Origin of the sequence: Neotamlana sargassicola (genome assembly GCF_020523965.1) — a bacterium.
Classification (GTDB): Bacteria; Bacteroidota; Bacteroidia; order Flavobacteriales; family Flavobacteriaceae; genus Neotamlana; species Neotamlana sargassicola.
Genome location: NZ_JAJAPX010000002.1, coordinates 1 through 57671 on the forward strand (window position 1 = coordinate 1; position 57671 = coordinate 57671).

A 57671-nucleotide genomic window follows, 5' to 3' on the forward strand; every position below is an offset into this window, starting at 1 on the left:
AGGAGTAACATGTGTAGGTATGGGGTCGCAATTAATTTCAAAAGAAATTGTAGCTAACCAAGATTTCGATACACTAACTAAAAAAGTGGCTAGTGCATTAAGCATTATTAAAGACTTAAGAAAATAAAAAACAACCAAAACTAAACTAAAAATGAGAAACCTGATATTATTTATAACAACTGTTTTTTTGTTTACGAGTTGTGGTCAACTTAGCGAAAATAGAACAATAAAATTAGCTCACGGACTCGATGTTAACCACTCGGTTCATAAAGCTATGGTGAAAATGGGCGAAGATTTAGCCGAAATATCAGGTGGTAAAATGCAAATTGAAATTTACCCAAGTCAGCAGTTAGGTACCGAGCGCGAATGTATTGAATTGTTACAAATAGGAAGCCTTGATATGACTAAAGTTTCGGTGGGTGTAATGGAAAATTTTGCGCCGAGAATGAAAGTTTTCGGACTTCCATTTTTATTTAGAGATAAAGCTCATGTTAATCAAATTCTAGACGGAGCAATTGGTCAAGAATTGTTAGATGAAGGTACACAATATTGGCTTAAAGGTTTAGCCTATTACGATGCCGGAAGTCGTAGTTTTTATACCAAAGAAAAACCAGTAAACAATCCAGACGATTTAAAAGGCTTAAAAATCCGTGTAATGGAAAGTGTTACCGCCATGAATATGGTAAACAGTTTAGGAGGTTCTGCAACACCAATTTCTTGGGGAGAATTATACACATCGTTGCAGCAAGGTGTTGTTGATGGTGCTGAAAACAATCCGCCAAGTTTTTACCTGTCTAGACACTACGAAGTGTGTAAATATTACACCTTAGATGAACATACTGTATTACCAGACGTTTTAATTATTGGAACGCATATTTGGAACGATTTAAACGATCAAGAAAAAAAATGGCTCCAAACTGCCGTTAATAACTCGGTTGTTTACCAAAGAAAATTATGGCACGAAGCCGAGCAAGAAGCACTCAACGAAGTGCAAAAGGCTGGTGTAGAAATTATATATCCAGACAAAACATTGTTTTCTGAAAAAGTTGAGGATGTTTACACCACTGTTAAAAAGGATAAAGATATGTATAGTTTAGTCCAACGCATTAAAAACACTAAATAAGATGGAATTAAGAAAAAAAATAGACAAAATTTTAGGCAATGCCTTAATAATCATCATGGGAGTGATGGTTATAAATGTACTTTGGCAAGTTTTTACCAGATTTGTTATGGGTACGCCAAGTTCGTTTACCGACGAGTTAGCACGGTATTTAATGATTTGGCTAGGCATTCTTGGTGCAGCCTATGTTTCTGGTCGTAATATGCATGTGGCAATCGATGTGTTACCCTTACGATCAAGCAGTAAAACGCAAAAGAAAATTAAACTATTAGTTTATATTTTAATAATTGTATTTGCTTTGTTAGCTATGGTAATTGGAGGTTCTCGATTGGTTTATATCACGTATATACTCGATCAGTTTTCGCCAGCGTTACAAATGCCATTGGCCGTGGTTTACGCCGCTATTCCCGTAAGTGGATTGTTGATTATTTATTACAAAGTTTCAGACATTAAAAACATTTTATAGCCATGGAATATATACCAATTATTGTTTTAGTATTAAGTTTTGTTGGGTTATTGGCTATAGGAATGCCAGTGGCTTGGAGTATTGCCATTTCATCGGTTTTAACCATGTTAGCTAGTATTCCTGCATTACCAGCATTTACAACTATATCGCAACGTATGGGTACAGGTTTAGATAGTTTTTCTTTACTAGCCATACCCTTTTTTGTGCTCTCGGGCCAACTCATGAACAAAGGCGGAATAGCTCATAGACTAATAGCCTTTGCTAAATCTCTTGTAGGTTCGTTACCTGGAGGTCTAGCACTTATAAATGTTATTGGGGCTATGCTAATGGGAGCTATTGCGGGTTCTGCAATGGCGTCGGCATCTGCTATGGGGAGTATTTTAGGGCCGGAAATGGAAAAAGAAGGCTATTCCAAAGAGTTTGGTGCGGCAGTTAATATTACCTCGTCTACCACAGGATTAATTATTCCGCCAAGTAATGTTTTAATCGTTTATTCTTTGGCAAGTGGTGGTGTATCTATTGCTGCCTTATTTTTAGCGGGTTATATTCCTGGTATTTTAACGGGTTTATTTTTAATGATTGTAGCCATGTTTTGGGCTAAAAAGAAGAAATATAAACTAGGAGAAAGAAGCTCGATAAAACAAGTTTTTAAAACATTTATTGATGCTGTACCAAGTTTATTTTTGCTAGTTATTGTAATTGGAGGTATTATTACAGGTGTTTTTACAGCAACCGAAGCTTCAGCTATAGCGGTATTATACACATTAGTTTTAGGGTTTGCTTATAAAGAAATTTCACTTAAATCTTTACCAGAGATTTTATTAGATTCTTCTGCAACAACAGCTATTGTAATGTTATTAATTGGTGCTTCCATGAGTATGTCATGGGTTATGTCTTACGAAAATATTCCGCAAAACATTAGCTCACTTTTATTAGGTATAAGCGACAACAAAATCATCGTTTTACTTATTATAAATTTACTATTATTATTTGTAGGTATTTTTATGGATATAACACCAGCGGTTCTCATATTTACACCAATATTTTTACCTGTGGTTACCAAGTTGGGTATGGATCCAATTCAATTTGGAATTATTATAGTGCTTAATTTATGTGTTGGGCTTTGTACACCACCGGTAGGTTCGGTGTTATTTGTTGGTGTTGGTGTGGCAAAAACAACCATTCAAAAGGTGATAAAACCTTTAATACCATTGTTTCTAGCGATGATTTTTGCTATGTTTTTAGTAACTTATTTTCCGCAGTTAACTTTATGGTTGCCTAAGTTATTTGGATTGTAATAAGCCGTTTTAAATAAGAATACATTTTCTGTAAGAAACAAAAATATAACCGACTTAAGTTTTTAAGTCGGTTTTTTAATATTAATAATATGTTCAAAAATTTAACCAATAAAGGTCTTGCGGTAGCATTATTACAGTTGTCGTTTGGGATTAATTACTTTTTTCATGGTGTTGTTAGGTTGCCAAAGCTTAGTAAATTTGTTGCTGGAATGCAGGCTGGTTTTTCCGAAACACTATTGCCAGAATTATTTGTAACACCATTGGCTTACATAATTCCGTTTGCCGAAATAGCTATTGGTGCCTTATTAATAATTAACAAGTTTGCAAAACAAACGATTATTGCGGCTTTTGTTTTAATGAATATTTTAGTAGTTGGCTCTTGTTTTGCAGAAAATTGGGCTAATGTTGGGCTTCAAATGACTTATATTGGATTTTTATTTTTATTGCTTTTCTTTTTAAACGAAAAAGAAGCTTAATTTTAATTCATTCTATATTTTTCACGATATGCTTTTGGGCTAATGCCTGCCTTCTTTTTAAATAATCTTGAAAAGTACGGCGGATATTCAAAGCCTAATTCAAAAGCGACTTCAGATATGGTTTTACTTGGATTTAGCAACCTATTCTTAGCTTCGTCAATTAAGTAGAGTTGTAAATGTTCGGTGGAAGTTTTTCCGGTTTCCTTTTTAAGCGTATCGCTTAAATAACGCTGTGAAACCGATAGTTTGTGCGCAATTTGTTCTATACTTGGAATACCATTTTCTTGAATTTCACCCGAATCAAAATAAATAGATAATTGCTTATTAAACTGTTCTAATAAGTCGTTTGATAATTCTTTGCGGTTTAAAAACTGCCTTTCGTAAAAGCGATTAGCATATTTTAATAGCGTGCTTAACTGCGAAATAATAATGTCCTTACTAAATTCGTCTTGATTGTTTTGGTATTCAATATTTATATTTTCTACTATGGATTCTATTTGTTTTTCTTCCTTCGGTGATAAATGAAGCGCTTCGTTTGCCGCGTAAGAAAAGAAACTATATTTTTTAATTTGATGTGCTAATTCTGTGCCTTTTAAAAAATCTTCATGAAAATTTATTGAAAACCCTTTTTGGTTGTAAACTACACTTTCATCCCATTGCATCACTTGCCTTGGTGCAATAAAAATTAAAGCACCGTTGGTAAAATCGTATTTGGTTCGGCCATAATTTAAATCGCCTTTTATAATTTTTTTTAAACTAATGGAATAGCAATCGTTGGTAATGGGTGGCGAACTTTCTTTTGGGCAAGGTAAAAAACCATCGCCTGATGCCGTAAATACACTAAACATAGGATGTTCTGGTCGTGGTAATTCCAGATAATCTAAATAAGCCGATAGTGTTTTAAAATGTTGCATATTAATTTTTAAGTTGGTTTTTAACGGCGATTAATTGTTTATTATAAGCATCGATTCTGCCATGTGCGGTGCCATCAATTAATAAAATAACTACGAGCATTGCAATAGTTGTAATCATACTTGCTCGCCAAATAGGCGTTTTTAAAAATATAATTAACAAGGCACATGTTGCTATAATTATTGGTATGGCAGTAAACACTACGTTTTTATATTCTTTTAAAGTGCTTTCGGCACGCTCAAGCTCTGCTTCAACAAAAGTAATAGCGTTGTTATTATAGGCTTTTTCAAATTGTTTTATTCTAGTTTTGTTGGTGTAAAATAATCCAAGTCCAATTGTTAAAAGTAGGGCTCCAGCAACTAAGGTTGGTATTATGTAAGCTTTAGCTATTTCGGTTTTTCCTAATTGCCAAAAACCAACACTTGCAATTAGAAACAAAATGGCGAAAATTATAAAAAATCGGGTTGAGAACACTTCGGTTTTAGCCCAATCGGTAGCTATTTTTAAAATATCCATAATTTAAGTTATTGGTTTATTCAAATTTAAACATTCCATTTTATACCTAATGCGTCTTCAGAAACAGTCCAAAGTTTTTGCATTACAGCTTTGTCTTTGGCGTGTGGTTCTAATTTACATTCACCAACTGGTCCTGTCCAGTAATTTTTTCCTGTTGGCCCGTAAAACCCTGCTTGATCTAAATCGGGTTCTGTGGCACACATTAATTCTGGGTATGCGCCTCGTTCTGCCGATTGTACCATAGGTGTTAACTTCATAATTTGCCAAACAAAACGAGTTAATAAACTACCGCTGGTTTTAATTAACGATGTGCTTGAAGCCCCTGGGTGACAAGCATATGTTTTTACATTGGTTATTCCTGCTTGTTTTAATTTATCTTGTAGTTGGTAAGCCGTCATTATTTGCGCTAATTTACTTTGGCTATAAACACCGTTTGGATTGTAGTTTTTATCCCAGTTTAAATCGTCGAACTGAATGGTTTTTATTCCTAAGTTATAACCCATACTCCCAACAGTTACAATGCGCCCGTTTGAGGCTTCAATTCTAGGAAAAAGCAATGCTTGTAATAAAAAATTGCTATAATGGTTTACACCCATTTGGCTTTCTAAACCATCTACCGTAAAGGTTTGTTTAGGTACTTGTGCAATGGCAGCATTTAGCATTAAGGCATCTATTTGTGGTACGGTTTTAAGCACTTCTGCTGCGGCTTCTTTTACCGATTCTTGCGATGCTAAATCCATGCGAATATTAGTAACATTAATAGTATTACCAATTTCTTGTTTTAATGTGGCTATTGTGGCTTCTGCTTTTTGTATATTACGGTTAAGCATCACAACTTTTGCGCCTTTAGATAGTAATATTTTTGCAGCTTCAAAACCGGTACCGCTGGTTGTACCAGTTATAACAAATGTTTTTCCGCTTAAGTTTTTTATTCTGTCGGGTGTCCACCCTTTTTTTCCAAATTTAGTTGTACTCATCACCTAATTTTTTTAATGATTTAAAATAATAGGACAAAGGTAACCTTGGAGTAGACGTTGCCACTTACACAATTTTTCGAATTATGTATACTTTTTGGTTGTAGTAGCTATTTTACAATGAATTGTGATTTGTAAAGCTGCGTGTTTTAGTAGCAATCACTTTTAATTTGCTGCTTATTTTGGTAGTAACTTAAAGGTTTGTTGTTGAATTTTGTAACAATATCTTCTAGCACAGCCAAAACACTTTTGTACATGGCAAGCGAGCCACAAACCATAATAATGCCATTGCCATATAATGTTTTTGCAATAGCTTCAGCATCATTTAAAAGAAGATCTTGCACGTATTGTTTCTCATTTTCGCGAGATAATGCTAAGTTAAATGTGTTTAATTTTTCAGATGAAATAAATCCATCAATGTCATTTTTATAAAGCTGAAATGAAGCCTCGGTACGCAAACCTAAATACAAATGCGTTGTTGTATTTTTATTTTGATTAAGCATGCCTAAAAAAGGAGCAACTCCGGTACCGTTTGCAATCATTATAACTTTGGAAGCGTTTTTAGGAAAATGAAATGCTGAATTTTTTACCAAACGCGCTTTTATTTTTTCGTTTACTTCTGAAGTAAACAAAAACCCAGAGCCAAAACCGTTTTTATGAAGTTTTACACTTAATTGAATGTTGCCATTTACTTTTCCAATAGAGTACAACCGTTCGCAATGATCGTTTTTTGGGTAAATAGCAAGCAAATCTCCAGAAGTGAACTTGTGATGTTTTTTGGGTTTAAAAGTGAGTAAAAACGTATCGTCGGTATTTGTTTTGGTTTTACTTAAAACCTTTATTTTTTTAAGTTGTTTGGGTTTTGTAGCTAAAGCCTGTTCTGCAATTTTAACAGGAATACCAGAAGCATCGCTCCATTGTGAGGTCCATTGGTTAAAAGCTTCAACCGATTTATCGTTAATGGTAAAAATAGGTAATAGTTGCTGGTGTTTTTGCTGAAGTGTTTTATCAACATCTATGGCAAATTTGCAAAAATCTGGATAAGCCAAAGCCCCGAAACCAACTACCGAAAATTTTAAATCGTCTTTTATATTTTCAGTTTTAAACTTTTTTAAGAATTGATTCGCGTTTGTTGGCGCTTCACCTTGGCCATAAGTTGCGGTTATTATTACCATTTGTTTGGCTTCAGGAAAATTGGTGAAGTCATTCATTTCGGTAATAAATGCTTTTTCACCTTTAGAAATTAGTGCTTTGTAAAATGCGTTAGCAAAAGTAAAAGTACTTCCGTTTTCCGAGCCAACAAGAATTATAATATCAGCCTTATCGGATTTGTATTTGTTTTTTATGCGCGTTTTTCGTCGGTTTAAAGTCATCGCGAAGCCCGAATAAATAAAAAACAGAATGTTTATTGAGGCAATAATTAAAATAACCGACCATAAAATACTGCCTTTTCCGGTATGCAGATTTAAACTTAGATTGGTAAAAATATTAACTAACGGTGTTTTAGTTTCACTTAAAACAGTGCCAGTAATTTGATTTATAAGAAGTTCTTTGGTTTTAAGTGTTAGCGTAAAATAATCTTCAACATCTGGAGAAAACGGAAATTCTATAGCTTTTACTTCGGAAAGTGGCGTGTTTTTAAATGCTTCAATTTCAGAAAGTTCAACTTTTGGTGTTTCAGAAACAGCATCAAAATCAATAGAATGTTCAGTTTTGTTTTCTGGAAGTAATTGAAACTTATCGAGCGATAAATACACACCAGTTGCTGTAATAATTAAAATAGGAATTAGCAACAAACGCCCTAAAACCACATGCCAATATTGGTTGAAATTATCGTTTACAATTTTGGCAAAAAACTGCTTAATACCACGTTGGCGTTTTAAAATTAAAACGGTTCCGGTAATGGCAATTAAAAACAATAAAAAGGAGCAAAGCCCAACAAAAAAACGACCAACACTTTTTAAAAATAACGAACGATGTAAACTGGTTACCCATTGAAAAAACTTTGAAGGTTTTATTTCTTCGCCTAAAAATTGAGCGGTTTTTGGGTTAAAATAACCCTCTAAATTATCGCCATCTTCTGTAAAAACCGATGCGATAACAAAATCGTTATCATCAACTTTTATATCAATAATTTCCGGATAAGTTGCTTTAAAAACCGCAATGGTTTCAGCAACTGTAATGTTGTTAAGGTTTTCGGTGTTGTAGGGTTGAAGTTGTTCTGAAATAGGTTGAAACCCCAGAATTATCCCGGTTACCGAAGCAAGTATTATAAAAACAAAAGAAGATACAGCCAAGGCTAAATGGCTGTATCTCCAAATGGAAATGGTCATATCTTAATGTTTTAAGACTTATTTTTTGCGTTTGAAGCGATTATTAAAGCTTCAAACGTTTTAACGATTTAATTTGGCATCATTCGAATGTAGCGAATAAAGCCTTTGCCTTCGTGTTTTGCTTTAATGTTTGCAGAAGTTAGCTCGAATTGAACATCTTCAACAATGTATTCATCATCTTCAACTGCAGTTTCAAAACGAATACTGTATCCAGCATCAATTTTAGAATCTTCAATATTTATAACTTCAATAGCACGTTCGCCACCAGCAATAGTTTCACCCGTAATAGCGTCGATATTGTTACGTTTTTTTCCGTAGAATTTCCACCATTCTTCAACGGTGTTAAACCATTCATCATCATCACCTTTTACATATAAGGTTTCGTCGTATTCGCCTTCTGGATTAATAAGCGAAATAACTACGTAAGCGCCATGACCTGTATAATTTGTCATTTGAATCATGCACTTGTATTTTGTAGATTCTGATGTTGTAAAAGCGACTAAGCTTAGCAATATTACACTTAAAAGCGTTATATATTTTAATTTCATATTCGTGTATTTTTTAAGATCCTGAAACGCGCTCAGGATGACTATATTTTAGTTATTTTAAAAAGTCTACAGAAACGTTATTCGCTCTAAGTAGTTCGTTTTCTTTAGCTAAATCGAAGGCTGTTTCTTCAAAATCGGTAGTAGCCGTTTTGTTTGCTCCGTTTTTAATTAAATATTTTAAAATTTTATCGTCTTTAGCTTTCATTGCAGCTAAAAGTAAAGCCGTATTACCTTCACTGTTTTTAGCGTTTATATCTTGATTAAATTCTGAAGCTAATTGAAGTAACTTAAAACTATTTTTTTCGATAGCAAAATGATACCAAGTATTACCATTTTTTTGAGGAGTACTTAAGTTGTAATCTAAAGTTTTTAAAGTTTCTAATTTTTCGGTGAAATCTTTTTCAGAACGTTTTGAGTAGTTACTAACTAAATAATATGAAAGGTTATTTCCTTTATTATCGGTAGCATTTAAATCGGCCTTGTTTTCAGCTAAAAAAGTAACCACATCAGCTTTATTAGATTGTACAGCAAGCATTAGTGCAGTTTCGCCGTTGTTGTTTTTTAAGTTGATATCTTTTACGTTTTTATAAAGCGCTTTAACAACACTTAAATCGTTTCTAGTAACCGCATTTAAAAATGGTGTATTACCATGTTTATCTGTAGCGTTAACACTTAAACCTTTACTTATTAAATAGTTTATAACGTTTACATCTTTGCTACGAGCTGCTGCAATGTGTAAAGGTGTTTCGTTGTCGTGGTTTGTAGTATTTGGGTTTAAACCTTGAGCTTCTAAATATTTAAAAACACTAACGTCGTTAAAAGCGCGTCTTTGTCCCATGGCAGCAAAAGTAAAAGCTTGGTCGTTACCTTTTATGCCTTTAGCTACAAGTTTATTTAAAAGTTCGGTATTACCAGTTCTTGCTACGTAATTAAATGCGCCGTTTCCGTTAGCATCAACATCAGAAAGACTTAAACCTTTTGAAGTAAAGTACTCGGTAAGCTTAAAATCTTCGTCTTTAGTAATAGCTAATAATAAGGCATTTGCCCCATCGTGATTAACATCTTCTTTTAAATTTGCGCCTTTTGCTATAAGTAAATCATAAACTTTTGTGTTTGTTACACCAGCGTTTGCTGCAAAATTTAAAGGTGTGTAGTCGTGATCGTCTCTAATATCGGTTTTTGCTCCGTTTTCAAGCAAGTAGCTCATAAATTTATCGTTACCACTGTAGGCTGCCCAAAATAAATAGGTTCTGCCATCGTGTGTTAGTTTATTAATGCTATTACCTTCTTGTTGTTGCATAAACACCAAAGTTTCGTAAGGTGCTTTTTGTAAAATAGCATAAACTAAACCATCAAAATGAGCTTGGTTTGCTTCTGTAGGATTATTGCCTTCAGCTATTTTAGTTTTTACTGTTTTTATAGTTGGCTTTGTATCCCAAAATTTGCGTTTTAAAAATATGTTGTCCTGCGAAAAGCTTTGTACAGTTACTAAAAGTAGTAAAGCTAAAAGTGATAGTGATTTTTTCATCTTATTTTTTTACAAATGATTCTATTATTGGATTAATTGTTTCTGCGGAGTTATAGTTTTCGGCATCGAATAAATATTTAAACAATACTTTGTTGTCTACTTTTTCTTCAAGTATTAAATCGGTATTTCTTGAAAACACATCGTTCCATTTGGCACGAACTATGGCCCATTTAGCTTGGTTTTCTTTCCAGTAGTCTTGAGCTGCTTTACACTTACTATCATCAACTTTTACATAAGTATTAAAACCTTTTTCCTGTGCAATAATTACGTCTGGTTTTCCGTCTTCACGAATTACTTTATCGTTGTCTTGGTCGTGAATCCATCCGTTTGCAACAATTTCGTGTCGGTTTCTTCTGGTAGTTACGTTATAATCGCTTCGTTTTGTGTATTCACGACGTGGTAATGGAGCCGATGTTTCGTTTTCCCAATAACTTTTTCCATCAACATGAACCCAGGTTGAAGAACCTTCGTAGCGCGGGCTATCATCAACTTGAAACACTTTTTGCGTCCATTGCCCTTTAACGTCATTTTTAGAAAGTTGTACAAAATCCCATTTGTTATCGTGGTTGTACTGGTATAAATTGGTGTTTTGGTATTCCCAATCTTGTCTCCAGTGTTTTACAATATATGGTTGTGTTGGCGGGCCAACAATTAATAAATGTTGCATAGATATCTTATCATTGCCATCTTCAACAAGCTGCACCCATTCTAAACCTTTATCATGTTTGGTTTTAGAAGGTATGTAGGTAGAATCTTCAACATACTCGAAAGTTTCAGCAAAATTAAAGTTCACTTCATAACAACCACACATGCTTTTAATAGCATTTTGGTCTTGTTTTTTCTTGTTTTGAGCTATTACCGTAGAAATAGATAATAATGTTAAAGTTAAAATAACTATTTTTTTCATTTTATTTAGATTGATTTTAAATAACATTTATATATTTGCGACAAATTTAAATAGAATGAGTCTAAATAAAAATAAAATTATAATTTATTTTTTAGCTTTTGTAAGTTATTTTGGCATTGCTCAAAATGAGAATACAACTGTAATAGATTCTGTTCCCGAAGCTTTAGAAGAAGTTATGGTAACGGCCACTCGAACGGTTAGGCAGTTATCTTCGCTTCCTTTACCAGCTCAAATTGTATCGAAAGCAGATATTATTCAATCTAATTCCATTAGGTTAAACGATATTTTAAACGAACAAACCGGATTAATTACCGTTCCAGATTTTGGTGGAGGAGAGGGCATTCAACTTCAAGGTTTAGATTCTCAATACACTTTAATTTTGGTTGATGGTGTACCGCTAATTGGCCGTTCTGCTGGAACTTTAGATATTTCTAGACTTACTGTTGGCAACATAAAACAGATTGAAATTGTAAAAGGCGCGTCGTCTAGTTTATATGGTAGCAATGCACTTGGTGGTGTTATTAACATAATTACAGAAAACCCTAAGCCAGGTTTTAAAACCGACTTAAATTACAGATTGGGCGCTTTTAATACAAACGATTTAAACACTTCAATTAACTATTCAAAGAAAAAATTAGCAACTAGTTTTTTTGCAAATAGATACAGTAGTTCTGGGTACGATTTCGACGAAACAGATGCTTTAAATACCGTAGAACCTTTTGTTAATTATACTTTAAACGGAAAGGTTAATTATCAATTTAATGATAAAACATCGTTAACTACTTCTGGACGTTATTATTATCAAAATCAAGATTATGTAGCTTCAGAAACTATTGCCGGAGAAAGCAAAATTAATGAGTGGAATACACATGTAAAACTAAATCATGATTACAATAATAAATGGAGTAGTTACTTCAAGTTTTATGCTTCAAGATATAAAGCCGAAGAATATTTAAATAATAATGATGGTAGCTTATACAGTAATAGTTATTACAATCATTTTTTAGTTCGCCCCGAAATTAGAGCTAATTTTAAACCAACAGCAAAAACAACTTTTACAGGTGGTTTAGGGTTTAGCCATGAAACTTTAGATAGAACTTATTTTACAAGTACCCCAATTTTTAATTCGCCTTACGTGTATTTACAATATGATGGTTATTTAAATGAAAACCTAAATGTAATTCTTGGTGCTCGTTTCGATAGTCATAATAAATACAAATCTCAATTTAGTCCTAAAGCCGCTTTGCGTTATAAAATTAATACAAAACTGGCGGTAAAAGGTTCTGTAGGTTATGGCTATAAAGCTCCAGATTTTAGGCAACTGTATTTCGATTTTATAAACTCAACCGTGGGTTATACGGTTTTAGGTTATAACACAGTAACTACAAAAATTCCAGAATTAGAGGAACAAGGTGAAATAGAAAATATTATAGTTCCAATTTCAAATTACAACGATGCGCTTTATCCAGAAAGTTCAGTAAGTATAAATTTTGGTGTAGATTATAAGATTGCTTCTTCTTTAAAATTATCTGTAAACATCTTTAGCAATTTAATAGAAGATTTAATAGACACCCAAGTTATAGCAACAAAAACCAACGGCCAAAACGTGTTTAGTTATTATAACGTAAACCAAGTTTACACACAAGGTGCCGAGTTTAATGCACACTGGAAACCTAATAATAACTTAAAAATTTCAGGAGGTTACCAATTGCTTTATGCAAAAGATAAAGAAGCCGAAAATGCATTTAAGAATGATGAGGTTTTTGCTAGAAACGAAAGCGGATCTTCTTTTCAACTACAAGAGTCAGATTATTTTGGGTTGTATAACCAATCTAGACATATGGCGAACTTTAAAGTGTTCTATAATATTCCGAAAATAAATTTAGATGCAAACCTTAGAGCGACTTACCGAAGTAAATACGCTTTATATGATACTAACGATAATTTGTATTTAGATGATTACGATGATTTTGTATCGGGTTATTCGGTTATAGATGTCGCGGTAAATAAAACTTTTTATAAAAATTACACGGTTGGTATTGGTGCAGATAACCTTTTTGATTTCACCGATACTCAGAATATAACCAATATACCGGGACGCATTTTATACGGAAAAATCAACATTAAATTTTAATATATCTTATGAAAACAATTAAATACTTTGCATGCTTAGCTTTATTTGCAGCGTTTACCTCTTGTAGTACAGATGATAACTCAGGAGATGAAAACGAATTATTAGAAACAGAAACTGCTACGGTTAGTAATTTAGCAGCAGTACAAACGGCAGATTACACTACAACACCTGCAACCATTACAGGAGAATATACGCGCTTTTCTTTTGAAAGTGGAAGCATTGTAACAGATGATAGTTGGGATTTAGCCTTTCGTGGTACAACAATCTTGGTAAATGGAGGAACCGCTGTCTCAGATGATGAGCCAGAACGAACCGGAACAGCAGGTGTATATATAGCATCAGGCACTTTAAGTAGTATTACAGAAGTTGACACCTCATTATTTGTTAGCGATAGCGAAACCGATGGTTTAGCAATAACAACAGGATCGGAAAATGGTTGGTACAGTTACGATTATACCACACACATTATTTCACCAATTGCAGGTAAAATACTAGTGGTTAAAACAAGCAACAACACCTATGCAAAAGTTGAAATTTTAAGTTATTATTTAGATAGCGATACCTCCAGCGATTCGCAATATTACACGTTTAACTATGTGTATCAACCAAACGAAGGCGAAACAACATTTTAATATTTATTTTTTTGAGTTAGTTTTTAATAAAGTCCTTAGCATATTTTGTTAAGGGTTTTCTTTTTTCGTTAAATCAAAAGAGTTATTTTGTAAATTGCGGCACTTAAATTCGGGTATTTATGGTTACACTAAAGCAATTGGCAAAAGAATTAAACGTTTCAATCTCCACAGTTTCTAAAGCATTAAACAACAGTGAAGAAATTGGTGAAGCAACAATAAAGCGTGTAAAAGAACTTGCTGAATTGTATAACTATAAACCCAATAAGGTTGCATTAAGTTTAAAACAAAATAAAACAAAAACCATAGGTGTAATTATTCCTAATATTTTAAATAGGTTTTTGGCAAAAGTGCTTTTTGGTATAGAGCGCGAAGCGAATAAACATGGCTATAATATTATTACGTGTATTTCTAACGAATCTTTAAAAAAAGAAAAAGAAGGCTTACAACTTTTAGCTAGTGGAAGTGTTGATGGTTTTATTTTATCTGTAGCCGAAGAAACTCAAATAACAAACGAAGTAGAGCATTTTAAAAAAACCATTAATCAAGGTTTACCTATTGTAATGTTCGATAGAGTAGCGCACGATGTTATGTGCGATAAAGTTATTGTTGATGATTTTGATGCTACCTATAACGCCACACAACTTTTATTTGGAGAAAACCGAAAAAAAATTGCATTTATAAGTTGTATAAACGATTTAAGCGTTGGTAAACTTAGGGAGCGCGGTTACAACAAAGCAATTCTAGAACATAAAAACCAAGAGCCTTTAGTTTTAAAAATAAAGAAGAAAGACGACCATCAAAAGAAAATTAAATCCTTTTTTAAAAAGAATCCAGGAATTGATGCTGTTTTGGCTGCCGATAGTTCTTCAGGAATAATAGCTTTAAATACAGCCGTAAATTTAGGCTTAAAAGTTCCAAAAGATATTTCTGTAATAGCGTTTGCAAGTAAATCTGATTCTAACCATACTTTACCACAACTTACTACTATTAGGCAACATGCAAAAACTATTGGAGAAACTGCCGCTCAATTACTTATACAGCGCATGCACAACACACCAGCAAGCGACGATGTTAAAACCAATATAATTAAAACAAGTTTGGTGAAAACTAAATCTATTTTGTAGTATAAATCTCTCTTTATCGATAAAATACATGTTTTTATCTTGTTTTAGATGTTGTTTGTCTAATTTTTTGTAATTTATCAATTTAGTTGGTATATATTAGCTTTAACTAGATTGAGCATAATTAAATTCCCTTAGTTCAATTTATTAAAATTAATCCCAATAAGCATTATTGCTTATTCCCTCGTAGTAAAATTTATCAAATCGCAGGCAGTTTGTGTGCTTCGGTTTAAGGTTAATTATTCCATTTATCCCTCGAAAAAAAATCAAGACTTTGTTAAAGTCTTTGGGTATGAGTTTTTTAATATTTTATAAATAGTTAACCTTTTAATCGAAATTAATATGAAAGCCGTAAGAATTACTTTTATTTTAGCAACTCTTTTTTTAACTGTAGCATCTTGTACAAAGCAAGATTTAAACGAAGATGACGTTTTACAATCACCTGAAACCGAAGAAACGCCATACACTGGTGGTAATGGTTTAGATTAATTTAATCTGAATCTCATAAATAAACGAACCTCGATTAATAACAAATCGAGGTTTTTTTATTTAAATAGCTAAAAATTAAATACATTTGAGTATTAAATTTTCTACTATAATTGGGCGTTTTAAGGCATATTGTTTTTGTATTTCTGTTAAGTGCACCTTTGCTAAATGCGCAAAACACTAAGGTTTTACAACAAATTGAATCGGTAAAATCTAGTATATATAAAATCCCTTCTCGGGATTCGGTGGCTATAGCAGAAACGCATTATAAAATTGGAGAACTTTATCGGAAGTCGTTGTTTAGCGATAGTGCTTTAGTATATTTTCAAAAAGCCGAAAAGGTTTTCAGGGCCTATAATTTAACGTATAACGTTGCAATAACTATGTACGGTATTGCCGTTTGCCAGACATATCATAAAGATTATACCGGAAGCGAATCTACATCTATCGAGGTGTTAACCTTGCTAAATACATTAAACGAAACAAACAATGTTAAGCAATACAAAGCATATACTTATAATAATTTAGGAGTAGTATTCGATGAGTTAGATCAGTTCGATCAGGCCATAAAATATTACCAAACATCTTTAAATTTAAAAAAAGAATTAAATGGCGATTACCAACGAAGTATTGGATTAACTCTAAATAACATGCTTAAGGTTTATAGGCGTGCTGGTAAATTCAATATGGCTATTAAAACCTATAACGAAATATATAACGATAAAAATTTAATAAGAAAATACCCAGATGTATATGGTTTAGCTCTAGGTAATTATGCGAAAACTTTACATTTATCAAAAAAATATGAAGAGTTACCAGGGTTGTATTTAAAAGCTTTAAGAATTTTTGATAGTATAAATAGCCCTTATAATTCAATAATTATTCAACAGCATTTAGCAGAATTTTATAACGATATCAACAAAAAAGATTCGGCCAGATATTATGCCTATCAAGCCAAAGACCTTTCTGAATTATACAATAACGACGATTTACTTAAATCTTTATTTATAATTGCTAATATTGAAGAAGGTGAAACGGCAAATAAGTATTTAAATGCCTATATAAAGTTAAGCGATAGCCTTCATAAAATAGAGCGTTTTAATCGGGATAAACTAGCTAGAATAAGGTTTGAAACCGATGAAATTGAAAAAGAAAATGCTCAAAAAGAAAAAGAGGTTAAGTTATTATTTATAATTTCTATTATCGTAATTACAATATCTATTTTGTTATATCTGTTTTTAACCATGCGAGAAAAAAATAAGATATTACAATTTAAACAGTCGCAACAAGAAAGCAATGAAGAAATTTATAACCTTATGCTTTCTCAAAATGAAAGTATAGAAGAAGCTCGAGCTCAAGAAAAAACAAGAATTTCTCAAGAGTTACACGATGGGGTTCTAGGAAGACTTTTTGGTACGCGCTTAAGTTTAGATAGTTTAAATATGAATACGAGTACCGAAGCTGTAAAAGCGCGTGAACAATACATTAACGAATTAAAAGATATTGAGCACGACATTCGAAAAGTTTCGCACGAATTAAATACCGATTTTGTTTCTGGTTCTGGTTTTATAGATATTATTAAAACACTTGTTGAAACTCAAACGTTAAGTTATAATTTGCAATATATGTTTAACCCAGATGATAGTATTAACTGGGACATAATTAGCAATAAAACAAAAATACATATATACAGAATTATCCAGGAGGCGCTGCATAACATTCATAAACATGCTAACGCTAGCTTTGTGAAAATTAGTTTTAAATTAAAAAAAGATGTAATTTGCATAGCGATAACAGACAACGGGTTTGGTTTCGATGTAAGTAAAACCAAATCTGGAATAGGATTAAAAAACATTAACTCTCGCGTAAAAGAAATTAATGGACAATTAAAAATAACGTCTCAAAAAAAAGAAGGAACAACTTTGCTTTTAGAAGCTCCAATGACTTAATAACCTACCTATGACCGAAAGTATAAAAATATTAATGATAGATGATCATCCCATGATTATCGAAGGTTATCAAAATACATTATTATTCACTAAAAAGGACCATCAAGAGCTTAAAATAGATATTGCAAATAATTGCGACGAAGCAGTAGCTTTAATTAATAAATCTGTAAAGCAAATACCATACGACGTGTTATTTGTAGATATAAGTTTACCACCATCGTCTGACGGTGTAATGAGTTCTGGTGAAGACTTGGCAGAATATGCAAAATCGGTACTTCCTCAAGCTAAAATTGTGGTGCTAACTATGTTTAATGAATCGTTTAGAATTCATAACATAATTAAAACCATAGATCCAGAAGGTTTTTTAATAAAAAGTGATTTAACATCGAGTGAACTGGCAAGTGCTTTTCAGGCTGTTTTAAATAATCCTCCATTTTACAGTGGTACAGTAAATCAGCATATTAGAAAGTCTTTAACAACCGATATTGTAATTGACGAAAAAAACCGAAAAATACTTTATTTATTATCTCAAGGTATAAAAACTAAAAACTTAGCGCAACATTTAGACATTTCTTTAAGCGCTATTGAAAAGCGTAAAAAACATCTTCGCGAAATTTTTGATGTAGAAGACGGTCAGGATGAAACTTTAATAAACGAGGCCAGAAAAACAGGGTTTATATAAAAAAAACAATAATATTCTTGTAATTAAAAACTGTCAAAACCCTTGTCTTTATTGAGGTTTGCAAATTAACCACAAGTAAAGTACGGTTTTCCCGCATCTAAAAGTCGAAAGTTATAGGTATATTTGTATAACAACGCTTCAAAAAAATTAATTAATCCCTCATTTTTTTGTTGATAATAGCAATTTACACAAAACCCTGTGGAGGTGAGAGACCCACAGGGTTTCTTCTTTTTATTTAAATTTAAAATAAAAAAGTTCTGTTTTCCCAAACTAAACCAATAAATAGTCCGGTGTAAATTATTGCAACCACAAATTTTATAAAGGTTGAAGTTATAAAACCTAAAAAAGACCCAAAAGCTGCGCGTGTTGCCGTTTTTGTATCGCTTTTATTTAGTAATTCTCCCACTAAAGCACCTAAAAAAGGACCAATAATTATTCCTCCAGGAATAGGGGCAATTAGCCCAACTATTAACCCAATGGTTGTTCCAATTACGCCATATTTACTACCGCCAAAACGTTTGGTTCCAATAGCAGGGATAATATAATCGAGTATGTAAATAAGAAGAGCAATAATTCCTGTTATAACCAAAAACGAAGTTTCTAGGGTTACGGCATTGGTAAAATGCAGTACTAATAAACCTATCCAACTGGTAACAGGACCGGGTAAAATGGGTAAAAAGCTACCAATAATGCCTAAAAACATTAATAAACTGCCAATAATAACTAAAGTAATATCCATAAAAAATAAGTTTGTTCTACGAAATTAGACTAAAAACCGTACCAAAAGTTACAATTTGAACTAAAAAATTAGTTTAAACTAATTTTTTAGTTATATTTGTTCAACTAAGTTTTTAGTTTAAAATTTTAAAGTACGCAAATATGATACAACTAACAAAGGCAGAAGAGGATATAATGAAAATACTTTGGCAACTTAAAAAAGCTAATGTTAAAGCTATAATTGAGGAGTTTCCTGAACCAAAACCAGCATATAATACCGTTTCAACCATTGTTAGGATTTTAGAAAACAAAGGCGCAGTAGATTACGAAAAGCAAGGTAAAGGCCATATTTATTTCCCAATTTTAAAACAACAAGATTACAGTAACCAAACTATAAACAAGTTGGTCGATGGGTATTTTCAAGGGTCATTTAAAAGTATGGTGTCCTTTTTTATGAAGAAAAACGATATAAGCGTAAACGAGCTAGAATCGGTGTTAAAGGAAATTAATAAAAACGAGTAATTATGGTATATTATTTACTTCAAACCATAACGTTTCAGTTGTGTTTTCTTTTAGTTTACGATGTGTTTTTAAAAAGAGAAACCTTTTTTAACTGGAATCGTGCTTATCTGTTATTCACGACATTGTTATCGGTGTTTTTACCATTTATAAAAATTGAAAGCTTTAAAAAAGCAGTGCCAGAACAGTTTGTTGTGGCTTTACCCGAAGTGTTTTTAGGGCAAACAAATAAAACTATACAACTCGATCCGGTAATTATTAAAGGTGAAACTACAGAAGTTATGTCGCTTTTTTCATGGCAATATCTGTTTTATTTAGGAATGCTTGTAGCTTTAATTTTATTTGTATTTAAGCTTTATAAAGTCATTATTTTAATAAAAAGCAACCCTCAAATAAAATACGGCAAGCTAAGTTTGGTTCGTTTATTTAACAGTACTAATGCCTTTTCATTTTTTAATTACGTGTTTTTAGGAGAGCAATTATCGCAGAAAGAAAAAGCCAGTATTTTGCGACACGAAATGGTTCATGTAAACCAAAAACATACACTCGATTTACTGTTTTTCGAGTTGCTTCGCATTGTGTTTTGGTTTAATCCGCTGGTATATATCTATCAAAATAAATTAATAACACTACATGAGTTTATTGCCGATTCACAGGCGGTAAAGCATCAGGGTAAAAAAGACTATTATCAAAATTTATTAGCGCAAGTATTTCAAACCAAGCGCATATCATTCATCAATCCATTTTACAAACAATCATTAATCAAAAAACGAATCGTTATGTTACAAAAATCAAAATCCAACCAAGTTTATTTATTAAAGTATGTTATTTTAATTCCAGTTGTTTTAGCCATGTTATTTTTCACTTCGTGTGTTACAGGGCAAAATGAAAACGACGCTTCAAATAGTATTACAAACCAGATAGAAGTTTTAAAGTCGCTACTTGAGGAGAAAAAAGGAGCGCTTACACAAGCAGAAAAAGAAGAATTATTAAGGCTTATAAAAGATGTCGATTTTTCCCCGTTAGAAAATAGCCCTTGGAAGGTTTCGGCAGGAGTAAATAAAGTTTCAGATTCTGTTATGGTGCCATTTTCGGTAGTTGAGCATGTTCCAGTATTTCCAGGCTGCGAATCTTTAAATACTAACGAAGAGAAACGGAAATGTTTTTCGGAAAAAATCTCAAATTTTGTTGGTGAAAACTTTAATACTGATTTAGGGAAAGAATTAGGATTATCTGGACGACAACGTATAAATGTAATTTTTAAGATTGATACCGAAGGAAATATTGGAGATATACGCTCAAGAGCACCACACACAGATTTAGAAGCAGAAGCCATACGTGTAATAAATAAATTACCAAAAATGACCCCAGGTAAGCAAAAGGGTAAACTGGTTAAGGTGGCCTATTCTTTACCAATAGTTTTTGCCGTCACAGATGAGAATACCGATAAAAAAGGTTAGTATAATCTTAAATAACTTGAAAAACTGAGCTTTACCGTTCGGTTTTTTTGTTTTGTAATTTTTTAAACCGAAAAAAATTGTAAATTTCGGTTTCAGTTTAAATTTATGAGGTTAATCTTTACTCTGTTATTCTTTTTATTACTTATTTCGTGCGATTTTTTTAAGATGAAAAAATCGTCATCTCAAGATATTTTAAACGAAGAATTAAAAGCGTTTAATTGGACCGATGTAGATGAATACCCAAGCTTTTCTAGTTGCGATTCTATTGCAGTTAAACAAGACAGAAAAGATTGTTTTCAAAATAGTTTAACGCTTCATATTTGGGAATTTTTAAAGCAGGAACAACTAACCGTTACCCAAGATATTACCGACACTATTGTTTTAAATTTTAACTTATCTAAAACAGGTATTTTAAAGCTCACAGATATTAAAATGGCTCATGCCACCCGTAAAGAAATACCTCATATTGAAGCGTTAATAAACCGAAGTCTAGATTCGCTTCCTCAAGTTTATCCGGCCATAAAACGCGGTCAGCATGTCAATGCAGCCTTTAGTTTACCTATAATAATTAATGTGAATTAAAGAATTGATAAATTCTGCAGCATAAAGCCGAACTAAAGTGACAAATAAACGTGTAAACTTTTTGTAAACATTACGGTAAAAGAAACCGCTCAATTTATAAAAATACCAGCGCAAGTCCCGTTTTAATTACACGAGTTTCGTTTTCTAAAAATTGTAAAAACTGGGTTTGTGGTTTTAATTAAAACTAAAATGAGAGCGCTTATTAAAACAATGCAGAAATCGGGAGTGGTTTATTTTTTAAACTCGCGTTTTTTCCATGTATAACCTCCAAAAATAGCTTTTATAGCCACAAAAACACTAAAAAAAGAGTATGGTAAAAAGCTTAATGTATATTGTTTTAAGATATTTTTTTTATTAAAAAATGAAGCTGTTTTATTCAATAAAATAAAATCAACAATAGTTTTAATAGCAACAGCACTAACCAAAACAAAAGGATTTAAAAGTTTTAAAATAGTTAGTAAAATGCTAACAACAATTAAGGCATTCATTAGTAAAACTATAAGCCCTGTAATTTTACCAAATTTATTATTGTAAGCACTGGTTTTAGCCGCCCAACGCACATGCTGAGAAATTAAATTTGTCCATGAAGTTTGAGCTTTTGTTTTAACAATGGCATGTTTACTTTTTAGATATCCAATAGTTTTATTCGCTTTTAAAAGTTTATCAAGCATAAATATATCGTCACCACTAGCAATATTTTCGTTGCCTTTAAAGCCATCAATTTCGTTAAAAACAGACTTTTTATACGCAAAATTAGCGCCGTTACACAAAAAGGGTTGGTTTAACCCAAAACCACCAATAGTTGCACCTTGTAAACTTAAGGCATCTAGGTTTTGAAATTGGTTTAAAAAAGAGTTTTCACTTTTATACATTACTGGAGCAACAACGGCATCTATGGTTTTGTTTTGTATGTAATTGTCAAAATTTTCAAGCCAAAATTTAGGTAAAATGCAGTCGGCGTCGGTGGTTATAATCCATTCATTTTTTGCAAAGCCAATAGCTGTATTTATAGCATCTTTTTTAGGTGAATTTGTTTCACGTTTATTAGGTATAGTAATTACATCAACACCACTTTTAACAATAACTTCAAGCGAATTGTCTTCCGATTCATCATCAACCAAAAACACTTCAAAAAGTAGTTTATGATAATTTAAATGTTCTATAGATTTTAAAAGATTGGGTAAATTTTCAGCTTCATTTCTAAAAGGTATAATTATAGAAAATCTGGTTTTTGGAGGTGAGTTTTTAAATTTAAAAGTTTCAATTTTATTAAAACCATAAATAAAACGCCCTATTAAAATTAGGTAAGATAATGTTATTAAAATACTAATTATAATCATGCTATGTGTCGTGTTCTGGAAACTTAAATGTTATCACATAAAAACTTCCTAAAATACTAGGGATAACAAAATTAAAAATCCACATTAAACAAACAATGCTTAGCACCGTTAACTCGTTAACGTGCGCATAAGAAAATAGATAAACGGCAATACTGCCTTTAATTAGTACGTCGAAAATAAAAATTGAAGGAATTATAGAACTTAGCAAATACATGGTTGAAATGATTACCATAGCTTGCGAATAGCCAATATTTACATGAAAAAGTTGAAGCAGAAAATAAAACTGAAATGAAAAAACGGCATAACGCACCAAACTGTAAAAGCCACCTAAAAATAAGTTTTGTTTTGGGAATTTTAAAAAGAAGGTTTTTAATTTATAAAACGAAAACCCTTTAATTTTTAGCTTTTTATTTTTTATACTGAAGCTTATAAGAATGACAGAACCTACAATTATTACTAGAGTTAGGATAAGTTTAAAGTAATTAATTTGTAGCCCAAAGTTACTTGAAAAAACTAAAAAACCTGCAACGCCTATCACTGTTGTAACCAACATTTGTAAACTGTTATGAAGCAGGTTTACTAATAATACTTTTTTTCGACTATTGCCCAAAAAGTACATGGCTTTCGCGCCGTATTCACCAATGCGATTGGGTGTAAAAAGCGATGCTGTTAAACTGCCTAAGCTTTGTTCGAGGGCATTTTTAAAACTTAATTTTTTTACGGAACTAATAAGAGTTTGCCATTTTAAAATTTCGAAAAACCAGTTAAAACAGCTTAAAACTAATAGAAAAAATGTGTTTTTTAGACTAAAAACATCGCTTTTCTGTGAAAATTTAATAAACTCTGAAAAACTTAAAGAACTGTTATTTGTGAGTTTTTGGTAAATAAAATAAAAAGCACCAACAACAATGCTTAATTTAATAAGCACAAAAAAGAATTGCTTAGTTTTGTAAGGCATTTGGCGCATAATTTTTACAAATTACGCAATTAAATGGCGTTAATAAACGTGCTATTTTAAGTTGTTGATATTTAGATAAATGAAGGAACGAATTATTTTAGGTATAGATCCAGGAACAACCATAATGGGTTTTGGTCTTATTAAAGTGGTGGGTAAAAAAATGCATTTTTTACAACTTAACGAGCTCGATTTAAAAAAATATAGCGACCACTACCTAAAGTTGAAACTTATTTTTGAGCGTACTATTGAATTAATTGATACGCATAACCCCGACGAAATTGCTATTGAAGCGCCTTTTTTTGGTAAAAACGTGCAGAGTATGTTAAAACTTGGTCGTGCACAAGGCGTTGCTATGGCTGCAGGATTAAGCCGTGAAATACCAATTACTGAATATTTACCAAAAAAAATAAAAATGGCTATTACAGGTAATGGTAGCGCGAGTAAAGAACAGGTTGCTAAAATGTTACAAAGCATTTTGGGGTTAAAAAGTCTGCCCAAAAACCTCGATTCAACCGATGGTTTAGCAGCAGCAGTTTGTCATTTTTATAACTCCGGACGAGTTGATGTTGGTAAAAGTTACTCGGGTTGGGATGCTTTTGTGAAGCAAAACCCGAATAAAATTGGTTGATTATTATGATGAAAGAACAATTAGATATTTTTTTTCAAAATCCATTCTCTTACATTTTTGGTATTATTCTATTAGGATTCTACTTTTTTTTAAAAAGAAAACTTGAAAATTTAGCAGATAAAGAAGACGTAGACGGTATAACGCGAAAAGTTGAATCAGTAAAAAAAGAATTTAATGAAGATTTGGAGACTTTAAAGGCCGAATTGGAAGTTTTAAAGTCAAACAGGATAAGTTTGATTCAAGAAAAGAAAAAAGCAATCTATGACTTTTGGACAGCCGTCAATTCTTATTTCTGTAAGTTAGATTATTATTTATCTGCGCAAATAAAATCAAATGTAGAGAAAAAGGAGTATTTATTAAAGTTGGATAATAAGTTTGACTTGTTAAGTGAAAAAGCAAGTATGTTTAATTTGGTTCTTTATGAAGAAATAGATGACGAAACTGATGGAATTATTCTAGAATTATTTGATGTGTTTCATGATATGGAACAATTGATTAGAAAAACGATTGTTTTATTAGTGGGTTGTCATAATGAAGAAGGAAAAATAAAGAATAATGATGTCTTAATTGAGATTTATAAAAATGCAACTAATTCCAAAAACGTATTAAATCAAAAATATTCTATTTTATTAGATAAATTAAAATATAGTATAAGGCTGATTTTGGATAAAACGAATCAAATCAAGTAAGTTTTTAATAATTGGATAATATAGATCTCGATACAATTTCCTCCCCTTCGGGGAGGCTAGGAGGGGCAGCCGGAATTTACATTCACATACCATTTTGTAAACAAGCTTGTTTTTACTGCGATTTTCATTTTTCTACATCACTTAAAAAGAAAGATGAGCTTATTGATGCGTTAATATCCGAAATAGAATTACGTTACCCAATTTTAAACAGAGAAGTAGTTGAAACCATTTATTTTGGCGGCGGCACACCATCGATGTTAAGTAACATAGAATTACAGAAAATTATCGATGCGGTTTATACAAGGTTTCAAGTTTGCGAAAATCCAGAAATAACTTTAGAAGCGAATCCAGACGATTTATCGTTGGAGCGTATAAAAACCTTAGCGGAAGAAACCAAAATTAACCGATTAAGTATTGGTATTCAGTCGTTTTTTAATGACGATTTAAAAAGCATGAATAGGGCACATAACGCTACTGAAGCCGAAAAATGTTTAAAAGAAGCAACAAAATGTTTCGATAATATAACTATCGATTTAATTTACGGCATTCCTAATATGAGTTTGGAAAAATGGAATGATAACCTAGAGAAAGCTTTTAGTTTTGGGGTAAATCATATTTCTAGTTATGCCTTAACTGTTGAACCGAAAACAGCTTTAGATACTTTTATTGAAAAAGGAAAATACCCACCAATCGATGAAGATTTAGCGCTTAAACATTTTAATCATTTAGTTGAAAAAACATCCGAAAAAGGTTTTGTGCATTACGAAATTTCTAATTTTGGTAAACCTAATTTTTTCTCGAAACACAACACCAGTTATTGGTTAGGTAAGTCTTATTTAGGTATTGGTCCTTCGGCGCATTCGTTTTACAACAATCAGCGTAGTTGGAATGTTTCAAACAATGCTAAATACATAAAAAGTATTCAAAATAAAGAGTTGCCTTTATCAACAGAAAATTTAACAAAACAAGATGCTTTTAACGAGCATGTCATGACGGGTTTACGAACCATTTGGGGTGTTTCATTTAATAAAATTAAAACCGAATTCGGAGACGGCTTCCTTCAGTATTTAAAAAAGAATTCCAATAAATTTATAAATGAAGATTTGTTAGCTATTGAAACCAATTCTCATAACGAATCTGTGCTAGTAACTACAAAAAAAGGAAAATTTTTGGTAGATGGAATAGCGGCAGAACTCTTCATGATTTAGTATCTTTGAGCATGATTGCAACAATTCAATACAATTCCAGAAAATTAAAAATAAATTTAAAACAACCCATTGATATTTCAATGCCTATTCGTGGCAGTAAAGATAATGTTAACGCATGGTATGTTGGCGAACCCAAAATAGAACCACACACAGAAGATGATTGGGTGGCTAGTGTAGAGCAAGGTGCAAGTGTAAATTTTAATAATATTTCTTTTAATCCGCATGCGCATGGTACGCACACCGAAACGGTTGGGCATATTACAAAGGAGGTGCACTCTATAAATAAAAATTTAAAGCAGTTTTTCTTTTTAGCTGAGGTTATTACCGTGGCTCCAGAAACGTTTAACGACGATAGAGTGATCTCGAAAAAACAAATACAATTTGCTTTAGGTAATAAAAAGCGTGATGCTTTGGTAATTCGTACTATTCCTAACACTCGCGAAAAATTGTCACGTCAATACTCCAATACCAATTGGCCATATTTACAAGCCGATGCTGTAGAATTTCTAGTTAAAAAAGGCATTAAACATTTACTAATAGATTTACCAAGTATTGATAAAGAAAAAGATGGTGGCGAGCTTTTAGGGCATAATGCTTTTTGGAACACAAAAGGCAAATTACGTTTAGATGCCACAATAACCGAGTTTATTTATGTGTCTAATAAAATTGAAGACGGCGAGTATTTTTTAAACCTGCAAATAGCACCTTTTGAGAATGATGCAACGCCAAGTAAACCCATTTTATATAAAACTATAAGTTCATGAAAAACGTTTTAAAACTAGAAGAATTACTCATGTTTGTTCTGGGTATGTATTTGTTTTCACAATTAAATTTAAGTTGGTGGTGGTTTGCTGGCTTGCTGTTAACTCCAGATATTGGCATGTTGGGGTATTTAGTAAATCCTAAAATTGGCGCTTATGCTTACAATGTGTTTCATCATAAAGGCATTGCAATTTTATGCTATTTTTTAGGCGTTTATTTGCAAAACGATATAGTAAAATTAATAGGTGTTATTCTTTTTTCACATTCGTGTTTCGACAGAGTTTTTGGCTACGGATTAAAGTATATTACAGATTTTAAAAACACCCATTTGGGTAAACTTTAAAACCTTATGGAAGCGTTTTTAGGTATAATAATTGGCGTTTTGGTAACTACTGGTGTGGTTACTGTGGTAAAATCTTTTAAAAAGAAGAGTTTAGTAAACTCACAGTCTACCATTTTAATAGATAAGATTAAAAAGGTATGTAAGTTTATTACTGTTGAAGGTGATTTTGCCGAGATTTATCATTACGAAGATGTAAAAGAACGCTTTTTAAAATTAATAACAAGTAAGAAAAAAGCCTTAGTTGTAATAAACGCCAAGGCGCATGTAGGTTACGATTTAGCTAAAATTAAAATTGAAGCCGAAAATGATAAGAAAAGAATTATTTTGAAGCATTTTCCGCAACCCGAAGTACTTTCAATAGAAACCAATTTAAATTATTACGATAAAAAAGATGGCTACTTTAATAAGTTTGAAGCCACCGATTTAACCGGATTACACAACGAAGCTAAACTTCATATTCAAGAAAAAATACCAGAAAGTGGTTTAATTGAAATAGCACAAAAAGAAGCGCTTGAAACTATTTTACTTATTGAAACTATTGTTGAAACTATTGGTTGGAAACTAGATTATTCATATTTAGAAATAGATAGTGTAGAACCTAAAAAATTAAAATAATGTTCGAAATATCTACCGATAAAAGTAAGTTGAATGTTTCTGTAATTCATCAATTTTTAAGTGAAACCTATTGGGCAAAAGGAAGAACTGTAGCGCAAGTGCAAACAACAATAAATAGCTGTTTGTGTTTTGGTGTATATTTAAATAATGAGCAAATTGGTTTTGCACGCGTTGCAACAGATTATGCGGTTTTCGCTTATATTATGGATGTGTTTATACTTCCGGAATATCGTGGTAAAGGCTATTCAAAAAAATTAATGGAAACCGTTACAACGCATAAAGATTTGCAAGATTGTAAAGTTTGGATGTTAAAAACCAATGATGCCCACGGTTTATACAAACAATTTGGATTTACATATTTAAGTCATCCAGAAAAGCTCATGGAAAAACTATTGTAACTCATGAATATAGAACAATACAGAACCTATTGCTTAAATAAAAAAGCCGTTACCGAACATTTTCCTTTCGATGAAGATGTGTTGGTTTTTAAAGTTTTAGGTAAAATGTTTGCCTTATCCTCGTTAAAAAAATGGGAAGAAGGTTTGCAATCTGTAAACTTAAAATGCGATCCAGATTATGCTTTGGAGCTTCGTGCAGAATATGAAGCTGTAGAACCAGGTTATCACATGAGTAAAAAACATTGGAACACCATACAATTACATAAAAACGAAGTGCCTCCGGCTTTAGTAAAAGAACTTATAGATCAATCTTATAATCTGGTGGTTAAAAGTTTGCCTAAAAAGCTTCAAAAAGAATTAGAAAACTAAATTTTAAAAACATAATGAGTGTATTACAAACACTAAAAGAACGCAGTGGGGATTGTTGCGAGTTGTGTAAATCTACAACCCAATTAAGTCAGTATACCATTCCGCCATCATTAAACGAAAATGTAGATAACGATGTGTTGATCTGTAAAATCTGTTTAGATCAAATTGAAGAACGTACCGAAATGGATGCTAACCACTGGCGCTGTTTAAACGATAGTATGTGGAGCGAACACGTGGCGGTACAAATAATGGCATGGCGTATGTTGCAAAGGTTACGTAACGAAGGTTGGCCAAAAGATTTACTAGACATGATGTATTTAAGCGATGAGGCTTTAGCATTAGCAAGAGCGACGGGCGAAGATAAAGACGAAAGCGAAAAAGTGATACATCGCGATAGTAACGGTGTTATTTTAGATAATGGTGATGCTGTTGTGCTAATAAAAGATTTAAAAGTAAAAGGAAGTAGTATGGTTGCCAAACAAGGTACTGCAGTTAGAAATATTCGATTGGATCGTGATAACGCGCAATATATTGAAGGTAAAGTCGATGGACAACACATTGTAATTATTACCGATTATGTAAAGAAAACCTAATGCTCGTCTTTCTTCTTAAAAAGGTTAAATCCAAAAGGAAACATAAAAACTAAAAACAAATAGCGGCCAGTAACCAAGCCATAAATGGTTATGGCTGCTAAAACTACCATTAAAATTACTTTATAACTGTATTTCATTTTCATTAATTAAAAAACAACGTAAACATACAAGTTAAATTTTTTATAATAAAAACATACTAGCTGGTATTTTTTATAACTTTACAGCATGCAGCAAGAATTAAAATCGCAATTAACTAAGCAACAAATTGTACAAGAGGCTTTTACGTTATTTTATGAAAAAGGCTTTAAAACTACAAGTATAAACGATGTTGTAAAGGCTGCAAAACTTACTAAAGGTGCATTTTATCATCACTATAAAAATAAAGAACAATTAGGCTTAGAAGTTATAGAGCTTAAAGTGAGAAAACGTGTGTACGATGGTATGATTTTACCATTAAGCGATGCAGGAAACCCCATGGTAATTCTTGAAAAAACCTTTTTAAATAGAATAAAATCTTTTCCTTTTTACGATAAGCAAAATGGTTGCCCCATGAATAATTTTATTAACGAAATTGGGAATTATGAAACCGCTTATCAGTCGGCACTTAAACATATTGTTGAAACTTGGAAAGCCGCTTTAATTACCTTAATTAATCGTGGTAAAAACGAAAAATGTATTAAGCAAAATATTTCTAGCGAAGCCGTTGCGGTATATTTAATTAGTGCTTTTGAGGGTATTCGTGGTATTAGAAAATTATATAATGATGATGACATTTTAAATCAATACATATCTGGTTTAAAATTATATTTAAATCAACTAAAAGCATAAAATTTTTTTTAAACAAAAACATACTACTAAGAATGTTTTTTGATAATAAAACCATAACCTATGAAAAACAACAGAAGAAACTTTATTAAAAACACCGCAATGCTTGGAGTTGCAGGAGTAACCATGCCAAATTTTACCAATGTTTTAAACCAAAATACTATGCAAGAAGAGAAAAAATTAACAGGTCGCCCAAAGGTGTTATTTTTTGATGTAAATGAAACGTTACTCGACCTAACAGCTATGAAGGAAAACGTTGGAGAAAAACTTAACGGACGTAGCGATTTATTATCACTTTGGTTTACAACCATGTTACAATATTCGTTGGTAACAACAGTAGGTAGGCAATACAACGACTTCGGAATAATTGGTGCTGCGGCTTTACAAATGGTAGCAGCAAATAATGGTATTAAAATGGGAGAAAAAGAAGCTCAAGAAGCCATTTTAGGTCCGTTACGTTCTATACCACCACATCCAGAAGTAAAAGAAGCTTTAAAGCAATTAAGAGATGCTGGTTACAAATTGGTGTCTTTTACAAATTCCTCTAACATTGGTGTAAAAACTCAATTTGAAAATGCTGGTTTACTAGATTATTTTGATGAACGATTAAGTATTGAAGATGTTGGAAAATACAAGCCAGATACCGATGCTTACGATTGGGCAGCACGAAAAATGAAAATTAAATCATCTGAATGTTTAATGGTGGCGGCTCATGGTTGGGACATTGCAGGCGCACTTTGGGCGGGATGGAGAGGTGCTTTTGTTAGCCGTCCAGGTGCACAATTGTATCCGTTAGCACCAAATCCCGAAATTAATGAACCTAATTTAAAGCTAATTGCAAATAAATTAATTGCATTAAAATAATATATCGTATGACATTACAAGATAAAGTGGTTATAGTAACCGGTTCCTCGCGAGGCATAGGTAAAGAAGTGGCCATACAATTAGCAAAAAACGGTGCAAAGGTTGTAATAAATCATTCCAATAGCGAAGCAGAAGCCAATGAAACTTTAAATACAATTACAGATGAAGGTGGAAAAGCTATTGTTGTAAAAGCAGATGTTAGCAATAAACAAGATGTAGAAGCTTTGTTTAATAAAACTATTGAAACTTTTGGTAAAGTTGATGTTTTAATAAATAATGCGGGTATTATGTACAATAAGCTGTTGAAAGATAATACCCAAGACGATTTTACTAAATTATTCGATGTTAACGTGCGTGGAGTTTTTAATACCATGCAAGAGGCTGCAACAAAACTATCAGATAATGGTATTGTCCTTAATTTTTCTTCAAGTACAGTAAAACTTATGTTTCCTAAATATGCATTGTATTCCGCTACAAAGGCGGCTGTAGAGCAAATGACTCGTGTGTTTGCTAAAGAAGTTGGTCGAGGCATTTCGGTTAATGCCATTGCTCCTGGAGCTACTGCAACCGATTTGTTTTTAAACGGAAAATCGCAAGAAACTATCGATAAATTAAAAAATATGATTGCTTTTAACCGATTGGCAGAACCTATTGATATTGCAAGAGTGGTAGTGTTTTTAGCTAGCGACGACTCTAAATGGATTTCCGGGCAAATTATAGGAGCAAACGGTGGTTTAATTTAAAGTTTTTTTGAATAACTATTAAGGCTAAGGTACTTTAGTAAGTAAATTAAAAAGCGTAACTTGTTACTTGAGTTTTAATAGTTTTTCTTTATGTTAGAAATACGCCCAACTTGCGAAAACTGTAATAAAAAATTACCTTTTGATGCCGAAGATGCTATGATTTGTACTTTCGAGTGCACATTTTGTAAAAGTTGTGTAGAAACTATTTTACAACATGTTTGCCCTAATTGCGGTGGCGATTTTGTAAAACGACCAATTAGACCAAAACATTTACTTGAAAAATATCCTGTTTCTAGTACAGTAGTGTTTAAACCTGTAGATATTGAAGCCCATAAAGCACTTTTAAAAAAACTAAACGTTTAACCAGAAGTATCAGATATAATTTTCCATTCGCCATTTATCTTCTTAAAAACGACCATAAAAAAACCATCGGCATTTCCAACTTCTCGCTTTATGTGGTATTCGCCTAAAACGTAGTACGAATTAGCTTCAATTTTGTTAATGGCATTAATTTTAAAACTTAAAATACCAGTGTGGTCTTCGGTTGGGTAAGCTCTTTGGTAACGCTTTAAAGTTGCGTCCCAACCATTTACAACACCGTTAGCACCGTAAAAGGTTAATGAGTCACTTTTCCAGTAGCCTTCCATAAAACCTTCAATATCGTTTTTAGACCAAGCTAAACGCTGTTTTTTTAATACTTTTTGTATGGCTTTTTTATCGGCTTCTTCGTTTTGAGCGTACCCAGAAAAAGCAGTGATAAAACAAAAAATTAAAAGTAACTTTTTCATAAATGCATCTTGATTTTAAGATTCGTTTGGGTAAAAATAGAAAAATTTAACGTGTTACTCATCGATAAAATCGACAGAAAATTTTTATTCATCTAAAGTAAATTTCTATTTAACGATAAAATAAGGTTGGTAGTTGGTTTTGTTTTTATATTTATTTCAAAGTCAGTGACTTGATCTCCCTCAAATTTATTATTAACATTAAACCAATAATTATGGAATTAAAAATTTCGGGCTACAACAACTTCTATAAGGTTAAAGGTCACTTAAACAAAAAAAACGTTTATACGTTTAAAGCAGAATTTAAAAATATTTTCTCTAATGTAAATGCTGTAACTATTAGCATAGAGGATGTAGAAAGTATTGATAAGTACGGTGTAGCTGCAATGTCGCAACTGCATTTTGAGGCTTTAAAGCAAAATAAAAAATTATCTATTATTGGTTACGGCTGTAAAGATTTATACGAGCATTTTAGTTCAAATTCGGCTGCCTAATTACAAAATTGTTTTCTGCTTTTTATAAAATGCATCGGCTTGTAATTGCATAAGCTCGCGTGCTTTTTTGCGTTTGTAATTGTAGAGTTCGTCATCGTTTTTAATGTCTGTGTATATGCGGTCGTTTACGGCTGTATCTGTTTCTAGCATAATTTCTCGCTGATTCTTATTTTGAAGAACTTGCGTTTTTAATGCGGTTTCTTCGTCTTCAAGTTTAAAATCGTATGCGCCGCGCGGAGATAATAATTTTGCAAAAATAGGCGACGTTTCAATAGCTAAAAATAATAGGAAAATAAAAAATGAGGGTAGCCAAGGCAATTTGTTTAGTGCGTTTACGCGGGCCATTAAGCCATCAAAATTATCAATAATAGGTTGAGATGTGGTTACTTGGTTTGCATAATCGATTTCGGCTTGAGCAATTTTATCTTCGATAGCTTCAATTTTTGCTTTGTTTTCTGTTTTTAATTCCTTTAAATCGGCTAATGCAGCATCGTGTTTATCACGTTTTTCTTTATATACAGGTCCTTTGCCCAAAAGTTTTGTGCCTGCAGTTCCTTCGGCTTCATTTATATAAACGTTGTAAAGGGCATTTACTTCGGCTTCTTTTTGGCTGATTTCGCTTTGTAAGGAATCTATTTTGGTGTTAAAAGCTTCAATTTTAGGAGTGAATTGTTCTGCTATTTGTGTTTTGTTATTTAAAGTCATAGCATTTTTTTCTTCTAACAGAACTTGGTTTATTTCTTTTTCAAAAATTTTAAGTTCTAAAGGTTTAGAGATCACTATGGCAATAATTAATGCTAAAATTATTCTTGGTGCGGCTTGAATTAATTCATCTGTAAAATTTCCATTTTTTTTAATGGTTGAAACGATGTAGCGATCTAAATTAAAAATTAGTAATCCCCAAACTAATCCAAAAAATATAGCAGAATATAAATTATCGAAAACAGTAAATAGGGCATAACTAGCTGCAATTGTGGCCATAACTGCTGTAAAGAAAACTGTAGCTCCAATTCCGGCATATTTGTTTTGTTCGCCGTTGCTGCAGGTGTTTAAAATATCGGTATCGGCACCTGAGCAAATAATAAAAAAATGCTTTAACATAACTTGATTGTGATTTGATTGATAGTTTATTAGAACGTTAAAAGTTATGTTTTGTTACAAGAAAAGTTAGGTTTTTATCTTTTGCTATCTAATATTCTCAATAATTACTAATAATAAAAAAAGCCTCGTTACATACGAGGCTTTAAAAAAGTGTAAAAATTAGCTATTTAATCAGAACTTTTTTGGTTAGGATATTGTTGTTAGATTCTATTTTTATTAAGTACAAACCACTATTTAAGTTTAGATTTATTTTTTCGGATGATATTATGCCTTTTTTGATAAGATTACCAGAGCTACTGTATATTGAAAAATCTTTATTAAGTAAGCTAGTAGGAACCATAATATAATCTGTAGCTGGGTTCGGGTAAACCGAAATAATTTCAAATGAGCTACTAGAAGTAGATAATGTAGCAGGGTCGAAGCTATAAAGTTCGTTTCCAGTTGTGCCATTGTCTCCTTCAAAATATAACTTATCATTAAGTACTACAAGATCATCTATATCTTTAATGTTACTATCAACTCTTTCGGAAGTAGAGCCATCTGTTCTAAATAAATATTGCGCGGTGTCGTCGGCTACTTCGCCTGCATAATATAAATAGTCGCCTAAAATGGCATAGTCTGATGGATCGTGATCATTTGATGCGCCTCCGGTGATATTGCTTATATTGGAAATAGCATCGGTGTTTGGGTTGTAAGCCCAAAGTTGATCTTCAGAGGTGCCATTGTCTGCTTCAAAGTACAATATATTATTCCAAGCAAAAAAGTTGTTTATCCCGGATAAAGAACTTGCATTTTCAACAGCAACTGTGCCAGTATTTGTGCCATCTGTTTTCCATAATGCATCGTCTGCTTTAAAAAACACCTCGTTGTTAACAACTGTAAAATTACTAATGCTTGAGTCACCTGTACCTTCATCAATATCTTTAATTAAAGTAAATAATCCTGTACTTGGGTTATATTCATAAAGTTCACGACCTATAGTTGGTTCGTCTTCAGAATAGTCCATGTAGCATAATAATTTATTGTTGAAAGCTGTAAAATGGGCTCCAACTAGTGCTTCTGTACCTGTGCCATTGTTGGTTACCGGAGATGTATTAGTGTCATCAAATTGATAGAGTTTATTGCTATCTGTAGTTAATACAAAGTATACTAACCCGCCAGTTTCAATTGGGTTAAATACAAAAGGGTGGCCTGTAGCATTGGTGCCACTTTCTGTACCGTCGGTTGAAAATAATACGCTACTAGTACCATTATTTGCAGAAAAATAGAGTGTATTGTTGTATTCAAAAAAACCTGTAGGAGAAGAACTAGCAGCTCCAGTATTTAAATCTTTTACAAAGGTAGTTCCTGCTTCGGTACCATCGGTTACCCAAAGTTCTTTACCTAGGTCTGCACCTCCTGGGGTGTTTGATCCGTTTGAGTCATCGGCAGCAAAATAAATTTTTCCATTAAAGGTATATAGATTTGCTGGAAGTGAGCTAGATGTTCCGTTGTCGTTTATTTCCTTAACCTGTGTAATTTGTGCTTGAATTGTAAAGCTTAGTGATAAAGTAAATAGAGCTAGTAATTGTTTTTTCATAATTTGTGAGAGTATTAATTAGTAATATTTTGAGTTATTTTTACTTTGGTAATTCTGGTATTAAAGTCCGTCCTTTATTTGAGCTAAGTGTTTCTAAAAAAGCTAATAAAGCATTAATTTCTTCTTTATTTAAGTTTAGTTTTTGCAGAATAGGCGAGTTGTTGGGTATTAGAGAGTCTCGTTCTGTGCCTAAGTATTTTTTTTGAATTGGAGCTGGGTTTCCTAAATTGTAAAACTCTACTACATCTAATAAACTTGGAAAATGCCCGTGATGCATCCAAGGTCCGGTTCTTGATATTTCGCGAAGTGTTGGCGTTCTAAATTTACCAATGTCTTCTTTGTTTTTTGTAACCACATAGCGTCCAAAATCTTCATTTTTTGTTCCAAAAAGTGTTTGTCCGTCGTTGTGAAACTTATTATCGCTAAAATATGGGGTGTTATGGCAATTAATACAGCGCGCTTTTGTTCGAAACAAATGCAAACCTAAAACCTCTTGGTTTGTTAGTTTAGTAGAATCTCCTAGTACAAATTTGTCGAATCTCGTTTTATAACTATTTACGGTACGCTCGAAAGTAGCTATGGCTTGTTGAATACGTTTTAAAGAAACAGAATCGGATCCGAAGGCCGATTTAAAAAGAGGTTTATAACCATTTATGTTCGCTATTTTATCTACCGCAATATTTAGTTTTTCGTTCATTTCTACAGGATCTGCAATAGGAAAACGTGCTTGGTCTTCTAAACTATTGGCTCGTCCGTCCCAAAATAACTCGTGCGCTAAGCCTGAATTTATTATGGTCATAGAATTTCGTGCTCCTGTTTGTCTGTCATGACCAAAAGAGCGGGTAGAATTATCTGTCCAAGCTAATTCCGGATTATGACAAGAAGCACAAGCTATTTGTCCGCTAATTGAAAGCCTTGGGTCAAAGAACAGTGTTTTTCCGAGTTTTGCTTTTTCTTTAGAATACGGGTTGCTTTCTGGAAATTCTGGTTTATTTAATGCCCCAATATCTTTAAATGTAGATTTATCTATAGTCTCATCTAAATTTGGCTCTGGCCATAATGTTTGGTCGGTACTACTGTAAACCTCTCTTAATTTTGAAATAGAATTATACCTTGATTCTGGTTTGTTAGCATGACTATCTATAAAATACAATGCACCAAATATTACCAGTGCAATTATTAAAAAAAGAATTGTTTTTAATTTAAAGTTCATAAGTAGATATGCAATTGGAGTTAGTTAAATCTTCTGGGTCTGTGTAGCTATTATTGCTATAAATTCGGTATTCTGCAGATACGGTTCCACCAAAAACAGCATCATTAGTGGCCTTTAATGTAAATTTTAGTTCAAATAAATCGTCGCTTATTTCTTCGTAAGTACCTTCGCCAGAAATGGCAATGGAATGTGTGTTTCCGTTGTTACCTGAAATACTAAGAAACTGTGGGATAATTAAAATACTTCCCTTATTAGTACTGTTACCATTTTCTGGGAAAAATTCTATAGCGGGACTTACATTAAATCCGGGAGAGTCTGCTGTAGATGTAAGCTCATTACTAAACCAGCGTTTTAAATTAAAAGAGTTTGTTGTTATTGTTGTAGACGTTCCAAACCCTATTTGAAAAGCATGATGGTAAATATCATCCGAGGTGTCTGTTGTACCATTATCGCTGTAAAGAACTGCGTTGGGGTGCGTTGCATCAACAACTACTGGATATGTAAATGCGAAGAAATAGCCCCATTCGCAAACACCATCCTCGTCAAAATCATTCCAAACCTCGCCGTAAGTTCTATGGAAAGCATCATTTAGATTGTAAAAATTTGATGCGGTAAAAACAGCGTTATTACGTTCTGTAGCAATAGGTTTTACTAGTTGTAAAATGGAGTTCCCAGAAACTGTGTAATTATCTGTGTTAACTAAAGTGATTATAGACTCGTAGTAAACATCATCGTTTTGTATATTTTCATCTAAAGTTATTTTGTAGGTAATATATGTTTTATCTTCAGCAATAAAATCAGTTGTAAGTGTATATTCAAAACCATTTAAAAATTCGAACATCGAGGCTGTGTCAATTTCAGATTCAATAAATCCGTTAGGGAAATTGACATTAAAAGATATTTCTTCGCCTTGTTCGCCCGTAATTTCAATTCGGTTGGTTTCTATTGTGTAATAGGTTTCAATATCTTCAAGGTTTATTGTAAAGGTGTCGTTTGGAGAGGTGCTATTTAGGTTACCAATATTTATACTATTGTTTGAAGCGCTTTCTAGAGCAAAATTTATGGTTTGATATTCTGTCCAGCGTTCATTAAAAGTTACATAAATAGTATCTGTTAGTTGTGTGCCGCTAAAGCTTACTTGGTTTTCTGGAAACACGTTAAAAGCATCTTCACTTCCAGAGGAAGCGATACTATAATTAACTGTAACGGTTTCAGATAATGCCTCTGAAGATAGTGTAACAGGAATTTTTACAGGTGCAATAGAACTGTTAGCGTAGCTAGAAACAGGAATTAAAGCACTGCTTACAGATGGATACTCTAAGGGTTCGTTATTACTATTTACTAAAAAATTAAATCTTACAAATGGTTCTGAAAACGAATTGTCTTGATTGTCATCGTTAGTACAAGAAATAACTGTTAGTAAAAGTACTAGAATTTTAATGTTTTGTTTAATACGATGCATTTTGTTGTAAATTTTCGTTAAGGTCTATATTGGCTTGAGGAATAGGTAAAATGAACTTATCTGATGGATAATTGAGATTACAAGTTTGTGAAATACACCCATCATTCCTTATTATATCTTGTTGATTTCTTGATAAATCGAATAAATAGTGGCTTTCAAAACAAAACTCTTTTCTGCGTTCTTCAAGTAAAAGTTCTTCAAGGTTATCTGTAGAAGTTAGTAAGGATGCGTTAGCGCGTTCACGAATTACGTTTATATCGTTTTTAGCATCTTCTAAATTTTCTAAACCTATAGAAGCTTCAGCTCTAATAAGGTATAATTCGCTTAATCTTAATCCAACAAAAGCAGCATTGTCTTGAAATTTTTTGGTGAAGTAATAATTTGCATCTTCAAGCTCGTTATCTATTAATGTGGCTAGCGGTTGTTCTAGAAATAACTCTTTTCTAATGTCTGTGGTTTCAAACAGATTTAGTAAATCTTCTGAAGCTACATATTTTTCGTAATCTGAATCTGAAGTATATCCGTAAAAAGCCGACATTGAACCTCCAACATTATCACCACTATCTCTGGGTACCGAAAATTCTAATAATATTTCAGAAACTGGCGTATCTGTTTTTTCCCATTCCGAAATGTAGTTTTCATCAGAAATTAGAGCTACTCCAGAATTTAAAATAACGTCGTTTGCCATGTCGTAGGCGTTTTGCCAATCTTGTTTTGATAAGAAAACACGAGCTAGAAATGCCTTTGTATTGTAATAGTTAAAATAGGAATACGTTGCACCATCTAGAATTGAAGAATCGTTATAAAAACTTAAAGCATTATTAAGATCGTTAATTAAAAGTGTATAAGTATCGAGAGCCGTTTTTCTAGATGGGTAAGTAATTCCATTGGTTAATGTTGTGGTGCTGTAAACTACTCCTAAATGGCTAGCGTCTGCCGTATAATTATAGTTCTGAGCGTAAATTTGTACTAGTAAAAAATGGCAGTAAGCTCGTATAGTTAGCGCTTGAGCTTTAATTTGATTTATTTCTTCACTTGTAGCATCTGTTAATGCTTCAACATATTCTAAAATTAAATTTGTTTGGTTTATTATGTTGTAGCAGTCATCGTAAACAGATTCTAAATCACTGTCTTGGGCTAAGTCTTGAAAGTTGTAAACATTTTCTAGATTTACCGGGGCGCTTAACTCTCCTAAGCTGCTCGTGCTTAAACTTGGTGAGAATTTTAAGTTTCCTGATTGCAGATCGACATATATTGCGAAATATTCACTTCTTACTGTTGATTCTAAACTTGAATAGGTGCCTAACAAAGCTTCAAGAACACCCTCTTTGGTAGAAAGTTGTTCGTTTATCGAGGTTTGTGATCCTGGTTCTTGCTCTAAAAACTCACTACAACTTTGCGCAAAGCAAATTATTAATAAACCAACAGCAAGACATAGTTGTTTTATATATTTATACTGTTTCATATCTTAAAATTTTCCGTTTATACCCATAGAAATTGTTCTCGCTTGTGGGTAGTTAAATTTAAATTCTCTAATTCCGTTTCTATCATAGGGGCTTTTATCTTTATACCAGTAGCCAACATTTGAAACATCTAAAAAAACCGATAAGTTGTTTAAAAATTTAACGCTATTTAGAGGGAAGTTATAGGTTAAATTAATGTTGCTTAATTTTAAATAGGTGTTGTCGAATAAATATTTACTGTAGTTCGATATGGTTGGGTTGTTGCTTGTAACTATTGGTTGCAAGGCAATGTCTCCTTGGTTTCTCCAATAATCGTAAGCGTTTACAGAGAGGTTTCTGTTTGATGTATTGCTATATTTAGCAATGAGTTCGTCTTCAACAAGAAAATCACCACCTATTTGAAACGAGCCACGAATTGATAAGCTAAGATTTTTAAATTTAAAGCTATTATTAAAACCACCATAAGCATCTGGTTGAGTGTCTCCTATAGGTTCCCAATCTGCACTATCAAATAAATTATTGTATGTAACAGCATCGTAAACTTGACCGTCTTTTTCTAGTAAATCTCTTCCTGTTCCAGGGTCGATGCCTACCCAGTTAATTCCCCAGATTGTAGTCGTGCTGTAGCCTACTTTTTGAGCTAGTGCGCGTTCGCCTGAAGAGTACTGGCTTCCCAATCCTTTTAACTCGGTAACCTTACTTCTTAAAGTTGAAATATTAAAAGATGTATTCCAGTTAAATTTTTCAGATTGAATCCAATTTACTTTAGTTGAAAGCTCTAAGCCTTTATTATACATGCTTGCTGCGTTTAATTGTATTGAAGAATATCCCGTTTCTGAAGGTATATTTCGTGAGGTAATTAAATCTGAAATAGCATCATAATAGTACTCGAGTGATAGTTGTACGCTGTTTAGAAAATTAAAATCTATACCGGCATTAAACTTTGTGTTTTTTTCCCAACTTAAGTAACCATTGGGCGCGGTAGAAGTTGTTGCTTCATCGAAATTATTATAACCGTTAGCCGAAGTGTTGTAAAGACCTTTTGAACGATACGAGCCTATTCTTGAATTACCAGTTGTACCGTAGCTAGTTTTTATTTTTAAAAAGTTAATAAAGTTACTGTTAAAGTTGTTTTCGTTACTTATAATCCAACTAACTCCAACACCTCCGTTGTATGCTACATCGGTATCGCTACCAAAAACAGAGCTTTCGTCTCTTCTAATATTACCAAGAAAATAATAACGCTTTTTGTAATTGTAGTTTATTTGCGAGAATATAGAAACTCTAGAGTTGTAACTAATATCAGAATCGTATGTTTGATTATCTGTAGTTTCATCGGCTGTTGTTGTAATATCGTCATCTTGTACAGCATTGGTAACCGCGTTTATTATATTCGGGTTAACAAAACCGCGTCCAGAAGCATAACTAAAGTTGGCTTTATCTTCAGATAACTCAAAACCTATTAAGCCATCAATATTATGGCTGTTATTAAATTGTTTGTTGTATAATAGTTGCCCTTGCCAATTCCATTTTGTTGAGTTTCTATTATTTATAACACGTCGTCCGTAGTTCGGATAACTCACGCCATTTAGTGTAAATGTTCCGCTATATTGTCCGCTTTCGTTTTCGCCAGAGAAATAGCGATCTTGTTCTTTGTCGGTAAAATTTAACCCAAAAAGTGTAGAAATTTTTAAGTTATTATTTATTGGGTAAGCTAAATTAATGCTTCCTAAAACACCGTATGTATCTGTTGTATTGGTGTTTTGGTTTATTGCAGCTAGTGGGTTTCCAAGTCCGGTTACACCAACAGAACTATAGGAACCGTCATCGTTATACGGAGATAACGTTGGAATAAAAGCATAGTTGTAATAAATGTTTGGCGCATTTTTTTTAACGTAACTAGGATTTAAAGATAAACCAACATGTAAGTCGTTTATGTGGTAATTTATGTTTATACCTGCGTTTAATTGTTTGCTGTTATTGCCTTTTTGAGGCTCTTCTATATCTAGGTAGGTAACGCTTGTTCTAAAATTAAGTTTGCCATTACCGCCAGCTGCAGCAAAATTATATTTATTGTAAACTCCGGTGTTATTAAGCAAGCTAAACCAATCTGTGTTTACACCGTTATAAGGCACAGTGCTTGAGCCAGTGTTTGTTAAATATTCGTTACGAAGCTCGTTGTATTGTACTCCATTTAAATATTGAATTTGGTTTATGGCACTAGATATACCTACTTGTGTAGCAAAGTTAAATTTAGTTTGTCCTTTTTGTCCCTTTTTAGTGGTTATAATTATAACGCCGTTGGCACCATCTGCACCATATATACTTACAGCTGCGGCATCTTTAAGTACGTTTATGCTTTCAATATTTTCGGCAGATATTTGGGATAAAGGATTGGCCAGCGTTTCGGTATAAGTACCACTGCCATCAAAAAAACTACTATCTATTGCAGATTCCTCACTCATTATTACACCATCAACAATAATTAAAGGTTGTGTTGAAGTGCCTAAAACAGTATCAAATAACGGAGTTAAACTACCCTGCCCGCGTATATTAATTGAGACCGGGCCACCTATTCCTGAAGTATTTTCTACTAAAACACCAGCAAGTTGACCTTCAATCATTTTATCAATACTTTCCGAAGCTTGGTTTGTTGCTATATCTCTTGATTGTAGCGTTGAAATACTACCAACAACTTCTTCTTTTAATTGTTTTGTTCCGTAAGATGAGGTTATAATAACTTCATTTAATCCAGAATAATCTTCTTCTAAAGTTATATTAAAATAGCTGTTGTTTTTTACAGGAATTTCTAGGTCTTTATAACCTAAAAACGACACTAACAAAGCCATGTTGTTAATGTCGTTTCCTTTTAAGGCGTATGTAAACTCTCCTTTTTCGTTAGTTATTGCTCCAACTGCGGTGCCTTTAATTAAAACGGTGGCGCCCAAAAGAGGTTCGTTAGTGGCTTTACTTAAAACTTTACCTTTAATAAGGCGTTCTTCTTTTTTTATTAGCAACGATGTGTGTTTTTTAATTTTAGCTGTTGTTAATAAAACTTGATTGTCTTTTATAATATATTGGATTTTTGAGCTTTTAAAAAGTATATCTAATACTATTTTTATAGATGCGTTTTTTACACGAATACTAGCTTTTTTTTCTATATCAATTTTTGAAGTATTATAAATAATTCGAAAACTACTTTGGTTTTCAATAGACTTAAATATGGTTGTAAGAGGTACATCTTTATAATTTAAATTAATAGTGTCGTTCTGTGAATTAGCAACAGTATTAAATACCATTAATAATATAAAAATAAGCGATTTATAAATTGAAAGGGTTGGTTTTATTCTCATAAAATATAGCTAGTTTTAGCTTTTAGTTTGTTATTTCTATAGTAGTATTATTCTTTCTGTAAAAATTAAAAGGTGTATCGTACTTTAATAAATTCAAGAAGTCCTCTACACTCGAAGTTTTAAAGTTTATAGTTCCAGAAAATTTTTCTATAGCAAGTTGTTTGTTCTTGTTTATTATTTTAACTCCATAAGCACGCTCTAGTTTTATGGTTAAGTCTTTAAATGTTTGATTTTTAAAAACTAAGTCGCCATAAACCCAAGCTATATATGGTGAAATATCGGTTGCTGTTGTTGTAAATTTGTTGTTGTTAAGGCTAAAGCTAGATTTTTCGTTGGGTTTTAGTAATGTGCTGTTTTTAGGATTGTTGCTTTGAGTAAGCTTTACAGAGCCTTCAACAAGTTCGCAATGCGTGGTTAAATCGTCGGGATAAGCACTTAGGTTAAAGGTTGTACCTAGAACATTTACGTTTACAGATTGGGTGTTCACTTTAAAAGGACGCTTTGCATCTTTGGTAACCTTAAAAAAGGCTTCACCTGTTAAAAAAACTTGCCTAGGGTTGTTTAAGTTAAACTGAGTAGGATATTTAAACTTGGTACCAGCATTTAAGTGTACAATAGTTCCGTCTGATAGCGTTAGCTTAAAGGTTTTTCCATAGGGTACTTTAATGGTGTTGTACGCTAAAGCCTTTTTGGTATTATTTGGTGTGTATACTATTTCGTTAGCATTTTGCTGACCTATAATTTCGCCATTTTCATTTACAATAGTTTTGTTTTGATCTGTTTGAATTAAATTGATGTTACCATTTTCATTTTCAATAACGATACTATTTGTAATCGTGTTGTTATTTGTTGAAATAGTTTTTATTATAAAGGTTATGCCAAGAAATATTATTAAAACTGCAGCATATTTAAGGTAATTGAATCGCTTTTTCTTTTCAATAGATTTAATTTCATTTTTGACGTCTTGAAAATTATTTTGGTCTAATGGTAAACCAGAATTAGTCTGGGTAAGAAGCCAAGTTTTTTTTAGTTCTATAAATTTTGCTTTGTTTTCTTCTGAAGTTTCAATCCAATTAAAAATAATTTCAACTTCCTTTTCTGAAGCTTGGTTGTCCAGATATTTATATATTAATTCTAAAATCATTTTACGCAAAGTTTCGTTTGTTGAAATTGTTAAAAAGAAAATGATAAATTTATCCTTTCTTTTCCGGGTTTGTAGTTAGTACCCGCTAAAAGATAAATACCCTATTGTATTCGTAAGTTTTTTGTTAAAAAAGTAAAAAAGCGATTAATATTGAAGGTAAATAATCTGAAAGTTTGGTTTTTAAAATGTTTAAAGCCTTTGTTATATGGGCTTCAACAGTTTTTATGCTAATATTAAGTTCTAAGGCTATTTCTTTATTTTTTTTATTCTCAAACCTTTTTTTTATGAAGATTTCTTGAGTTTTGTCTGGCAGTTCGTAAACAGATTGAGTAATTAAACTTTCAAGCTCTGTGAGCGACATAGTGTCGAATTTCATAGCGTTTAAAACTTCAATATTTAGTTGTTTTTCCTTGTTGTTTAACGCTTGATTTTTATATTTTTCTTTTACTTTTTGGTGGCGTATGGCGTTTAAGCATTTAGATTTTGAATAAGTGTATAAAAAAGATTTAATACCGTTTAAGCTATCTATTTTTTCTTTATTAAGCCACAGATTAACAAAAGCTTCTTGTGTAATATTTTTAGCTTCGTTTTCGCTATAAACAAATTGAACGCAAAAACCAACGATGTGGTTGTAGTACTTGTTAAAAAAGTGTTCGAACGTACGTTCGTTACCAGATTTAAATTGTTTTAAAAGTAATATGTCATCATCTGTTCTATGCATCGTCTTCCAGTAGGCGACAAAAGTAGTTAATTTTTGTTATTTAGAATGATTTTTAATAATGAAATTATTTTCTACTTCTAATACTCTCAATAATTACCGTTAATAAAATTAAACTACCTCCAATATAGGTATTTATATTGGGTTTTTCGTTTAAAAATATAAAGGCAAGTAGTATACCGAATATAGGTTGTAGGCTGCTAATTATACTAGCGGTACTTACCGAAAAATGTTTAAAACTGCTAACAAGCATGGTATGGCCAATGGCTGTTGTAATTAATGCGAGCATTATTAAATAAGGATATTGAGTACTTATATTTTGGGTGTCGAATAGAAATACTACTGGAAATAATACAATACTAATTACTACCAATTGGTTAAACATAATGCTTTTTCCTGAGTATTTTGATATTAGTTTTTTTGAAATTATGTTTCGTAAAGCATATATCAAGGCCGAAAGTAAGCCAAACAGAATAGCTTCAAAATAAGTGTTTTCTATGCTAAATTCTGGTGATAGAATATATAAACCTAAAAGCACAATTAAACTTAAAAGTATATATACAGGATCGAATTTAACTTTTATAAAAATAGGTTCAATTAATGCGGTTATCATTGGGTAAGTAAATAACGACAACATACCAATAGCTACGTTTGATAATTTTAATGCATAAAAATAGGTTATTAAATGTGCTGCAAAAAATAATGCGCTAATAGTAAGAGTTATATAATCTTTTTTAGAGCCTAACTTTAAATTTACTTTTTTAATGGAGTAATAAATAAAAAGACAGACGCTTGCTAGAATACAGCGAGACCATATTATTACTGGCGGATCTAGGTTTATAAATTTTCCTAACGGACCAGAGGTGCTTAAAAGCAGAGTTGATAATAATAGAAAAAGTAAATTTTGATAGTTTGTATTTTTCATTTAAGTTCTGCTTTGCGTTAGCGATAGAAACGGATAGCTTTTGGCGAGTAGCTGCTTTGAGCCAAAACTAGTAGTGTATAGCGCGACCCCTCCCGATCCCGAAATCTATCGGGAGGGGTAACGCCCAATTTTTAATTATTTAATTCTGTAAAATATTTATAGAAATACGGTATGGTTTCTATGCCTTTTAGGTAATTCCATACTCCAAAATGCTCGTTAGGCGAGTGTATGGCGTCGCTGTTTAACCCAAAGCCCATTAAAATGGTTTTGCTTTTTAGTTCTTGCTCGAAAAGCGATACAATTGGAATACTACCACCGCTACGCTGTGGTATTGGGGTTTTTCCGAAGGTTTGTTGGTAGGCTTTACTTGCGGCTTGGTAACCTATGCTATTTATTGGTGTTACATAACCTTGTCCGCCATGGTGGGGTGTTACTTTTACTTTTACGGCTTTTGGAGCGATGCTTTCGAAGTGTTTTTGGAATAATTCGGTGATTTCTTCCCAGTTTTGATTAGGAACCAAGCGCATGGATATTTTTGCATAAGCCTTACTTGCTATTACGGTTTTAGCACCTTCACCTGTGTAGCCGCCCCAAATACCATTAACATCTAGGGTTGGGCGGATGGAGTTGCGCTCGTTGGTACTGTAACCGGTTTCGCCGTAAACAGCCTCGATGTTTAAAGCCTTTTTATAGTTTTCTAAAGAAAAAGGCGCTTTAGCCATTTCTGCGCGTTCGGCATCGCTTAGGTTTTCAACTTTATCGTAAAACCCAGGAATGGTGATATGGTTGTTTTCGTCGTGTAGCGAAGCAATCATTTTTGCAAGCACATTTATTGGGTTGGCAACTGCGCCGCCATAAAGTCCAGAATGTAAATCTCTGTTTGGTCCGGTTACTTCAACTTCAACGTAGCTAAGTCCGCGTAATCCTGTTGTTATTGATGGCACATCGTTGGCAATCATGCCTGTATCAGAAATTAAAATAACGTCGTTTTTTAACTTCTCCTGGTTGTTTTTTACAAAAGTTGCTAGGTTTGCGCTGCCTACTTCTTCTTCGCCCTCAATCATAAACTTTACATTGCATGGTAGCTTGTTATTGGCCGTCATAAACTCTATAGCTTTTATATGCATGTACATTTGGCCTTTATCGTCGCAGGCACCGCGTGCAAATATGGCGCCTTCGGGGTGTAGTTCGGTTTTTTTAATAACAGGTTCAAAAGGCGGGGAATCCCATAAATTTATTGGGTCTGGTGGTTGTACATCGTAATGCCCGTAAACTAAAACAGTTGGTAGGTTTGGGTTTATTGTTTTTTCGCCATAAACAATAGGGTAGCCAGCGGTTTCACATATTTCAACAGTGTCGCAACCGGCTTTTTCTAGACTTATTTTTATAGAAGCAGCGGCTTTTAAAACGTCGTCTTTATAGGAGGAATCTGCACTAATTGATGGTATTTTAAGTAAGTCGATTATTTCGTTTAAAAAGCGGTCTTTATGTTCTTTTATGTAAGATTGAATGTTTTGCATAATTAAATTAAGAAGATTGTTTTCAAAAGTATTAAAAAAAGTATGTTTTTAATGATAATAGGTTTGCAATTTAAAAATCTTGATTATATTTGCATCCCGATTCTTGATAGTGATCGGGAATACATATTGCGGGCGTGGTGGAATTGGTAGACACGCTAGACTTAGGATCTAGTGCCGCGAGGTGTGAGAGTTCGAGTCTCTCCGCCCGCACGAAACGAGTAAGACTCTTCATTTTAAATGGAGAGTCTTTTTTTTATAAATGATTTTGTAATAAGAAGTTTGCCTTGGACTTTTGGTTTCCTCTCGATTTAATTAATAAAATTAAAAACATAATAAAAACTTAATTTTTTAGTAACAAACTACCTATGTAGAACTAATAGTTTTGTTTTTTTAAAAACAGCTATTTTTTTACGGTGGATCAAGACGAAATACTTTTCAATTGTGTTAAAAACAATAATCAGCAAGCTTTAGAGCAGCTGTTTCAAAAGTATTATTTTAACTTATGCTTGTTTTCTAAGCAATATGTAGAACGTCCAGACTTGGCCGAAGAGGTTGTTGCCGATGTGTTTTTAAAAATATGGCAAAACCGAAAAACACTTCACATAAAAACTTCTTTAAAAGCGTATTTGTTTGTAGCTACTAAAAACCTGTCTATTAACGTAGTAAATAAAGAAAAAGCGAATACTTTAAAACTACAAGCTACTAAAGAAACCGATAATTTTTCTCATTTAAGTACAGATCAAGGCTTACATTATAATGAAGTAAAAAACCAGATAGACAAAATAATAGAAGAGTTACCGCAACAGCGTAAAATAATATTTAAACTGAATAGAATAGACGGTTTAAAATACAAAGAAATTGCCGATAAACTTGGTGTCTCGGTAAGCACGGTGCAAAAACAAATGCTCGAAGCCATGAAGCATGTTGCCCAATACGAATCGCAATTTATTACCTGCGTTCTTCCCTTCTGTTTTTGTTTTATTGATGTTTAGATAACCATTTGTTAACAGATTGCAATGGTAGGTTAATGCGTTTATTTTGGTCTTACTAGTAAAAGACCATAACAGATGAACGACGATACTTTTTATGAAATTGCGCTTAAAAATTTAGCAAACGAGGCTTCTGCTAAAGATAAGGCATTACTTGAGCGTTATTTGCAAGATACAAGTTATGAAGCAAAATATAAGGCGTTACAAAATGCACAGGTTTACAATACATTATCGCCGGTGTATAACGAGTTTAATCTTAAACGCGGTCTCGAAAAATTACGCAAAAAAATTAAAGAAGACGAAAAGCGTAAATTCCTAATTAACAAAAAGGCTTTAGCTATTGCTGCTTCTTTTGCACTTTTATTAAGTGTTGGGTTGTGGTTTAACAAGTTGTACGTTTCTAAAACGGCTGTTAATTATATAGTTGCTTCTAGTTTAAAAGGGCAACGTACACAAATAATGTTACCAGATAGTTCTACGGTGTTTTTAAATGCAGGTGCACAACTACGTTATCCAGAAAAATTTTCCACCAAACAACGCGAAGTGTTTTTAACCGGCGAAGCGTTTTTTAAAGTAAAACGAAACGAAAGCAAGCCCTTTATGGTTAACTCGGGTAATTTTAAAACTACCGTATTAGGTACCTCATTTAACGTAAACAATACAAACGCTACTAATTTTAGTGTGGTTGTAAAAACAGGAAAAGTTAAGGTAGAAAATACCAAAACCAATAACCAATTTATACTGGTAAAAAACACTCAAGTAGTGTTTAATAAAGCTTTAAATACATTAGAAAAATCTGGCATTAACGCCGATTATGCAACCAATTGGCACAAAAACATATTGCAGTTTAATGCCATTACGCTACAAGAAGCATTTAGCAAAATAGAAACATGGTATAATGTTAGTATAAAATGCGATTCCAAAACACTATTAAATAAAAAAATACGTGCAGTTTATAACAATAAACCTCTAGAAGAAGTACTAAAAAGTTTAGAGTTTATGGTAGGGCTGCAGTACACCATAGAGCACAACACGATAATAATTAAATAAATTATAAGAATAAACACAAACACAAAAAAAAACTGGAGTTGCGTCACCAACTCCAGCTTATTAGATCTTTTAAAAAATCCTTTTTACTAAAAAAGTAATTACTAAATTATGAAATTAAATTTATACCAAAAAAGAAAATTATTTCCCACACAATTTTTGGTGCTATTTATGTTAACAATTACGTTGTTTTGTGTGTCTACACAACGTATTATAGCACAAAACAATCTAGACAAAACCACAACATCATTAAACGTAAAAAATGTTACGCTTAATGCAATTTTTAATCAACTAGAGCAAAAAACACCCTATCAATTTAGCTATTCTAATGCTATTTTAAATAATAAAAATGTCTTTACATATAGTTTTACCAATCAAAAATTAAAAACAATTTTAGATAAAATATGTAAAGATGCTCAAATAAACTATTTAGTAAATGGTACAAATATTACTTTAAGTGGTGTTACCAAAGTAAAAGTCAACGGTAATGTAAAAGACAGTCAAGGTATGCCTATTGGAGGCGTAAACGTAATTTTAAAAGGTACTAATACCGGTGCTTTAACAGATTTTGATGGTAATTACACACTACAAGTTCCAGAAAATGGCACTTTAGTTTTTTCGTTCATGGGTATGCTTACTGTAGAAGAAAATATTACCAAAAATAAAGCTGTTTATAATATTACAATGCAAGAAGATATTATAGCTATCGATGAGGTAGTTGTAACGGCTTTAAATATTACGCGCGAAGAAAAATCTCTAGGCTATTCTGTTGCAAAAATAGAAAGTGATGAATTAACCAAAACCGTTTCAGGAAACTGGTTAAATAGTTTAAATGGTAAAGTAGCAGGATTAACATTTACATCGGCAAACTCTGGACCTAGTAGTTCTATTAGAGTGAGTTTACGCGGCGATCAATCTTTAAACTACGGCAGTAACGAAGCGCTTTTTGTAATAGATGGTGTGCCAGTAAATTCTGGAACCACAGCAACCAGCAGCGTTAGTAATTATGCACAAGCCGATGCTCCTGTAGATTATGGCGATGGCATGAGTGATATTAATCCAGACGACATTGAGTCTGTATCAATTTTAAAAGGTCCAGCTGCGGCAGCATTATACGGTTCGCGTGCAGCAAATGGTGCGATTATGATAACCACTAAATCGGGTCGAAAAAATAAAGGTTTAGGCATTACGGTAAATTCTTCAATAACTTTTGAGCAAGCAGGATTTTTTCCAGATTTTCAAACCCAATTTGGTAATGGGTCCGATATGGGTGCTAGCGAGTACTCACTTTGGGAACTTACTCCAGAAATGGCACCAGATGGAATAGAACAGGCTAGACATTATTCACGTTATACCTTTGGTGAAGCGTTTGATGCCAATGAGCTGCGTTATTTGTACGCCTCTAAAAATTGGGACGATAACACGTATACAAAATTACCATGGGTATATCAAGACGATTGGTATACAGGTCTGTTTCAAACGGGAATTACAACAAATAATACGGTAAGTATTAATGGTAATAATGGTAACGGAACATCTACACGTTTTTCGGTAACCGATTTTAAAAATGAATGGATTTTACCAAACACTGGTTTTAAGCGTAACACAGTTTCTTTAGCTATAAATACACCAGTTTCAGACCATATTAAATTAACTGCAAAAGTAAATTACAATAAAAAAACAAGCGATAACATGCCGGTAAGTGGTTACGATGAAACCAACCCAATGTACGCTTTGGTATGGGGTTTTAACGTAAATAGCATTCAAGATTGGAAAGACGAATATTTTAATGGACGTTACAATTATGCCAATTGGAATGCAGGTGGCGAAAATGGTATGGGGCTTGTGTTTCCATCGGCAAATTCGTTTAATCCATACCGTACGCTTTATGAAGCCTTAAACACACAAGATAAAAATCGTGTTTTTGGTAGCATTGGTTTAACCTTTAATATTTTAAAAGGCTTAACCTTAGATTTGCGTTCGGGGTTAGATTGGTCCGACGAGTTTAGAACCCAACGAAAACCACACTACACTGCTGGTTACCAAAACGGATTTTACAGAGAGCAAACCGTTAGAGTGTTAGAGAATAACAACGATTTTATGTTGCGTTACAATAATACATTTAGTAACGGGCGTTTAGGTTTTTCTGCTATGGTTGGTGGTAATAATCGTATTAACGAGTATTATAATAACAAGATTACATTAAGTGAGTTAGGTGAAGAAGGCATTTACCACGCCACAAATGTGCCAACAGGTGTAAATCCAGATCCTTACAACTACAGAAGCGAAAAAACAGTAAATAGTCTTTATGGTTTAGTGTCGTTAAGTTGGGACGATGCTTATTTTTTAGATGTTACCGGACGTAACGATTGGTCTAGTACATTGGCAAGAGGTAACTGGTCTTATTTTTACCCATCGGTTTCAGCTAGTGCATTATTAGATAAAACGTTTAATTTAAAAACCCACGCACCTTGGGTCGATATGTTAAAAGCACGCGTATCTTGGGCAAATGTAGGTAACGATACTTCGGCTTACTCTCTAGATCAAGTGTATAGTACAACATCGTTTCCTGGAGGTTATGTATTGCCTGGAACCATACCAAATCCATTAATTCAACCAGAAAATGTAGAAAGTTGGGAGGCAGGTATTGAAGCTAAATTATTTAAAAACAGAGTGTCTTTCGATGTTACAGCTTACCATTCTTCAACTACAAATCAAATAGTTTCGGTAGATGTAGATCAAATTACTGGTGCTACTGGAATGACTATAAATGCAGGCGAAATTTCTAACAAAGGTTTAGAGGTTTCAGCAAATTTTGTACCCGTAAAAACCAAAGATTTTAAATGGGATTTTGATGTAACCTGGTCTAAAAATATTAATAAATTAGTAAGCTTACAAGATGGTTGGGATGCTTCGGTACCATTACAAACAGATATGGGAACAACCATAGGAAGCAGAACTTATGTTTACTCTTATGTAGGCGAAGAAATGCATGTTTTATATGGGCGTGGTTTTCAAAAAGCCCCAGAAGGTGCAACGTATATAGATGAAAATGGCGAAACTCAAGATGCATCAGGTATGCATATTGTAAACTCCGAAGGGTATCCAATACTAGATAATTCTCCTGAAACCCGAATTGGAAATGTAAATCCGGATTGGCGTGCTGGTATGGTACAGCGTTTTAAATATAAAAACTTAATGCTATCAGCAACATTTGCAGGTCAGTTAGGTGGTAATGCCTTTTCTGTAACAAACTTTGCGTTGTCTTACCAAGGTAAACTTAATAATTCAATTGAAGGGCGCTACGATGGGCTTGTTCATAATGGTGTTAATGCCGTTGAAAATACCGATGGAACCATTTCTTATACCAAAAACACTACGGTAACAAACAGTATTCAAACCTATTACAATACCTACGTTTGGAACCGAAATAATACAGAAATGAACACTTTCGATACTTCATATTTAAAACTAAGAGAGTTACGATTAGATTATCAATTACCTGCAAAATTATTAAGTAAAATAGAGGTGTTTAATGGTATAAGTTTTGGGGCTTATGCTACTAATGTTTTCATGATTACAGATTTCCCACAGTACGATCCAGATACGGGTATGCTTAACGGTTCTAATATTTATAAAGGTATTGAGGCCATGACTTTCCCGATGACAAGAACTTACGGACTTAACGTTAAACTTTCATTCTAAAAAACAGTTATGAATTATTTAAAGAAAATATTAACTATAGGCTTAATTAGTTTGGTATTAGCCTGTACATCAGATTTTGAAGAAATAAACACCAATCCAAACCGTACCAATGTTGGTGATATTCAAGCGAGTGGTATGTTCGAACCGTTACTGTATAATGGTATTAACGCTTGGCAATACTACACGTGGTTTTGGAATAACGAGTTAATACAATTTACCGCCTTTACTGGTGGAACAACCAGACAAGAGCACCGCTATTTTATTGGCGATCAAAATTGGCAAAATGTTTGGAATACCTATGCCCGCTATACAAACAATGCGCTGCATATGTACGATTTAAGTGTGGCCGAAAACGATGAGTCTTTACAGGCAATTGCTTTGACGTTAAAGGTGTTGTATATGTCTAATTTAACCGATATGTATGGCGATGTGCCTTACTCTGAAGCATTTCAAGTACGCGAAGGTGGTACAGCCGAACCTAAGTTTGATTCTCAAAAAGAGGTTTACCTGCAAATGTTTAACGATTTAGAAACCGCTAATAGTTTATATGCCGAAAACCCTGTGTTTATTAAACCTGCCTTAGATGGCATGTATGGTGGAAGCATGGAGCAATGGAAAAAATTTAATAATGCTTTATACCTGCGTTTATTATGTCGTGTAAGTGGTAGAGCAGAAATGAATACCGCAGCTTTAATAACAAAGATAATTAATAACCCAAGTGAATATCCAATATTCGAATCGAATGCAGACAACGCTACGGTTCAGTTTTCTGGAGCAGACCCATATCGTAGTGAGTTTGCTAACACTAACGAAAACGGTTTTACAAGTTCTGGAAGAAAATTAACAGAACAGCTTATTAAAATGACGGTTATTACCGACGATTTTGGAAATCAAACTTACGAGGATCCACGATTGGCCATTTATGGTAAAAAAAATCCGAATTATTTAGTAAATGGCGAAAATGTTTGGAAAGGTACTGTAGCAGGTTGTACAGAAGCAGAGCAAAGCGAAGTTGATGCTGGAACATCGTGGTTAAACACAGCTGTATTTTGTAGAGCCGAAATGCCGGCAAGCTATATGGATTTTGCTGAAGTGCAATTTATTTTGGCCGAAGCGGCTTTAAAAGGTGCTATTCCTGGTGGTGAGGCTCAAGCTAAACAATATTATGAAAGCGCCGTTACAGCTTCAATTGAAAAATGGGCAGAATTAGGTGCGTTTAGTGAAGTGCCTGTTGAAATTTCAGAAGAACAAATAAACACGTTTTTAACTTCAGAGTTAGCCTCATGGGATGCAGCAACAAATAAAGAAGCGTTAATTGCAAACCAAAAATATTTAGCATTGTTCTGGATAGGTATGGAAGCTTACCATGAATACCGTCGTACTGGATATCCTGAGTTAACTATTGGTCGTGGGGCCGTATTTAACGATTACATTTTGCCAACACGTTTTGCATATCCAAATACAACAATGGCAACTAATAATGCTAATGCTCAAGAGGCTTTAACGCGCATGAATGGTGAAAATGATATGAAAACACCTGTTTGGTGGAGTCTACAAGCCATTGAAAGCGGAAACTAAAATCAACTACAAAAAAAATAAAAAAAATGAATACAATATTTAAAATATATGCAACCAAAATGTTGAGGTTGTTTACCATATTATCAGTGTTATTTCTTGCGTTTTCATGTAATGAAGACGAGGATATTGCAAGTGAACCCTATTTTACCATTGAAGAGAACCCAACAGGACTTGTGGCCGATATTAACGGATTAACGCAAAGTTATGTGGTGCGCTCTAACGGATCTTGGGAAGTTGTTGCCCAAAGTGAAGGCGATTGGGTAAAGGCTTTTCCTAATAAAGGAGATGATGACGGTATTTTCAAATTTATTATTGAAGAAAACAATACGTTCGATGCAAGGGTTATGAATTTTGCTTTCATAGTTAATGGTAAAGAACAACCGGCTTTATTTAGGGTAGAACAAGAAGCTAATATTCCGTTTATAACTATTCAAAATGCCGAAGAAGGTATTAGTTTTACTTCTGCTGGAGCCGATTTTCAAATAAACTTAAGCACTAATGTAGACTGGACCTACCAAATAACAAATGGCGATTGGATTAGTGAAATAGAAACCACAGAAACAGCCATAAAACTTTCAGCAGAAAAAAATATAGGAACAGAGCGAACAGCTATTTTAACCGTAAGTTCAGAAGACCATCCATCCTTAAGTAAAAGTATTAATATTACTCAATTAGATGGAAGTATTGTTTTAGAAGAACATTTCGATTGGCTAACCTACGGAAGTACTATTTTTTACACCACATCTGGCGAAAAACGTATGGATTCTTGGATTGATGAAGAGCTAGAAAGAGGCTGGACAAGTACACCAAATACAAATTCAAGCAATCAGCAAGTGGTATACGCCAGAACAGGTTTTGTAAAACTTGGAAAAACAGGTTACGGTGGCGATTTAATTTCTCCAAAATTTTTAAGTCTAGACGAAGAAACCAATGTAAAGGTTACATTTAAAGCAGTGCCTTACCAAACCAAAGCCGGAACCCAAGACGATAATATTTTAAATATTGGGGTGGTTGGTCCAGGTACCACTAGTGTAGATGCATTTACTATAAGTAATTGGCCAAATTACGATACCGATCCAGATTGTACTGCAATTTGGGAAGATGCAGCATCAACCTATACCTTCACAATTACCGGAGCAACAAACCAAACACAATTAAGGTTGCTTGGTGGCGATTTTGCGCTTGTAGGTGTGGGTAAAGGTAAAAACCGCATTTTCTTAGATGATATTAAAGTTGAAATTATACCATAAATAGAGTTGATATGTTAATAAAGAATAATTTTTATTCATTAATATGTGTTGCTTCAAATGTTAGAATCTGTTCTTTTTTGTTTTTGACTTGTGTTTTTTTATCGAGCTGCACTAGCGATTCTGCAATTGAAGACGATAACAGTATTTTAGAGCAAAAACCTATTGGTTATTCTGCCGTTGCTACAGGTATTAGTGTTAACTATAGCGATGTAAGCAGTTATGTGAATAGTGGTTTTACGTTTCTTAATCCCACACAAGTAAATAAAAATAGAGAAGCTATAGGTGGAAGTTCGTATACAGAAGTTTACGGGTTTAATGTGCCTGAAGCTAATAGAGCAAGAGGTATAAGATGGAACAGTGGTGATGAAACTACTAATGAATGGCGACCACAAGGAATGACAGGTTTTAAAAAAAATGGAGTTAGATACCTTTTAATTACTTGGTACGGGCGTGAAGGCTCAGATCATAAAGGTTCTCGAATTACCTTACTTGATATTAGTCCGAGTTCGAGCACTTATCTAAAATACAGGCACATACTATTGGTGCATTCTTCGGTTCCATCTTCTGTTAGCGAATACACACAATACAATACTTATGCACCTTTAAATATTCATGCCGGAGGTATCGCTTATTATAATGATAAAGTATATATCGCAAGCACAAATTTAGGTATGAGAGTATTCGATTTAAACAAAATAATAGAAGTATCAACAGGGTCAGATACAAGTACAAAATGTGGACAGGATACGAGTGGAAATTTATATGCCTTTAATTACAGATATATTTTACCTCAAATAGAATATTATGATATTAATGGTGGGGCAAATCCATTTTCAACAATTCAAGTAAATGATGAAGGGAATGCCCTTTGGACGGCTCAATATTCTTCAGGGAGCTCGAGCTCTAGTGTTGTTCCTAAAATTTATGGATTCCCAATAGATTCTGGAGGAACAGTTCTTAATTCTGGAATTGAAGAAATAATTCCTAAAAATTCACTGTTTGACGATGATCATGCACATGGAATGCAAGGTATTTTTAGAAAAGGAAACAGAACTTGGTTGTCCTGCTCGGGGTCTCCATCAGAGTCTTATGGTTCAAAAGCAAGACTAGCAAGATATACAGATGGAGCTTCAAATACTGTGCGTTATCGCTGGCCATATGGCTCGGAATCTTTGTATTATGAAGCAGAGTACGATTATTTGTGGAGTTTAACAGAATGGGAACCTAATGCTGGTGCAGATAATGGTAGTGAAGTAAATCGCTGCATTTTTGCGGTTCATTTTTCCGAATATGAGTAGGTTTTTTAAACGATGAAAAAATAATCTAAAGATTTTAATTAAATAATGAACAATCAATCAAGAAGAAAATTTATAAAGCTAAGCGGTTTAACAACAATTGCAAGTGTAAGCGGTTTAGGATTTACTTTATTTAATTGCGCGAGTGATGATGAGGTGTTAATCGATGAGAATAACGACTTAAATATTTCTGGTGTATCAATACCATCGTCGTTAAATGTGAGTAGAGAAGGAGAAACCACATTAACAGGAAAAGGATTTAAAGTTGGAGATACAATAGAGTTTGTATCTTCAACTGCTTCGCTAACTTTTTTAGGAACGGTAGTTGAAGTTACAGAAAACACATTCACGTTTA

The 57671-nt window shown here is 33.0% G+C and carries 56 protein-coding genes, 1 tRNA gene and 1 pseudogene (1 of these 58 running past the window's edge); 36 read left to right on the forward strand and 22 right to left on the reverse strand.

The annotated features are described in order from the left end of the window. The 5 genes and pseudogenes from LG651_RS04755 to LG651_RS04775 form a co-directional block, all read left to right on the forward strand. Positions 1-127 (forward strand): annotated as a pseudogene (locus tag LG651_RS04755) (bifunctional 4-hydroxy-2-oxoglutarate aldolase/2-dehydro-3-deoxy-phosphogluconate aldolase); the annotation flags it as partial. 24 nt (positions 128-151) lie between these two features. Next, positions 152-1123, forward strand: a complete 972-nt coding sequence (locus LG651_RS04760) for a TRAP transporter substrate-binding protein (protein ID WP_226695013.1) — start codon at positions 152-154, stop codon at positions 1121-1123. Between the two features lies 1 nt (position 1124). Further along, the gene (locus tag LG651_RS04765) at positions 1125-1586 is read left to right on the forward strand and encodes a TRAP transporter small permease (RefSeq protein ID WP_226695014.1); all 462 of its coding nucleotides are present in this window, start codon (positions 1125-1127) and stop codon (positions 1584-1586) included. A gap of 2 nt (positions 1587-1588) precedes the next feature. Beyond that, the gene (locus LG651_RS04770; RefSeq protein WP_226695015.1) at positions 1589-2884 is read left to right on the forward strand and encodes a TRAP transporter large permease; all 1296 of its coding nucleotides are present in this window, start codon (positions 1589-1591) and stop codon (positions 2882-2884) included. Between the two features lie 89 nt (positions 2885-2973). Then, entirely contained in the window at positions 2974-3360 is a 387-nt protein-coding gene (locus LG651_RS04775; protein ID WP_226695016.1) for a MauE/DoxX family redox-associated membrane protein, read from the forward strand. A gap of 2 nt (positions 3361-3362) precedes the next feature. On the opposite strand, the gene LG651_RS04780 is transcribed toward LG651_RS04775, so the two are convergent. The 7 genes from LG651_RS04780 to LG651_RS04810 all read right to left on the reverse strand — a co-directional run bounded on the left by LG651_RS04780 (position 3363) and on the right by LG651_RS04810 (position 11078). Then, positions 3363-4274: a helix-turn-helix domain-containing protein gene (locus tag LG651_RS04780; RefSeq protein ID WP_226695017.1), complete on the reverse strand. Its 912-nt coding sequence runs from the start codon at positions 4272-4274 to the stop codon at positions 3363-3365. Position 4275: 1 nt separating this feature from the next. Further along, a complete protein-coding gene (locus tag LG651_RS04785) occupies positions 4276-4788 on the reverse strand; it encodes a hypothetical protein (RefSeq protein ID WP_226695018.1) in 513 nt (170 codons plus the stop codon). Between the two features lie 26 nt (positions 4789-4814). Continuing rightward, a complete protein-coding gene (locus LG651_RS04790; protein ID WP_226695019.1) occupies positions 4815-5765 on the reverse strand; it encodes an SDR family oxidoreductase in 951 nt (316 codons plus the stop codon). A gap of 146 nt (positions 5766-5911) precedes the next feature. Beyond that, positions 5912-8095 (reverse strand): PepSY domain-containing protein, encoded by a 2184-nt coding sequence (locus tag LG651_RS04795; protein ID WP_226695020.1) that lies wholly within the window; start codon positions 8093-8095, stop codon positions 5912-5914. A gap of 68 nt (positions 8096-8163) precedes the next feature. After that, positions 8164-8643: a DUF2271 domain-containing protein gene (locus LG651_RS04800; protein ID WP_044630918.1), complete on the reverse strand. Its 480-nt coding sequence runs from the start codon at positions 8641-8643 to the stop codon at positions 8164-8166. Between the two features lie 52 nt (positions 8644-8695). Continuing rightward, positions 8696-10171 carry an ankyrin repeat domain-containing protein gene (locus tag LG651_RS04805; protein WP_226695021.1) on the reverse strand — a complete coding sequence of 492 codons (1476 nt, stop codon included), beginning with the start codon at positions 10169-10171 and terminating at the stop codon, positions 8696-8698. 1 nt (position 10172) lies between these two features. Continuing rightward, positions 10173-11078: a DUF6607 family protein gene (locus tag LG651_RS04810; protein WP_226695022.1), complete on the reverse strand. Its 906-nt coding sequence runs from the start codon at positions 11076-11078 to the stop codon at positions 10173-10175. 55 nt (positions 11079-11133) lie between these two features. Between LG651_RS04810 and LG651_RS04815 the strand changes: the two genes are divergently transcribed. The 6 genes from LG651_RS04815 (at position 11134) to LG651_RS04840 (ending at position 18082) form a co-directional block, all read left to right on the forward strand. After that, entirely contained in the window at positions 11134-13212 is a 2079-nt protein-coding gene (locus LG651_RS04815; RefSeq protein ID WP_226695023.1) for a TonB-dependent receptor plug domain-containing protein, read from the forward strand. A gap of 8 nt (positions 13213-13220) precedes the next feature. Next, positions 13221-13844, forward strand: a complete 624-nt coding sequence (locus tag LG651_RS04820; RefSeq protein WP_226695024.1) for an HmuY family protein — start codon at positions 13221-13223, stop codon at positions 13842-13844. A 119-nt stretch (positions 13845-13963) separates the two neighbouring features. Then, a complete protein-coding gene (locus LG651_RS04825; protein WP_226544245.1) occupies positions 13964-14968 on the forward strand; it encodes a LacI family DNA-binding transcriptional regulator in 1005 nt (334 codons plus the stop codon). Between the two features lie 339 nt (positions 14969-15307). Further along, on the forward strand, positions 15308-15454 hold the full coding sequence (locus tag LG651_RS04830; protein WP_226695025.1) for a hypothetical protein: 147 nt from the start codon (positions 15308-15310) through the stop codon (positions 15452-15454). 110 nt (positions 15455-15564) lie between these two features. Further along, on the forward strand, positions 15565-17400 hold the full coding sequence (locus LG651_RS04835; RefSeq protein ID WP_226695026.1) for a tetratricopeptide repeat-containing sensor histidine kinase: 1836 nt from the start codon (positions 15565-15567) through the stop codon (positions 17398-17400). 10 nt (positions 17401-17410) lie between these two features. After that, positions 17411-18082, forward strand: a complete 672-nt coding sequence (locus LG651_RS04840; RefSeq protein WP_226695027.1) for a response regulator — start codon at positions 17411-17413, stop codon at positions 18080-18082. Between the two features lie 241 nt (positions 18083-18323). Here LG651_RS04840 and LG651_RS04845 read toward each other — a convergent pair whose 3' ends face one another. Further along, the gene (locus tag LG651_RS04845; protein ID WP_226695028.1) at positions 18324-18821 is read right to left on the reverse strand and encodes a DUF456 domain-containing protein; all 498 of its coding nucleotides are present in this window, start codon (positions 18819-18821) and stop codon (positions 18324-18326) included. Positions 18822-18961: 140 nt separating this feature from the next. Between LG651_RS04845 and LG651_RS04850 the strand changes: the two genes are divergently transcribed. The 3 genes from LG651_RS04850 (at position 18962) to LG651_RS04860 (ending at position 21360) form a co-directional block, all read left to right on the forward strand. After that, on the forward strand, positions 18962-19321 hold the full coding sequence (locus tag LG651_RS04850; protein WP_226695029.1) for a BlaI/MecI/CopY family transcriptional regulator: 360 nt from the start codon (positions 18962-18964) through the stop codon (positions 19319-19321). A 2-nt stretch (positions 19322-19323) separates the two neighbouring features. Continuing rightward, positions 19324-20778, forward strand: coding sequence for a M56 family metallopeptidase (locus LG651_RS04855; RefSeq protein WP_226695030.1), 1455 nt, complete (start codon positions 19324-19326; stop codon positions 20776-20778). A gap of 165 nt (positions 20779-20943) precedes the next feature. Further along, a complete protein-coding gene (locus LG651_RS04860) occupies positions 20944-21360 on the forward strand; it encodes a hypothetical protein (RefSeq protein WP_226695031.1) in 417 nt (138 codons plus the stop codon). A 230-nt stretch (positions 21361-21590) separates the two neighbouring features. Here the strand turns inward: LG651_RS04860 and LG651_RS04865 are convergent, their stop codons facing one another. Together LG651_RS04865 and LG651_RS04870 are read right to left on the reverse strand one after the other, a co-directional pair. Next, positions 21591-22700, reverse strand: coding sequence for a glycosyltransferase (locus LG651_RS04865; protein WP_226695032.1), 1110 nt, complete (start codon positions 22698-22700; stop codon positions 21591-21593). A gap of 1 nt (position 22701) precedes the next feature. After that, a complete protein-coding gene (locus LG651_RS04870) occupies positions 22702-23670 on the reverse strand; it encodes a lysylphosphatidylglycerol synthase domain-containing protein (RefSeq protein ID WP_449584533.1) in 969 nt (322 codons plus the stop codon). A gap of 67 nt (positions 23671-23737) precedes the next feature. On the opposite strand from LG651_RS04870, the gene ruvC reads away from it, so the two are divergent. Genes ruvC through LG651_RS04915 form a run of 9 tightly spaced genes read left to right on the forward strand, consistent with a single transcriptional unit; the run spans position 23738 to position 29263 of the window. Next, a complete protein-coding gene (gene ruvC / locus LG651_RS04875) occupies positions 23738-24286 on the forward strand; it encodes a crossover junction endodeoxyribonuclease RuvC (protein ID WP_226695034.1) in 549 nt (182 codons plus the stop codon). 5 nt (positions 24287-24291) lie between these two features. Beyond that, positions 24292-24975 (forward strand): hypothetical protein, encoded by a 684-nt coding sequence (locus LG651_RS04880; protein ID WP_226695035.1) that lies wholly within the window; start codon positions 24292-24294, stop codon positions 24973-24975. 11 nt (positions 24976-24986) lie between these two features. Then, entirely contained in the window at positions 24987-26183 is a 1197-nt protein-coding gene (hemW, locus tag LG651_RS04885; protein ID WP_226695036.1) for a radical SAM family heme chaperone HemW, read from the forward strand. 11 nt (positions 26184-26194) lie between these two features. Next, positions 26195-26947: a cyclase family protein gene (locus LG651_RS04890; RefSeq protein WP_226695037.1), complete on the forward strand. Its 753-nt coding sequence runs from the start codon at positions 26195-26197 to the stop codon at positions 26945-26947. Continuing rightward, a complete protein-coding gene (locus tag LG651_RS04895) occupies positions 26944-27288 on the forward strand; it encodes a DUF4260 domain-containing protein (protein WP_226695038.1) in 345 nt (114 codons plus the stop codon). Before LG651_RS04890 ends, LG651_RS04895 begins: the two co-directional genes overlap by 4 nt. A gap of 6 nt (positions 27289-27294) precedes the next feature. Continuing rightward, complete coding sequence (locus LG651_RS04900; RefSeq protein ID WP_226695039.1) at positions 27295-27903, forward strand: DUF4230 domain-containing protein; 609 nt, start codon at positions 27295-27297, stop codon at positions 27901-27903. Further along, entirely contained in the window at positions 27903-28301 is a 399-nt protein-coding gene (locus LG651_RS04905) for a GNAT family N-acetyltransferase (RefSeq protein WP_226695040.1), read from the forward strand. Before LG651_RS04900 ends, LG651_RS04905 begins: the two co-directional genes overlap by 1 nt. Positions 28302-28304: 3 nt before the next feature. Next, positions 28305-28670 (forward strand): MmcQ/YjbR family DNA-binding protein, encoded by a 366-nt coding sequence (locus LG651_RS04910; RefSeq protein ID WP_226695041.1) that lies wholly within the window; start codon positions 28305-28307, stop codon positions 28668-28670. A gap of 14 nt (positions 28671-28684) precedes the next feature. After that, a complete protein-coding gene (locus LG651_RS04915) occupies positions 28685-29263 on the forward strand; it encodes a PhnA domain-containing protein (protein WP_226695042.1) in 579 nt (192 codons plus the stop codon). On the opposite strand, the gene LG651_RS04920 is transcribed toward LG651_RS04915, so the two are convergent. Beyond that, positions 29260-29400 (reverse strand): hypothetical protein, encoded by a 141-nt coding sequence (locus tag LG651_RS04920; RefSeq protein ID WP_226695043.1) that lies wholly within the window; start codon positions 29398-29400, stop codon positions 29260-29262. The genes LG651_RS04915 and LG651_RS04920 overlap by 4 nt on opposite strands. An 88-nt stretch (positions 29401-29488) precedes the next feature. Between LG651_RS04920 and LG651_RS04925 the strand changes: the two genes are divergently transcribed. From LG651_RS04925 to LG651_RS04940, 4 genes are all read left to right on the forward strand, one after another. Continuing rightward, positions 29489-30091 carry a TetR/AcrR family transcriptional regulator gene (locus LG651_RS04925; protein ID WP_226695044.1) on the forward strand — a complete coding sequence of 201 codons (603 nt, stop codon included), beginning with the start codon at positions 29489-29491 and terminating at the stop codon, positions 30089-30091. Between the two features lie 60 nt (positions 30092-30151). Continuing rightward, the gene (locus tag LG651_RS04930; RefSeq protein ID WP_226695045.1) at positions 30152-30952 is read left to right on the forward strand and encodes a haloacid dehalogenase type II; all 801 of its coding nucleotides are present in this window, start codon (positions 30152-30154) and stop codon (positions 30950-30952) included. Between the two features lie 8 nt (positions 30953-30960). Further along, a complete protein-coding gene (locus tag LG651_RS04935; RefSeq protein WP_226695046.1) occupies positions 30961-31695 on the forward strand; it encodes a glucose 1-dehydrogenase in 735 nt (244 codons plus the stop codon). Between the two features lie 90 nt (positions 31696-31785). Then, positions 31786-32058, forward strand: a complete 273-nt coding sequence (locus tag LG651_RS04940) for a DUF1272 domain-containing protein (protein WP_226695047.1) — start codon at positions 31786-31788, stop codon at positions 32056-32058. Here LG651_RS04940 and LG651_RS04945 read toward each other — a convergent pair. Further along, entirely contained in the window at positions 32055-32483 is a 429-nt protein-coding gene (locus LG651_RS04945) for a YybH family protein (RefSeq protein WP_226695048.1), read from the reverse strand. The genes LG651_RS04940 and LG651_RS04945 overlap by 4 nt on opposite strands. 212 nt (positions 32484-32695) lie before the next feature. Between LG651_RS04945 and LG651_RS04950 the strand changes: the two genes are divergently transcribed. Then, the gene (locus LG651_RS04950; protein ID WP_226695049.1) at positions 32696-32974 is read left to right on the forward strand and encodes a hypothetical protein; all 279 of its coding nucleotides are present in this window, start codon (positions 32696-32698) and stop codon (positions 32972-32974) included. Here the strand turns inward: LG651_RS04950 and LG651_RS04955 are convergent, their stop codons facing one another. The 10 genes from LG651_RS04955 to LG651_RS05000 form a co-directional block, all read right to left on the reverse strand. Next, on the reverse strand, positions 32975-34075 hold the full coding sequence (locus LG651_RS04955) for a DUF4407 domain-containing protein (RefSeq protein WP_226695050.1): 1101 nt from the start codon (positions 34073-34075) through the stop codon (positions 32975-32977). It abuts the gene before it with no gap. A 163-nt stretch (positions 34076-34238) separates the two neighbouring features. After that, entirely contained in the window at positions 34239-35654 is a 1416-nt protein-coding gene (locus LG651_RS04960) for a T9SS type A sorting domain-containing protein (RefSeq protein ID WP_226695051.1), read from the reverse strand. 40 nt (positions 35655-35694) lie between these two features. Then, positions 35695-36867 (reverse strand): cytochrome-c peroxidase, encoded by a 1173-nt coding sequence (locus tag LG651_RS04965; RefSeq protein ID WP_226695052.1) that lies wholly within the window; start codon positions 36865-36867, stop codon positions 35695-35697. Further along, complete coding sequence (locus LG651_RS04970; protein WP_226695053.1) at positions 36857-38329, reverse strand: hypothetical protein; 1473 nt, start codon at positions 38327-38329, stop codon at positions 36857-36859. The genes LG651_RS04965 and LG651_RS04970 overlap by 11 nt, the downstream gene beginning before the upstream one ends. Further along, entirely contained in the window at positions 38316-39794 is a 1479-nt protein-coding gene (locus LG651_RS04975; RefSeq protein WP_226695054.1) for a RagB/SusD family nutrient uptake outer membrane protein, read from the reverse strand. Before LG651_RS04975 ends, LG651_RS04970 begins: the two co-directional genes overlap by 14 nt. Before the next feature lie 3 nt (positions 39795-39797). Then, positions 39798-43145 (reverse strand): SusC/RagA family TonB-linked outer membrane protein, encoded by a 3348-nt coding sequence (locus tag LG651_RS04980; protein WP_226695055.1) that lies wholly within the window; start codon positions 43143-43145, stop codon positions 39798-39800. Between the two features lie 22 nt (positions 43146-43167). Then, positions 43168-44289 (reverse strand): FecR family protein, encoded by a 1122-nt coding sequence (locus LG651_RS04985; RefSeq protein WP_226695056.1) that lies wholly within the window; start codon positions 44287-44289, stop codon positions 43168-43170. Positions 44290-44413: 124 nt separating this feature from the next. Beyond that, a complete protein-coding gene (locus LG651_RS04990) occupies positions 44414-45010 on the reverse strand; it encodes an RNA polymerase sigma-70 factor (RefSeq protein WP_226695057.1) in 597 nt (198 codons plus the stop codon). A 64-nt stretch (positions 45011-45074) separates the two neighbouring features. Then, positions 45075-45932, reverse strand: coding sequence for a DMT family transporter (locus LG651_RS04995; protein ID WP_226695058.1), 858 nt, complete (start codon positions 45930-45932; stop codon positions 45075-45077). A gap of 131 nt (positions 45933-46063) precedes the next feature. Beyond that, positions 46064-47452 carry a dipeptidase gene (locus LG651_RS05000; RefSeq protein ID WP_226695059.1) on the reverse strand — a complete coding sequence of 463 codons (1389 nt, stop codon included), beginning with the start codon at positions 47450-47452 and terminating at the stop codon, positions 46064-46066. A gap of 128 nt (positions 47453-47580) precedes the next feature. On the opposite strand from LG651_RS05000, the gene LG651_RS05005 reads away from it, so the two are divergent. The 8 genes from LG651_RS05005 to LG651_RS05040 form a co-directional block, all read left to right on the forward strand. After that, positions 47581-47662: transfer RNA gene (locus LG651_RS05005), tRNA-Leu, on the forward strand. A gap of 203 nt (positions 47663-47865) precedes the next feature. Beyond that, positions 47866-48444 carry an RNA polymerase sigma-70 factor gene (locus LG651_RS05010; RefSeq protein ID WP_226695060.1) on the forward strand — a complete coding sequence of 193 codons (579 nt, stop codon included), beginning with the start codon at positions 47866-47868 and terminating at the stop codon, positions 48442-48444. 75 nt (positions 48445-48519) lie between these two features. Then, positions 48520-49491 carry a FecR family protein gene (locus LG651_RS05015; protein WP_226695061.1) on the forward strand — a complete coding sequence of 324 codons (972 nt, stop codon included), beginning with the start codon at positions 48520-48522 and terminating at the stop codon, positions 49489-49491. 108 nt (positions 49492-49599) lie between these two features. Then, positions 49600-53193 (forward strand): SusC/RagA family TonB-linked outer membrane protein, encoded by a 3594-nt coding sequence (locus tag LG651_RS05020; protein WP_226695062.1) that lies wholly within the window; start codon positions 49600-49602, stop codon positions 53191-53193. A 9-nt stretch (positions 53194-53202) separates the two neighbouring features. Beyond that, positions 53203-54771 carry a SusD/RagB family nutrient-binding outer membrane lipoprotein gene (locus LG651_RS05025; protein WP_226695063.1) on the forward strand — a complete coding sequence of 523 codons (1569 nt, stop codon included), beginning with the start codon at positions 53203-53205 and terminating at the stop codon, positions 54769-54771. Between the two features lie 26 nt (positions 54772-54797). Beyond that, positions 54798-56021, forward strand: coding sequence for a BACON domain-containing protein (locus LG651_RS05030; RefSeq protein ID WP_226695064.1), 1224 nt, complete (start codon positions 54798-54800; stop codon positions 56019-56021). A gap of 83 nt (positions 56022-56104) precedes the next feature. Further along, entirely contained in the window at positions 56105-57319 is a 1215-nt protein-coding gene (locus LG651_RS05035) for a hypothetical protein (protein ID WP_226695065.1), read from the forward strand. Between the two features lie 45 nt (positions 57320-57364). Continuing rightward, positions 57365-57671, forward strand: the beginning of a protein-coding gene (locus LG651_RS05040) for a calcineurin-like phosphoesterase C-terminal domain-containing protein (RefSeq protein ID WP_226695066.1). Its footprint extends 1679 nt past the window's final position; the window shows 307 of its 1986 coding nt (coding positions 1-307); it begins with the start codon at positions 57365-57367; its stop codon lies off the right edge, out of view.

Bases quoted from the DNA above. Each gene is read 5' to 3' on its own strand.
- LG651_RS04760 (WP_226695013.1), top strand. From the start codon at position 152: ATGAGAAACCTGATATTATTTATAACAACTGTTTTTTTGTTTACGAGT.
- LG651_RS04765 (WP_226695014.1), top strand. From the start codon at position 1,125: ATGGAATTAAGAAAAAAAATAGACAAAATTTTAGGCAATGCCTTAATA.
- LG651_RS04770 (WP_226695015.1), top strand. From the start codon at position 1,589: ATGGAATATATACCAATTATTGTTTTAGTATTAAGTTTTGTTGGGTTA.
- LG651_RS04775 (WP_226695016.1), top strand. From the start codon at position 2,974: ATGTTCAAAAATTTAACCAATAAAGGTCTTGCGGTAGCATTATTACAG.
- LG651_RS04780 (WP_226695017.1), bottom strand. From the start codon at position 4,274: ATGCAACATTTTAAAACACTATCGGCTTATTTAGATTATCTGGAATTA.
- LG651_RS04785 (WP_226695018.1), bottom strand. From the start codon at position 4,788: ATGGATATTTTAAAAATAGCTACCGATTGGGCTAAAACCGAAGTGTTC.
- LG651_RS04790 (WP_226695019.1), bottom strand. From the start codon at position 5,765: ATGAGTACAACTAAATTTGGAAAAAAAGGGTGGACACCCGACAGAATA.
- LG651_RS04795 (WP_226695020.1), bottom strand. From the start codon at position 8,095: ATGACCATTTCCATTTGGAGATACAGCCATTTAGCCTTGGCTGTATCT.
- LG651_RS04800 (WP_044630918.1), bottom strand. From the start codon at position 8,643: ATGAAATTAAAATATATAACGCTTTTAAGTGTAATATTGCTAAGCTTA.
- LG651_RS04805 (WP_226695021.1), bottom strand. From the start codon at position 10,171: ATGAAAAAATCACTATCACTTTTAGCTTTACTACTTTTAGTAACTGTA.
- LG651_RS04810 (WP_226695022.1), bottom strand. From the start codon at position 11,078: ATGAAAAAAATAGTTATTTTAACTTTAACATTATTATCTATTTCTACG.
- LG651_RS04815 (WP_226695023.1), top strand. From the start codon at position 11,134: ATGAGTCTAAATAAAAATAAAATTATAATTTATTTTTTAGCTTTTGTA.
- LG651_RS04820 (WP_226695024.1), top strand. From the start codon at position 13,221: ATGAAAACAATTAAATACTTTGCATGCTTAGCTTTATTTGCAGCGTTT.
- LG651_RS04825 (WP_226544245.1), top strand. From the start codon at position 13,964: ATGGTTACACTAAAGCAATTGGCAAAAGAATTAAACGTTTCAATCTCC.
- LG651_RS04830 (WP_226695025.1), top strand. From the start codon at position 15,308: ATGAAAGCCGTAAGAATTACTTTTATTTTAGCAACTCTTTTTTTAACT.
- LG651_RS04840 (WP_226695027.1), top strand. From the start codon at position 17,411: ATGACCGAAAGTATAAAAATATTAATGATAGATGATCATCCCATGATT.
- LG651_RS04845 (WP_226695028.1), bottom strand. From the start codon at position 18,821: ATGGATATTACTTTAGTTATTATTGGCAGTTTATTAATGTTTTTAGGC.
- LG651_RS04850 (WP_226695029.1), top strand. From the start codon at position 18,962: ATGATACAACTAACAAAGGCAGAAGAGGATATAATGAAAATACTTTGG.
- LG651_RS04855 (WP_226695030.1), top strand. From the start codon at position 19,324: ATGGTATATTATTTACTTCAAACCATAACGTTTCAGTTGTGTTTTCTT.
- LG651_RS04860 (WP_226695031.1), top strand. From the start codon at position 20,944: ATGAAAAAATCGTCATCTCAAGATATTTTAAACGAAGAATTAAAAGCG.
- LG651_RS04865 (WP_226695032.1), bottom strand. From the start codon at position 22,700: ATGATTATAATTAGTATTTTAATAACATTATCTTACCTAATTTTAATA.
- ruvC (WP_226695034.1), top strand. From the start codon at position 23,738: ATGAAGGAACGAATTATTTTAGGTATAGATCCAGGAACAACCATAATG.
- LG651_RS04880 (WP_226695035.1), top strand. From the start codon at position 24,292: ATGATGAAAGAACAATTAGATATTTTTTTTCAAAATCCATTCTCTTAC.
- LG651_RS04890 (WP_226695037.1), top strand. From the start codon at position 26,195: ATGATTGCAACAATTCAATACAATTCCAGAAAATTAAAAATAAATTTA.
- LG651_RS04895 (WP_226695038.1), top strand. From the start codon at position 26,944: ATGAAAAACGTTTTAAAACTAGAAGAATTACTCATGTTTGTTCTGGGT.
- LG651_RS04900 (WP_226695039.1), top strand. From the start codon at position 27,295: ATGGAAGCGTTTTTAGGTATAATAATTGGCGTTTTGGTAACTACTGGT.
- LG651_RS04905 (WP_226695040.1), top strand. From the start codon at position 27,903: ATGTTCGAAATATCTACCGATAAAAGTAAGTTGAATGTTTCTGTAATT.
- LG651_RS04910 (WP_226695041.1), top strand. From the start codon at position 28,305: ATGAATATAGAACAATACAGAACCTATTGCTTAAATAAAAAAGCCGTT.
- LG651_RS04915 (WP_226695042.1), top strand. From the start codon at position 28,685: ATGAGTGTATTACAAACACTAAAAGAACGCAGTGGGGATTGTTGCGAG.
- LG651_RS04920 (WP_226695043.1), bottom strand. From the start codon at position 29,400: ATGAAATACAGTTATAAAGTAATTTTAATGGTAGTTTTAGCAGCCATA.
- LG651_RS04925 (WP_226695044.1), top strand. From the start codon at position 29,489: ATGCAGCAAGAATTAAAATCGCAATTAACTAAGCAACAAATTGTACAA.
- LG651_RS04930 (WP_226695045.1), top strand. From the start codon at position 30,152: ATGAAAAACAACAGAAGAAACTTTATTAAAAACACCGCAATGCTTGGA.
- LG651_RS04935 (WP_226695046.1), top strand. From the start codon at position 30,961: ATGACATTACAAGATAAAGTGGTTATAGTAACCGGTTCCTCGCGAGGC.
- LG651_RS04940 (WP_226695047.1), top strand. From the start codon at position 31,786: ATGTTAGAAATACGCCCAACTTGCGAAAACTGTAATAAAAAATTACCT.
- LG651_RS04945 (WP_226695048.1), bottom strand. From the start codon at position 32,483: ATGAAAAAGTTACTTTTAATTTTTTGTTTTATCACTGCTTTTTCTGGG.
- LG651_RS04950 (WP_226695049.1), top strand. From the start codon at position 32,696: ATGGAATTAAAAATTTCGGGCTACAACAACTTCTATAAGGTTAAAGGT.
- LG651_RS04955 (WP_226695050.1), bottom strand. From the start codon at position 34,075: ATGTTAAAGCATTTTTTTATTATTTGCTCAGGTGCCGATACCGATATT.
- LG651_RS04960 (WP_226695051.1), bottom strand. From the start codon at position 35,654: ATGAAAAAACAATTACTAGCTCTATTTACTTTATCACTAAGCTTTACA.
- LG651_RS04965 (WP_226695052.1), bottom strand. From the start codon at position 36,867: ATGAACTTTAAATTAAAAACAATTCTTTTTTTAATAATTGCACTGGTA.
- LG651_RS04970 (WP_226695053.1), bottom strand. From the start codon at position 38,329: ATGCATCGTATTAAACAAAACATTAAAATTCTAGTACTTTTACTAACA.
- LG651_RS04975 (WP_226695054.1), bottom strand. From the start codon at position 39,794: ATGAAACAGTATAAATATATAAAACAACTATGTCTTGCTGTTGGTTTA.
- LG651_RS04980 (WP_226695055.1), bottom strand. From the start codon at position 43,145: ATGAGAATAAAACCAACCCTTTCAATTTATAAATCGCTTATTTTTATA.
- LG651_RS04985 (WP_226695056.1), bottom strand. From the start codon at position 44,289: ATGATTTTAGAATTAATATATAAATATCTGGACAACCAAGCTTCAGAA.
- LG651_RS04990 (WP_226695057.1), bottom strand. From the start codon at position 45,010: ATGCATAGAACAGATGATGACATATTACTTTTAAAACAATTTAAATCT.
- LG651_RS04995 (WP_226695058.1), bottom strand. From the start codon at position 45,932: ATGAAAAATACAAACTATCAAAATTTACTTTTTCTATTATTATCAACT.
- LG651_RS05000 (WP_226695059.1), bottom strand. From the start codon at position 47,452: ATGCAAAACATTCAATCTTACATAAAAGAACATAAAGACCGCTTTTTA.
- LG651_RS05015 (WP_226695061.1), top strand. From the start codon at position 48,520: ATGAACGACGATACTTTTTATGAAATTGCGCTTAAAAATTTAGCAAAC.
- LG651_RS05020 (WP_226695062.1), top strand. From the start codon at position 49,600: ATGAAATTAAATTTATACCAAAAAAGAAAATTATTTCCCACACAATTT.
- LG651_RS05025 (WP_226695063.1), top strand. From the start codon at position 53,203: ATGAATTATTTAAAGAAAATATTAACTATAGGCTTAATTAGTTTGGTA.
- LG651_RS05030 (WP_226695064.1), top strand. From the start codon at position 54,798: ATGAATACAATATTTAAAATATATGCAACCAAAATGTTGAGGTTGTTT.